This window comes from Microbacterium sp. UFMG61, from assembly GCF_015354505.1.
Lineage (GTDB): Bacteria > Actinomycetota > Actinomycetes > Actinomycetales > Microbacteriaceae > Microbacterium.
This window is the reverse complement of the sequence record NZ_JACAFP010000010.1, coordinates 1-57671: the sequence shown is the minus strand read 5'-3', so window position 1 is coordinate 57671 and position 57671 is coordinate 1. Positions and strand designations below refer to the sequence as shown.

The 57671-nt window shown below is 67.7% G+C and carries 49 protein-coding genes (1 of these 49 running past the window's edge); 28 read left to right on the top strand and 21 right to left on the bottom strand.

From position 1 onward, the window contains the following. From IXW21_RS13090 to IXW21_RS13080, 3 genes are all read left to right on the top strand, one after another. A protein-coding gene (locus IXW21_RS13090; protein ID WP_194764697.1) for a 5-(carboxyamino)imidazole ribonucleotide synthase crosses the window boundary here: on the top strand, positions 1 to 976 show its 3' portion. 149 nt of this gene lie to the left of the window's left edge; 976 of the gene's 1125 nt are visible here — the last part of the coding sequence; the start codon falls outside the window, past its left edge; it ends in the stop codon at positions 974 to 976. A 118-nt stretch (positions 977 to 1094) separates the two neighbouring features. Next, positions 1095 to 1562 (top strand): 5-(carboxyamino)imidazole ribonucleotide mutase, encoded by a 468-nt coding sequence (gene purE / locus IXW21_RS13085; RefSeq protein ID WP_194764841.1) that lies wholly within the window; start codon positions 1095 to 1097, stop codon positions 1560 to 1562. Beyond that, complete coding sequence (locus IXW21_RS13080; RefSeq protein WP_194764696.1) at positions 1559 to 3013, top strand: LCP family protein; 1455 nt, start codon at positions 1559 to 1561, stop codon at positions 3011 to 3013. Before purE ends, IXW21_RS13080 begins: the two co-directional genes overlap by 4 nt. Before the next feature lie 167 nt (positions 3014 to 3180). On the opposite strand, the gene IXW21_RS13075 is transcribed toward IXW21_RS13080, so the two are convergent. Together IXW21_RS13075 and IXW21_RS13070 are read right to left on the bottom strand one after the other, a co-directional pair. Then, the gene (locus IXW21_RS13075; RefSeq protein WP_194764695.1) at positions 3181 to 3744 is read right to left on the bottom strand and encodes a hypothetical protein; all 564 of its coding nucleotides are present in this window, start codon (positions 3742 to 3744) and stop codon (positions 3181 to 3183) included. A gap of 143 nt (positions 3745 to 3887) precedes the next feature. Further along, entirely contained in the window at positions 3888 to 5648 is a 1761-nt protein-coding gene (locus IXW21_RS13070; protein ID WP_194764694.1) for a DUF4012 domain-containing protein, read from the bottom strand. A 106-nt stretch (positions 5649 to 5754) separates the two neighbouring features. On the opposite strand from IXW21_RS13070, the gene IXW21_RS13065 reads away from it, so the two are divergent. Beyond that, on the top strand, positions 5755 to 6828 hold the full coding sequence (locus IXW21_RS13065) for a glycosyltransferase (protein ID WP_194764693.1): 1074 nt from the start codon (positions 5755 to 5757) through the stop codon (positions 6826 to 6828). A gap of 15 nt (positions 6829 to 6843) precedes the next feature. On the opposite strand, the gene IXW21_RS13060 is transcribed toward IXW21_RS13065, so the two are convergent. Next, on the bottom strand, positions 6844 to 7578 hold the full coding sequence (locus tag IXW21_RS13060; protein ID WP_194764692.1) for an ABC transporter ATP-binding protein: 735 nt from the start codon (positions 7576 to 7578) through the stop codon (positions 6844 to 6846). Further along, positions 7562 to 8431 (bottom strand): ABC transporter permease, encoded by an 870-nt coding sequence (locus IXW21_RS13055; RefSeq protein WP_194764691.1) that lies wholly within the window; start codon positions 8429 to 8431, stop codon positions 7562 to 7564. The genes IXW21_RS13060 and IXW21_RS13055 overlap by 17 nt, the downstream gene beginning before the upstream one ends. A 205-nt stretch (positions 8432 to 8636) precedes the next feature. Here IXW21_RS13055 and IXW21_RS13050 point away from each other — a divergent pair, with 205 nt between their 5' ends. Further along, positions 8637 to 9659: a glycosyltransferase gene (locus IXW21_RS13050; RefSeq protein WP_194764690.1), complete on the top strand. Its 1023-nt coding sequence runs from the start codon at positions 8637 to 8639 to the stop codon at positions 9657 to 9659. Positions 9660 to 9770: 111 nt separating this feature from the next. Then, the gene (locus tag IXW21_RS13045) at positions 9771 to 11711 is read left to right on the top strand and encodes a DUF6541 family protein (RefSeq protein WP_194764689.1); all 1941 of its coding nucleotides are present in this window, start codon (positions 9771 to 9773) and stop codon (positions 11709 to 11711) included. Positions 11712 to 11736: 25 nt separating this feature from the next. On the opposite strand, the gene IXW21_RS13040 is transcribed toward IXW21_RS13045, so the two are convergent. Genes IXW21_RS13040 through IXW21_RS13030 form a run of 3 tightly spaced genes read right to left on the bottom strand, consistent with a single transcriptional unit; the run spans position 11737 to position 15160 of the window. Then, the gene (locus tag IXW21_RS13040) at positions 11737 to 13005 is read right to left on the bottom strand and encodes a lipopolysaccharide biosynthesis protein (RefSeq protein ID WP_194764688.1); all 1269 of its coding nucleotides are present in this window, start codon (positions 13003 to 13005) and stop codon (positions 11737 to 11739) included. Next, a complete protein-coding gene (locus IXW21_RS13035) occupies positions 13005 to 13925 on the bottom strand; it encodes a glycosyltransferase (RefSeq protein ID WP_194764687.1) in 921 nt (306 codons plus the stop codon). Before IXW21_RS13035 ends, IXW21_RS13040 begins: the two co-directional genes overlap by 1 nt. Then, on the bottom strand, positions 13922 to 15160 hold the full coding sequence (locus IXW21_RS13030; RefSeq protein ID WP_194764686.1) for a glycosyltransferase: 1239 nt from the start codon (positions 15158 to 15160) through the stop codon (positions 13922 to 13924). The genes IXW21_RS13035 and IXW21_RS13030 overlap by 4 nt, the downstream gene beginning before the upstream one ends. Before the next feature lie 20 nt (positions 15161 to 15180). On the opposite strand from IXW21_RS13030, the gene IXW21_RS13025 reads away from it, so the two are divergent. Continuing rightward, a complete protein-coding gene (locus tag IXW21_RS13025; RefSeq protein ID WP_194764685.1) occupies positions 15181 to 16044 on the top strand; it encodes a glycosyltransferase in 864 nt (287 codons plus the stop codon). After that, positions 16041 to 16937 carry a glycosyltransferase family 2 protein gene (locus IXW21_RS13020; RefSeq protein WP_194764684.1) on the top strand — a complete coding sequence of 299 codons (897 nt, stop codon included), beginning with the start codon at positions 16041 to 16043 and terminating at the stop codon, positions 16935 to 16937. Before IXW21_RS13025 ends, IXW21_RS13020 begins: the two co-directional genes overlap by 4 nt. A 30-nt stretch (positions 16938 to 16967) precedes the next feature. On the opposite strand, the gene IXW21_RS13015 is transcribed toward IXW21_RS13020, so the two are convergent. The 3 genes from IXW21_RS13015 to IXW21_RS13005 form a co-directional block, all read right to left on the bottom strand. Continuing rightward, on the bottom strand, positions 16968 to 17366 hold the full coding sequence (locus tag IXW21_RS13015) for a DUF2304 domain-containing protein (protein ID WP_194764683.1): 399 nt from the start codon (positions 17364 to 17366) through the stop codon (positions 16968 to 16970). Continuing rightward, on the bottom strand, positions 17363 to 18106 hold the full coding sequence (locus IXW21_RS13010; protein ID WP_194764682.1) for a glycosyltransferase family 2 protein: 744 nt from the start codon (positions 18104 to 18106) through the stop codon (positions 17363 to 17365). The genes IXW21_RS13015 and IXW21_RS13010 overlap by 4 nt, the downstream gene beginning before the upstream one ends. 102 nt (positions 18107 to 18208) lie before the next feature. Then, complete coding sequence (locus IXW21_RS13005; RefSeq protein WP_194764681.1) at positions 18209 to 20476, bottom strand: hypothetical protein; 2268 nt, start codon at positions 20474 to 20476, stop codon at positions 18209 to 18211. A gap of 108 nt (positions 20477 to 20584) precedes the next feature. On the opposite strand from IXW21_RS13005, the gene rfbA reads away from it, so the two are divergent. From rfbA to IXW21_RS12960, 9 genes are all read left to right on the top strand, one after another. Then, a complete protein-coding gene (gene rfbA, locus IXW21_RS13000) occupies positions 20585 to 21457 on the top strand; it encodes a glucose-1-phosphate thymidylyltransferase RfbA (RefSeq protein WP_194764680.1) in 873 nt (290 codons plus the stop codon). Then, on the top strand, positions 21454 to 22452 hold the full coding sequence (gene rfbB, locus IXW21_RS12995; RefSeq protein ID WP_194764679.1) for a dTDP-glucose 4,6-dehydratase: 999 nt from the start codon (positions 21454 to 21456) through the stop codon (positions 22450 to 22452). The genes rfbA and rfbB overlap by 4 nt, the downstream gene beginning before the upstream one ends. A gap of 6 nt (positions 22453 to 22458) precedes the next feature. After that, positions 22459 to 23874: a bifunctional dTDP-4-dehydrorhamnose 3,5-epimerase family protein/NAD(P)-dependent oxidoreductase gene (locus tag IXW21_RS12990; RefSeq protein ID WP_323742249.1), complete on the top strand. Its 1416-nt coding sequence runs from the start codon at positions 22459 to 22461 to the stop codon at positions 23872 to 23874. Beyond that, positions 23871 to 25994, top strand: a complete 2124-nt coding sequence (locus IXW21_RS18580) for an acyltransferase family protein (RefSeq protein WP_194764678.1) — start codon at positions 23871 to 23873, stop codon at positions 25992 to 25994. Before IXW21_RS12990 ends, IXW21_RS18580 begins: the two co-directional genes overlap by 4 nt. A gap of 149 nt (positions 25995 to 26143) precedes the next feature. Continuing rightward, on the top strand, positions 26144 to 28147 hold the full coding sequence (locus IXW21_RS12980; RefSeq protein WP_194764677.1) for an acyltransferase family protein: 2004 nt from the start codon (positions 26144 to 26146) through the stop codon (positions 28145 to 28147). 90 nt (positions 28148 to 28237) lie between these two features. Beyond that, positions 28238 to 29374 carry a UDP-galactopyranose mutase gene (gene glf, locus IXW21_RS12975; RefSeq protein WP_194764676.1) on the top strand — a complete coding sequence of 379 codons (1137 nt, stop codon included), beginning with the start codon at positions 28238 to 28240 and terminating at the stop codon, positions 29372 to 29374. Between the two features lie 11 nt (positions 29375 to 29385). Continuing rightward, complete coding sequence (locus IXW21_RS12970; RefSeq protein ID WP_194764675.1) at positions 29386 to 31290, top strand: glycosyltransferase; 1905 nt, start codon at positions 29386 to 29388, stop codon at positions 31288 to 31290. A 47-nt stretch (positions 31291 to 31337) separates the two neighbouring features. Further along, the gene (locus tag IXW21_RS12965; RefSeq protein WP_194764674.1) at positions 31338 to 32129 is read left to right on the top strand and encodes an ABC transporter permease; all 792 of its coding nucleotides are present in this window, start codon (positions 31338 to 31340) and stop codon (positions 32127 to 32129) included. Then, a complete protein-coding gene (locus IXW21_RS12960) occupies positions 32129 to 32863 on the top strand; it encodes an ABC transporter ATP-binding protein (RefSeq protein ID WP_194764673.1) in 735 nt (244 codons plus the stop codon). Before IXW21_RS12965 ends, IXW21_RS12960 begins: the two co-directional genes overlap by 1 nt. Positions 32864 to 32890: 27 nt before the next feature. Here the strand turns inward: IXW21_RS12960 and IXW21_RS12955 are convergent, their stop codons facing one another. From IXW21_RS12955 to IXW21_RS12940, 4 genes are all read right to left on the bottom strand, one after another. Further along, positions 32891 to 33529 (bottom strand): hypothetical protein, encoded by a 639-nt coding sequence (locus IXW21_RS12955; protein WP_194764672.1) that lies wholly within the window; start codon positions 33527 to 33529, stop codon positions 32891 to 32893. Positions 33530 to 33534: 5 nt separating this feature from the next. After that, entirely contained in the window at positions 33535 to 34491 is a 957-nt protein-coding gene (locus tag IXW21_RS12950; RefSeq protein WP_194764671.1) for a glycosyltransferase family 2 protein, read from the bottom strand. Between the two features lie 101 nt (positions 34492 to 34592). Next, on the bottom strand, positions 34593 to 35891 hold the full coding sequence (locus tag IXW21_RS12945) for an O-antigen ligase family protein (protein ID WP_194764670.1): 1299 nt from the start codon (positions 35889 to 35891) through the stop codon (positions 34593 to 34595). Then, the gene (locus IXW21_RS12940; protein ID WP_194764669.1) at positions 35888 to 37303 is read right to left on the bottom strand and encodes an O-antigen ligase family protein; all 1416 of its coding nucleotides are present in this window, start codon (positions 37301 to 37303) and stop codon (positions 35888 to 35890) included. The genes IXW21_RS12945 and IXW21_RS12940 overlap by 4 nt, the downstream gene beginning before the upstream one ends. Positions 37304 to 37390: 87 nt before the next feature. On the opposite strand from IXW21_RS12940, the gene manA reads away from it, so the two are divergent. The 4 genes from manA to IXW21_RS12920 all read left to right on the top strand — a co-directional run bounded on the left by manA (position 37391) and on the right by IXW21_RS12920 (position 43466). After that, on the top strand, positions 37391 to 38530 hold the full coding sequence (gene manA, locus IXW21_RS12935) for a mannose-6-phosphate isomerase, class I (protein WP_194764668.1): 1140 nt from the start codon (positions 37391 to 37393) through the stop codon (positions 38528 to 38530). A gap of 148 nt (positions 38531 to 38678) precedes the next feature. Next, the gene (locus IXW21_RS18435) at positions 38679 to 38996 is read left to right on the top strand and encodes a WhiB family transcriptional regulator (protein ID WP_267238708.1); all 318 of its coding nucleotides are present in this window, start codon (positions 38679 to 38681) and stop codon (positions 38994 to 38996) included. Positions 38997 to 39075: 79 nt separating this feature from the next. Next, on the top strand, positions 39076 to 42087 hold the full coding sequence (locus tag IXW21_RS12925) for a glycosyltransferase (RefSeq protein ID WP_194764667.1): 3012 nt from the start codon (positions 39076 to 39078) through the stop codon (positions 42085 to 42087). Beyond that, on the top strand, positions 42084 to 43466 hold the full coding sequence (locus IXW21_RS12920) for a DUF5719 family protein (protein WP_194764666.1): 1383 nt from the start codon (positions 42084 to 42086) through the stop codon (positions 43464 to 43466). The genes IXW21_RS12925 and IXW21_RS12920 overlap by 4 nt, the downstream gene beginning before the upstream one ends. Positions 43467 to 43526: 60 nt before the next feature. Here the strand turns inward: IXW21_RS12920 and IXW21_RS12915 are convergent, their stop codons facing one another. After that, positions 43527 to 43952, bottom strand: coding sequence for a hypothetical protein (locus IXW21_RS12915; RefSeq protein WP_228528520.1), 426 nt, complete (start codon positions 43950 to 43952; stop codon positions 43527 to 43529). An 81-nt stretch (positions 43953 to 44033) separates the two neighbouring features. Here IXW21_RS12915 and IXW21_RS12910 point away from each other — a divergent pair, with 81 nt between their 5' ends. Then, positions 44034 to 44240 (top strand): DUF3499 family protein, encoded by a 207-nt coding sequence (locus IXW21_RS12910; protein ID WP_194764665.1) that lies wholly within the window; start codon positions 44034 to 44036, stop codon positions 44238 to 44240. 41 nt (positions 44241 to 44281) lie between these two features. Here IXW21_RS12910 and IXW21_RS12905 read toward each other — a convergent pair whose 3' ends face one another. Next, positions 44282 to 45091: an RDD family protein gene (locus IXW21_RS12905; RefSeq protein WP_194764664.1), complete on the bottom strand. Its 810-nt coding sequence runs from the start codon at positions 45089 to 45091 to the stop codon at positions 44282 to 44284. Between the two features lie 16 nt (positions 45092 to 45107). On the opposite strand from IXW21_RS12905, the gene IXW21_RS12900 reads away from it, so the two are divergent. Then, positions 45108 to 46100 carry a stage II sporulation protein M gene (locus IXW21_RS12900; RefSeq protein ID WP_194764663.1) on the top strand — a complete coding sequence of 331 codons (993 nt, stop codon included), beginning with the start codon at positions 45108 to 45110 and terminating at the stop codon, positions 46098 to 46100. A 15-nt stretch (positions 46101 to 46115) separates the two neighbouring features. On the opposite strand, the gene IXW21_RS12895 is transcribed toward IXW21_RS12900, so the two are convergent. From IXW21_RS12895 to IXW21_RS12875, 5 genes are all read right to left on the bottom strand, one after another. After that, the gene (locus tag IXW21_RS12895; protein WP_194764662.1) at positions 46116 to 47423 is read right to left on the bottom strand and encodes a DUF58 domain-containing protein; all 1308 of its coding nucleotides are present in this window, start codon (positions 47421 to 47423) and stop codon (positions 46116 to 46118) included. Next, a complete protein-coding gene (locus IXW21_RS12890; RefSeq protein WP_194764837.1) occupies positions 47424 to 48347 on the bottom strand; it encodes an AAA family ATPase in 924 nt (307 codons plus the stop codon). 151 nt (positions 48348 to 48498) lie between these two features. Then, positions 48499 to 49692, bottom strand: coding sequence for a DUF4350 domain-containing protein (locus tag IXW21_RS12885; RefSeq protein ID WP_194764661.1), 1194 nt, complete (start codon positions 49690 to 49692; stop codon positions 48499 to 48501). Continuing rightward, on the bottom strand, positions 49689 to 50330 hold the full coding sequence (locus IXW21_RS12880; protein WP_194764660.1) for a DUF4129 domain-containing protein: 642 nt from the start codon (positions 50328 to 50330) through the stop codon (positions 49689 to 49691). Before IXW21_RS12880 ends, IXW21_RS12885 begins: the two co-directional genes overlap by 4 nt. Then, positions 50327 to 51772 (bottom strand): glycerophosphoryl diester phosphodiesterase membrane domain-containing protein, encoded by a 1446-nt coding sequence (locus tag IXW21_RS12875; protein WP_194764659.1) that lies wholly within the window; start codon positions 51770 to 51772, stop codon positions 50327 to 50329. Before IXW21_RS12875 ends, IXW21_RS12880 begins: the two co-directional genes overlap by 4 nt. Before the next feature lie 96 nt (positions 51773 to 51868). Between IXW21_RS12875 and mtrA the strand changes: the two genes are divergently transcribed. The 5 genes from mtrA to hpf all read left to right on the top strand — a co-directional run bounded on the left by mtrA (position 51869) and on the right by hpf (position 57502). Continuing rightward, complete coding sequence (gene mtrA / locus IXW21_RS12870) at positions 51869 to 52549, top strand: MtrAB system response regulator MtrA (RefSeq protein WP_194764658.1); 681 nt, start codon at positions 51869 to 51871, stop codon at positions 52547 to 52549. 7 nt (positions 52550 to 52556) lie between these two features. Continuing rightward, positions 52557 to 54239, top strand: coding sequence for an MtrAB system histidine kinase MtrB (gene mtrB / locus IXW21_RS12865; RefSeq protein WP_194764657.1), 1683 nt, complete (start codon positions 52557 to 52559; stop codon positions 54237 to 54239). Beyond that, positions 54236 to 55954, top strand: coding sequence for an LpqB family beta-propeller domain-containing protein (locus IXW21_RS12860; RefSeq protein ID WP_194764656.1), 1719 nt, complete (start codon positions 54236 to 54238; stop codon positions 55952 to 55954). Before mtrB ends, IXW21_RS12860 begins: the two co-directional genes overlap by 4 nt. 273 nt (positions 55955 to 56227) lie before the next feature. Beyond that, on the top strand, positions 56228 to 56752 hold the full coding sequence (locus tag IXW21_RS18575; protein WP_323742248.1) for a ComF family protein: 525 nt from the start codon (positions 56228 to 56230) through the stop codon (positions 56750 to 56752). 93 nt (positions 56753 to 56845) lie between these two features. After that, the gene (gene hpf / locus IXW21_RS12850) at positions 56846 to 57502 is read left to right on the top strand and encodes a ribosome hibernation-promoting factor, HPF/YfiA family (protein WP_194764654.1); all 657 of its coding nucleotides are present in this window, start codon (positions 56846 to 56848) and stop codon (positions 57500 to 57502) included. The last annotated feature ends 169 nt before the right edge of the window (positions 57503 to 57671 follow it).

The following is a 57671-nucleotide window of genomic DNA, read 5'->3' as shown; positions in this document are numbered from 1 at the left end:
CGACCTCGATGTCGTCCGCGACTTCGTCAAGGATGTCGACGTCGTCACGTTCGACCATGAGCACGTCCCCCAGACCGTTCTGCGCGCCCTGGTGGCCGACGGCGTGGCAGTGCACCCGGGGCCTGATGCGCTGCAGTTCGCCCAGGACAAGCTCGTCATGCGCGCGAAACTCGCCGAGCTCGGAGTGCCTCAGCCCGACTGGGCGGCCGTGCACGATGCGTCCGAGCTGCGGGCGTTTCTTGATGAGCACGAGGGTGCCGGTGTGGTGAAGACGCCTCGCGGGGGATACGACGGCAAGGGCGTGCGTGTCGTGCGCTCGGCAGACGACGCGCAGGACTGGTTCACGGCTCTCGCCGAGGGAGAGGCCCTGCTCGTCGAGGAGCTCGTGCCGTTCGTGCGCGAACTCGCGCAGCAGGTGGCCCGCCGTCCGAGCGGCCAGATCGTCGCATACCCCGTCGTCGAGACCGTGCAGCGTGACGGAGTCTGCGCCGAGGTGATCGCGCCTGCGCCCGCAGCCGGAGACCGCCTCGTGCAGGTCGCCGAGGGCATCGGACGCTCCATCGCGGAAGGTCTGGGCGTCACCGGGATGCTCGCGGTCGAGCTGTTCGAGACCGATGACGAGCGCATCCTGGTGAATGAGCTTGCGATGCGGCCCCACAACAGCGGCCACTGGAGCCAGGACGGTGCCGTGACCGGGCAGTTCGAGCAGCATCTGCGCGCCGTCGCCGACCTGCCGCTCGGAGACACGGCGCCTCGCGCGCGTTGGTCCGTCATGGTGAACATCCTCGGCGGACCTCAGGACGGCTCGCTCGGACAGCGTTTCGCCGGCGCGATGGTCGAGCATCCGTCGGCGAAGATCCACACGTACGGCAAGGATCCGCGTCCGGGTCGGAAGGTCGGCCACGTCAACGTCGCGGGCGACGACCTCGATGAGGCCGTCTACATCGCACGGGCCGCAGCTGCCCATTTCGACTGAGACGAGATCGGGTCGTGTGAGAGGCGTGCCGTTCGGGGGTTCTCCCAGCACCAGACCGTAGCCTGAGTGGGTGACTGAGCCTTTGCACTCCTCCGCTGCGCCCCTCGTCGGGGTCGTCATGGGATCCGACTCCGACTGGCGAGTGATGAGCGACGCGTCCCAGGCGCTGACGGACTTCGCCATCCCTCATGAGGTGGAGGTCGTGTCGGCGCACCGCACGCCCGACAAGCTCATGCAGTATGCCAGGGAAGCGCGTGCGCGCGGCATCCGGGTGATCATCGCGGGAGCCGGGGGAGCGGCACATCTGCCGGGGATGCTCGCGTCGATGACGGCCTTGCCCGTGATCGGCGTGCCGGTCCCGCTCGCCTACCTCGACGGGATGGATTCGCTGCTCTCCATCGTCCAGATGCCGGCAGGCATCCCGGTGGCGACGGTGTCGATCGGCGGGGCGAAGAACGCCGGCCTCCTCGCCGCGCGAATCCTCGGCACCTCCGACGCCGACCTCGCGGATCGCGTCGAGACCTATGCTCTCGACCTCGAGGCCCAGGTCGAGGAGAAGAACGAACGGCTGAAGGGTTCGCTGTGACCCTCGCGCCGCCGCGTGGTGCGGCGCGACCCCTCATCGAGACGAGACCGCTGCGGCATCCCGATTCTGTGGATGGTGGGCTGATGGCCAAGCGCGGCTGGTGGCTGGTGCTGCTCAACGTGCTCGTGCCGGGGTCCGCGCAGGTGCTCGCGGGCAACAGGCGATTGGGAAGATTCGGTCTCGGAGCCACCCTGGTGGCCTGGCTGCTCGTCGTCGTGGCCGCGGGGCTCGGGCTGTTCGCGCGCCCGTTCTTCCTCTGGCTCACTGTCGGAGGAGGGTTCTTCTCCGCAGCGATCCTCACTCTCATCCAGGCACTGCTGATCGCGTATGTCGTGCTCTGGCTCGTTCTCACCTTCGACACGCTGCGGCTCGTCCGTCTGGTGAAAGTGCCCGGGCTGTCGCGGCTGGCGATCCCGCTGGTCGCGCTGTTGATCCTCGGTCTCGTCGGCTCGGGGACCGCCTACGCGGCATCGATCGTCGGCTCCGCGAGGAACACCATCAGCACCATCTTCGGGCAGAGCGGCCCGAGCCTTCCGCCGAGCGACGGCTACTACAACATCCTCCTTCTCGGTGCGGACAGCGGCGAAGGCCGTGATTCCATGCGCTACGACAGCATCTCGGTCGTCTCGGTCAATGCCTCGACCGGCGCGGTCACCATCACCGGAATCCCGCGTGAGCTGCCGAACGCTCCGTTCAGCGACGGCAGCCCGATGCAGGCGCTCTACCCGAACGGTTTCGAGGGGCATCAGTCGAGTGCATGCGGGTGGAACGGCTGGATGAACCACATCCGCAACGCCGCCGAGATCTGCCGCGACGACAAGGGGGCCGGACTCTACCCCGACGCGGTCGCGAACGGATCGGATCCGGGCATCGAGGCCACCAAGGATGCGGCTGAGGGCGTGCTCGGAATCGAGATCCCCTACTACGTGTTCGTCGACATGCACGGTTTCGCCGCTCTCGTCGATGCGCTCGGAGGCGTCACGATCACCGCCACCGAGCGGCTCCCCAAGGGAGGCCCACCGGACGGCACTGATCCGTACGACGTCGACGCGTGGGCGATCGGCTGGATCGAGCCCGGCGAGCAGGTCATGGACGGTGATACCGCGCAGTGGTACGCACGCTCTCGATACACCACCAGTGACTGGGACCGCATGAAGCGCCAGAGGGAGCTTCAGGAAGCGATCCTCGCGCAGTTCACGCCGCAGACCGTGCTCACCCGTTTCAACGAGGTCGCTGCAGCCGGCACTGCGCTCATCAGCACGGACCTGCCGCAGGACAAGCTTCCGGAGTTCTTCGAGCTCATGACGAAGGCGAAGGAGCAGCAGGTCACGACGATCGAGCTGACGCCCGAGAACGGCGTGGACGAGCTGAGTCCTGACTACGGGGTCATCCATTCGATGATCCAGCAGGCATTGCACCCGCCGACGCCGACCCCCGCCCCGACCCCCTGAGTCTGAGGTGGGCTTCCCCGGGCATGACTAAGCCCACGGCCGGCCCTCTGCGAGCGAGGGTTCGACCGTGGGCCTCCGGTGAAGCACCGGAATCGCCAGACGACGGTGATCGGAGGGGGAGGGATCACCGTCGTCCAGCCGACCCCCGCACGCGGCGGGAGCCTGACCTAGGCGCGCTTGCGGCGTGCGACTCCCACAGCGACGAGAGCTCCACCGGCCACGACAGCGGCTGCGCCGCCACCGAGGACCCACGGCGACACCTCTCCACCTGTCAGGGCCAGCTCGAGCCCGCCGCCCGTGAGCGGAAGCTCGCTGCCTGCTGCAGCGACCGCGGGATCGTGGTCACAGCTCACGGCTGCATCGTGCCCCTCGGATACGGTGACCGTGGCGGTGTACGACCGTGAGCCGTCGAAGGAGAGGGAGTACGATCCCTCGCCGTCGGCCGGCGGACGGAATGTGACCATCAGGCTGCCGTCGGCTGCTGCCGTGTTGCCCGAGACGGCGGAAGCGCCGGCATCCAGGCCGGATACCGATACGCCGACGTTCTCGGACGGCTGGAAGTACCCGGCGCCGAAGGCGACGGTCGAGACCTCGCAGGTGTCGATGATCGGATCACCGACTGCGACGCGAGGTGTGTCCGCATACGTGTCGGATTCGGCAGAGGCGACGGCGGGTGCCAGGAGCACGAGCGCGCCAGCGGTAAGGCTGATTGCAGCCAGTTTCTTCAGCATGATTCTCCCCAGAAATACACGCGGAATCACATCCGGACACACCCCTGCGTCCGACTGTGTGGGCTCATCATGTCCCCACGACATGATTACCGAGCCCAGATATTCCCCAGTGGGGATCACACTACATCATCGACAGCGTAAAGTCACGACGCGCAACGCAGCTCATCGCGCGTGATGTCGGGATCCGTGATCAGTGGCGTGTGCACCACCTCGGTGAGCCGTTCGCCGGCTCCCTGTCCGGTGTAGTCGACCGTGATCGTCGTCGACTCCCCGGGCGCCAGTTCGACGTCGTGCTGCACGGCGGTGCGCTCGCCGAGCAGAGCCGTCTGCACCGGCTCCTCGTCGCCGTCGCGGTCGATGCGCGAGGGGATGGCGCCCTCGGGGCCGTAGACCGTCACGAGAGTGCGCAGGGATCCCGGAGGGACGCCGTAGAAGCCCCCACCGGTGACGTACGGAGTGAGCGAGCCCGCCTCCTCGGCGGTGACGCTGTTCGTCCACGTCACGCGGACCCGGGTCGTCGGCTCTCCGTCGCAGACCCCGACCGACGTCGAGATGGCCGCGTCGGCGTAGTAGTCCATCTTGCCGCCGGTCGTGTCGTTGAGGAGCACGCCGACGCGTGTCGTCGTGTCGTCGACGGGAAGCGCCCCGCCGAGCGTGCTCACGGCGAGCAGCTTCTCCTCATCCTCATACGCGCTCCAGATGCGGATGCGTCCTTCCTCGGCGGAGGTGGCGAGCGCGCCGACCAGTTTCTTCGGGTCGCCACCGGAGAGGGCGGAGCCGAACAGGGAACTGGCGGCCTGGGCGAAGATCTGATCCTGTACGGCCGGGTCGGGAACCGTCGCGTAGATCTCGGAGAGAAGAATGCTCACGACGTTGTCCGCGTCGGCCGTGAAGGGCCCGAACGTGAGTGGACCTGTGACCGCCAGGAGGTGCTTCGTCATGACGGAGTCGACCGCGATCACGCCGTCGACCGGCGTTCCGAATCGCTGCTGCCACCGAGCGGCGATCAGCGGCGCCGCCTCCGTGAAGTCGGGGATGCTGGTGATGTTCTGCAGGTAGCGGCCGGGGCGATCCTCGAACAGCGCCGTCGTCGATTCGCTGAGGGGGAGAGCCTCATCCAGCGGGGGGAAGTCCATGGTCGATGCCTGTTGCACGAGGCTGATCCGACCGCCCTCGGCATGCAGCAGCGCGATCGCCCCGATGATGCCGCCCGAGGATCTCAACTCGGAATTGTTCTGCATGGCGATGACGTAGTTGCGCGGCCCCTCCGCGCCCAGCATGCTCGGCAGCAGCGCGGCGGCTCCATGCAACGAGCCGACGACCGTCGCGGCCTGGGTGACGGTCGTCCGCATCTCGCGGACGGCGTCGGCCAGAGGGGGGAGCGTCCCGTCCGCATCGATGCGCAGGGCCTGTGATTCCGCCGCGGTCAGGGTCGCGCTCGCGTCGGCCAATGACGGTTCGATCGCGGTGAACGGAGCGAGATCGATCGCGCCGCCCGAGAAGCCGAGGCTCGCGAGGTCGAGCTCCTCAGCAGCGTCGAGGACCGGGACGAGCGCATCGGTCGCGACATCGTCGACGATCTCGGCCACCTCGCTGACGGCGGTGAAGTTGGGGCCGAGCCAGGGGATGAATCCGAAGGCGTGCCAGACGGGGTCGGAGGTGAGATCGTGCGCGGATCCGGCGTGGTGGGCGATGCTCGCCGAGAGCGAGGCCGCCTCATCGAGATCACCGTCGGCGATCGCGGCTTTGAGTTCGGAGGACGAGGATGCGACCTGCTGCAGATCGGTGACGGCGCCGATGCCGCGTACGGTCACCCATCCGAGCGCCAGCACGAGCAGGGTCAGAATCACGCCGATGACCCATCGCATCCATCGTCGCCGTACGGGAAGTCGTCCGTCACTCACCTGAGCATTCAAGCATGAAGCGGGATATCGGCCTACGTCGAGAGCGAATCCGCCCCGCGCCGCGAGGGTGCGGTGTTCCGTGCCCGCCGACGACTACTGTTGTCGCATGAGTGCTCGGCTTCGTGTTGTCCTCGATCAGCTGACGCATGTCGTCGATGCGGATCAGGCGTCGGCGGCGCTCGATCTCGCCTCGGCGCTCGTGAAGACGGCGCCCTCCGGGTGCGTGGTCGAGGCTATCGTCGCCGCCGGATCCGAGCCCTCGATCGAGGGGTTGGCCGAGGTCCGTCGACTTCCGCTCGCGAGACGCGAGCTGGCGGCGTCGTGGCAGCTCGGGCTCACGCAGGGCCTCGGTGGCGGGCTCATCCACTCCGCCACCCTGATGGCCCCACTCGTGCGGCACGACCGCGTGCACGATCACGATCAGACGACGGCGACCGCATGGGATCTGCTCGCGTGGGATGCTCCGGATTCGCTGTCGAAGACAGCCGTCTCCTGGCAGCGGGCGATGCTCAAGCGTGCCGTCAAGCATGCGGATGCCGTGGTGGTGCCCTCGCACGCGATGGCAGAGCGCATGAGTGAGATCGCCAAGCTGGGTGATCGGATCCGGGTGATCGCCGGTGCCGCACCCGCGGGACTCGTCGTGCCCCTCGACGCGGCGGCGCGCCGCAAGGCTCTGTCGCTCCCGGCCGGGTACATCGTGATGACCGGCTCGGAGCGCACACTGGACTCGGGCTTCCGAGCTGCGGTCGCGGCCGGGATCGAAGCGGTGGTGCTCGACGCAGCTGAGGGATCGGAGCCTCGCTTCGCCGAGATCGCCGCGGCCGCCGGCCTGCCAGAATCGCGTGCTCACATCCGTGGCGTCCTGTCGCGCGATGATCGTGCAGCCGTCTTCGCCGGCGCCTCCGCTCTGGTCGCGACCAGCGGCCTGCCGGCGTGGCCGTGGCGCGTCGTCGAGGCCATGACACTCGGCGTGCCCGTGATCGCGGTCGAGAGCGGGGTTCACCGTGACGTCATCGCGGACGGCGGTGCGATCGTCGATGCCGCAGACGTTCCCGACGCGGTCGTCGACGCGCTCGGGAGCGGGGCCCGTCGGCTCAGCGTCCTTGCTGCGGATCGATCCAGAGCCTTCTCCTGGCTGGGAGCGGCGGAACGGGTGTGGGGTCTGCACGCGGACCTCTGAGGCCCAGAGGACCCGTCACACGCGCATGAGTTCGACAGCGTCCTTGCTGGGCCCGTCGTAGCGGATCTTCCCGTCCTGGAGCAGGATGCCACGCTCGCACAGGTCCGACACCATGTTCAGGTCATGACTCACGACCACGAGTGTCTTGCCCTGTGCATGCAGCTCGCGGATGCGGGCGAGACATTTGCGCTGGAACGGCTCATCGCCCACCGAGAGGATCTCGTCGATCAGCAGCACGTCGACGTGCGTGTGGATCGCGACGGAGAACGCCAATCGCAGGAACATGCCCGAGGAATAGTGCTTGACCTCGGTGTCGATGAACTTCTCGATCTCGCTGAACTCGACGATCGAGTCGAACTGGTCCTTCGTCTCCTGCTTGGACATACCCAGGATCGCGGCGTTGAGGAAGATGTTCTCCCGCCCGGACAGGTCCGGGTGGAAACCGGCGCCCACCTCGATGAGTCCCGCGACGCGACCACGGGTGCGCACCTGACCCTCATCGGGCCGCAGCACACCGGAGATCAGCTTGAGCATGGTCGACTTGCCCGAGCCGTTGAAACCGAGCAGGGCCACGGCCTCGCCCTCACCGATCTCGAAGGACACGCCGTCGAGGGCCTGGAAGTCGGTGGTCAGCGGCTTCCGCCGCACGGCCGCCACGAACGTCTCCTTGATGGAGTGGGTGTGGCGGAGCTTGAAGTGCTTGTGCACGTCCTCGACGAGGATGCGAGGCGCGTCAGAGATCCTGGGCAAAGCGACCCTCCAGACGGCGGAACACGATCTCGCCGATGATCAGGATGACGATGGACACTGCGAGAGCGATGAGGGAGTGCACCCACAGCGACGGCAGGGGTTCGGCGTTCGCCGGATCGAGCGCGTGCCAGATGCCGTAGTGGAAGAGTTCCACGGCTCCGGTGATCGGGTTCAGTGCGTACAGCTGGAACAGCCACTCCGGGACCTTGGAAGCGACCATCTGCCACTGGTACATGACGGGGGAGGCCCACACCGACACCATCACGATGATCTCGACGAAGCTCTGCGCATCGCGGAAGGTGACGTTGATCGCACCGAAGAGCAGCCCGAGGCCGGTGGCGAGCAGCGCGATGATCACGAGTCCGAGAAGAAGAGCGCCGATGCCGACGAACGTGGGCGTCCAGCCGAAGAAGAGCGCGATCACGACCACGACGATGATCTGCGGCACGGTGTTGATGGCCGCGACCATCGTGCTCGCGACGGGGAACATCTGTCGCGGGAAGTAGATCTTCTTGATGAGCGCAGCATTGTCGACGAGTGACCTCGTGGCGTTCGAGAACGACTCGTTGAAGAACGTCACCGCCGTGATGCCCGACAGCAGATAGATCGGGTAGTACTCGATGCTGTCGTTCAGTCGGAGGAAGACGCCGAGGGCGAAGAAGAAGACGAGGAACTGGATCAGCGGCTTGACGTACGACCACAGCCATCCGAGCACGGAACCCCGGTAGCGGATGCCCACTTCTTTGCGGACGATCAGGCTGAGAAGATACCGACGCCGGAACACGTCGAGCAGTCCGGTGCTCCCTCCGGGCTGGGTCAATCGCAGCTCATCGGGTACTGATGTGTGAGACACGGGCGTTCTCGTCACCTCCGTCAGACGTCCGGTTCGGGTGGAACGCCTCACCAATCATAGGTTCTCGTCGCTGTGCCGCCCCTCATTACCCGACGCGCGCGGAGTGTCGAATGTCGCTCAACAGCACCCCGCCCGTGCGTGCGCCGGTCGCGGAGGTAGGCTCTAGCTGACGGATCACAGGACGATGATGGGGAACACAGCGGCAATGACCTCGCAGAGCGGATGGATCGTACTCGCCGCCTATCAACCTGACGCCGAGCTTTTCGCTCGCCAGCTGCGCAGCATCCAGGAGCAGACCCTGCGCGACTGGACGTGCGTGATCTCGGTCGACGGAGATGCCGAGACCGTGCGACGCGTGCTCGCGGACACCGTCGGCGATGACGCACGCTTCCGTGTCATCGCGGACGGCACCAGACGCGGGTTCTATCTCAACTTCGAGCGCGGTCTGCTCGAGGTGCCGGCAGACGCCGCGTGGGTCGCGCTGAGCGACCAGGACGACTACTGGTACCCGGGAAAGCTCGCCCTTCTCGTCGAGCGGCTCGAGGACGCGCCGCTCGCTTCAGGACAGGCCCGTCTGGTCCGGCATCCGTCGGGCGACGTCACCGGCGTGACCGACCGCGCCTTCGCCGGTGGAGCGCAGCTGGTCCTGGCCAATCAGGTGACAGGTTCCCTGTGCGTCTTCCGGGGTGCGCTGCTCGCGACCGCCCTGCCCTTTCCTCGCGTGCCGACTCGAGTGGAGACGCATGACCATTGGCTGGCGGTCGTCGCCGCGACGTACGGCGACCTGGCCATCGTCGAGGACGTCGTGCAGGACTACGTCCAACATGGAGCGAATGTCTACGGCGACCCCTCCCAGCAGAAGGCGATGGGGCTGATCGAGACGATCCGCGAGACGCTCGCGAAAGCACGGAGATACGAAGGGAGCGCCTCACCGCTCGCTGTACTGCGGATGTTCTTCCTCGTGCAGGTGGGGTGGCGTCAGGTGATCGTGGAGGTCCTGCAGATGCGAGGGCGCAGCGTCGCCCCTGATGTACTCGCGGCCTTCGGCCGTCGTCGTCGGCTGCGCCCGCTGCGCCGGCTTCAGCGGGAAGCCGAGACGATGGGGATCATGGTGCGTCGCTCGTCGTGGGAGTACCTGATCGGCTGGTTCGCAGGCTCTCTGACGGGCGGAAGACGCCGCGCTCATGCCCTCGCCGTCCGAGCCGTCTCCGCGGCGGCGTCGCGCTGACTCTCACCAGGAGCTCGACGAGTCCGGGATAGGATCGATCGGGCGCAGCCGCTGCCGCGTGCAGGGTGGCGCAGACAAGTCACCGCCGCGGAGCAGGAGCACGACATACCCATGACGATCTGGATCGAACTCCTGCTCGCGCTCGGCACACTCGGCGTGCTGCTGTTCGTGCCGGGCTACCTGATCGCGCGAACTCTCGGTCTTCGGGGTCTGTGGGCGGTCGCGGTGTCGGGCCCGGCATCGGTGACGGTCGTGGTGATCGCGTCCGTCGTGGCTCCACTCGTGGGGTTGGCCTGGGGAGTTCTTCCGGTGGTGGTCGTCCTGGTGGCGCTACTCGTGGTCGTGGTGGCTCTCCGGATACTGATCTGGCGCAACCTGCCGGTGGGCCGCGTCGAGGAGGGCCTGCGTCCCTGGGCCTGCGTGGCGCTCGTCGCGGCGCCTCTGGTGATCCTGGTCCAGGTGCTCCTCATGATCGGATCTCCCGACCATATCTCCCAGACCTTCGACAACATCTTCCACCTCAACGCCGTCCGCTATGTCCTCGAGACAGGGAACGCCTCCCCGTTCTGGGTGTCGTCGCTGACCAGCGCCGAGTCCGGCGTACCACCGACCTTCTACCCGGCCGGGTGGCACGCGTTCGCGGCTCTGCTGGTGGGTGTCAGCGGGGTCTCGATCCCCGTGGCATCGAATGCTCTCGTCATCGGCTTCGCCACCTTCACATGGACGACCGGCATAATCGCACTCACCCGGGAGCTGTGGGGGAGCCGCACGGTGACGATCGTGGCGGCCGCGGCGGCCTCGACGTGCTTCCCCGCCTTCCCCCTCCTTCTCGCCGATTATGGAGTCCTGTTTCCGTACATGATGGGCTTGAGCTTCGTGCCCGTCACTCTGGCCCTGCTCATCCGCGCGGTGCTCGGCGGATTCTCGGACGGTCGGGAGCGCATCGCTTGGCTGGTGGCTCTCAGCGGCCTTCTTCCTGCCATCGCGATCAGTCATCCGGGCGCGCTCGTGGCCCTGCTCGCCTTCGGTGCGGTGGTGCTGATCGCGGCCCTCGCGCGGCGAGCCGGGCAGTCGAAGGAGCGTATCCGAGGGGGCGTCTGGCCGTGGGCCTGGATGGCGGTCTACCTCGTCGTCGCCGGATGCCTCTGGTACTTCCTGCGGCCGCCGGCAGACGCGCGCACGTGGCCGCCTGAGATGACCGTGGGGCAGGCCTTCGGAGAGATCATCACGGCATCCGTGAACCGTGCGCCGGTGAACCTCGGAATGGCGGCGCTCGTCGTCATCGGAGTCATCGCGGTCTTCCGATCCAGGACGACTCGCGCGTGGCTCGCGCTCGGGCTGCTTGCACTGGCAGCGGCCCTCTACATCACCGCCGCAGGCGTTCCGTACCTCATCTTCCGCGACGTCCTCGTCGGTGCCTGGTACAACAACATCCCCAGGCTCGCCGCTCTCATGCCCCTCGTGTGGGTGCCGCTGGCCGCCCTCGGCTTCACCGCGGCCTGGGATGCTCTCCTCGCTCGGCGTCGTGCCGATGCCAGGCCGCTGTTGGCCACCGTCGCGATCGTCATTCTCCTGCTCGCGGTGTTCCCCGTTCCCCAGGCGATGAGCATGCGCCAGGCCGTGCGCGATGCACGGGCGAACTATGCCGTCACAGACGAGGCACCGCTGCTGAGTTCTGACGAATGGGCTCTGCTCGACCGACTCGACGACGAGGTGCCCGCAGACGCCGTGATCATCGGAAGCCCCTGGACCGGGACCGCTCTCGCTTATGCGCTGGCGGACCGTGAGGTTCTGCTTCCGCACACGCTGATGTACGTCTCCCCGGAGATGCAGACGATCCTGGATCGGCTCGACACCGCAGACGCCGGATCAGAGGTGTGTGATCTTCTGCTCGACCGTCGGATCGAGTACGTGCTCGATTTCGGTCGACGCGAGGTGAACGACGGTCGTCACATCTATCGCGGTCTCGATCGTCTCGCGTCGTCGGACTCGGTCGAGCTCATCGACTCCGAGGGCGATGCGCGGCTGTACCGCGTCACCGCATGCGGTTGACCGACTGAGGGCAGAGCGGGCTCGGTCAGCTGCCCTGTGCGGCGAGCCCGCGCAGGGCAGTCCGAGAACGGTAGATCGCCAGGCCGATCGAGGTGAGCGCGAGTGCGACCAGCGCACCGGGCACGCCGAAGAGCAGAGTGCCCACGAGGACTCCGAGCAGCGCGGAACCGGTTGCGACGCCGGCTGAGAGGGCGAGCTCGCGGGAGCGACCGATCGTGACGAGCACCGCGAGGCCGGTCACCTGGCTGATCGCTTCGCCGGCGAAGCCGAAACCCATGACCACGGCGATCAGCAGCGGGATCGCGATTGCGCCCTGCGAAAGTAGAGGCGACACCCATGGAGCACAGGTGATCATGCCGATGGCGCCGACGGCGCCGATCCCGCATGCGACAAGCATCGCGATCCGTCCGCGCGAGGTGATGTGCTCGCGCCCCGCCTCAGGAACCCAGCTCTGGATCGCCTGCAGGATCGGGGCAAGCACGAGGCCCGCGTAGCGGGAGAGTCTGTCCGCCAGCACGAACAACGGCAGCGCGGAGGCCGGGACGATGACCTGGACGATCACCACGGGCAGCGTCGTCAGAAGGCTGGTCGTGAAGGTGGCGGTGAACCCGGGCAACTGATCGCGGAGCAGTCCGCGCAGACTCTGGGTTCTGTCGATCTTCCACGGCCCGTCCGCCGATCGCGTCGCCACGAAGAGACAGGATGCCAACAGACCCAGAACGGCGAACGCTGCTGTGCATGACGCATACATGAGAAGCGAGGGTGCGATGAGCACTCCGACGAGGGCCGCTGCCTGACCGAGGATTGCAGGCAGAGCGTCGAACAGGAAGAGTGCCACGGGGCGGTTGGTGCCGATGAAATACCATCCTGCGGCTGCCGCCGGAGCGACCGCGGTGAGGGAGACGAGAGCAGCGACCAGCGGATCGACGCCGACGAGGAGCGCGGCGATGAACGTTCCTGCCGCGAGCACCGGAACCAGGATGACGAGGCGCGCCAGCAGCGACGTCGCGAAGAATCCCTTCCGCTCCGCGACCGCGAGGCTCGCAACGGTGCTCGGTCCTGTCGCGCCCCACCCGAAACCCACGACGACAGCGAGGAACTGGGCGATCGACTGCAATACAGCCAGGCGTGCCCACGTGGTGTCGCCCAGCTGCCCGATCAGCACGGGGATCGACACCACTCCGACCAGCGTCGAGAGGATGATCGAGAGTGAGAACAGGAAGGAGCGGCGGACCAGTTCGTGCCCGATCGCCTTCCTCGCGCGGCCCTGTCGGGGTGCGGGGTCGCTGGTCATCAGGCGTTCCGGCCGAGGCGGGTGAGTCGTGCCATCAGATCGGCAGGGATGCGGCCGCCGATTCCGGCGCGTCCGTCCCGGATGCCGCGATACAGCGCCACCAGCTGTGCGCGGCGGTCGCCCGCCACCAGAAGACCGCCGAGGATCATCGACGAGAGAAGCCGGGTGCGCCGCCACGTCCAGGACGCGCGTTCACGACCGTAGCGTCGGGACAGCACGACCGAATTTCGCACCATGTAGTACGTGCGGAACGGAGCGTGGTAGAGCAGATGGCGCGGGCGTCCGCCCAGCACGAGCTGGCGACCGAGGACCGTGAGAGGGACGAGCGTTCCCAGTTCGTGACCGATGTCGGAGTTCGGCACCAGCACATAGCGGTACCCGGCTCTCCATGCACGCAGCGTGTACTCGCTGTCGACCGCATCGATGAAGAGCGCCTCGTCGAACGGGCCCACCCGGTCGAACACGTCGAGCCGTACCACCTGTCCGGCCTGGATCGGATCGAACGGATGTCCGTCGCGGTCCATCACGATGCCCGTCCCTCCGGCCGATGAGGGAGCCGCTCCGACGGGCTGTTCTCCGTGCAAGGTCGCGGACTCCAGAGCGCTGAGGGCCCGGTCGACATAGTCCTCGTGGATCCAGGAATCCTGGTCGAGCGTCAGGACGTGCGTGGCGCCCGAATCCCGCGCGGCCGCGAAGCCGACGTTCAGGGCTCTGGCGATCCCGCCGTTCTCCGGGAGCTCGATCACCGTGACTCGCGGATCGCTGATGCCCAGGGCATGCGTCGAGGCGGTTCCGTCATCGACCAGGATGACGGAGTGGACTTGCGCGAGAAGGCCCTGCACGTGATCGCGCAGTTCTGCGGGCGCGCGGAAGGTGGGGATCACCGCGACGACGATGGGGTCTGCGTCGGTCCGGCTCATCGGGGGCCCTCCTCGATCAGCTCGGTGTACAGGGTGCGGATACGGTCTCGGAACGCCATCAGCCCATACTCGTCAGCCGCCCAGTCGCGGATCCTCGCCTCGTGATCGCGATTCGGGTCCTGCAGAACCTCTACGACGGCGGATGCGAAGGAATCGGGGTCGTCGGTGATGCGACGGATCGCGTCCTCCCGCTCTATCCCCTCGGCTCCCACGGGGGTTGCCACCACCGGGATGCCTCGCAGAAGGGCATCGATGGTCTTGAACTTGACGCCCGCGCCATTGTGCAGGGGGACGACGATCACATCCGCAGGCTCGATGAAGGGATCCATCGACTCCACGAACCCCGTGATCGACACCGACTCATCATCGGCTGCGAGGCGGGTCAGTGCGACGCTGGGATTCGCGCCGACCACGGTGAAGCGAGCAGCAGGAACCGCGGCACGCACCTGCGGCCAGACCCTCTGCAGGAACCATCGCGCAGCCTCGTCGTTGTCTGGGCGCCCCATCGCACCGCTGAACACCACGAGGGGAGAGGAGTGAGCGGCCCGCGGTGCCGCGGGCCGCGGTACCGGGAACCCCGGGCGAACGACCTCGGGGCGCGCCGTCGGTGCCAGGGATCGAACGAGTCGTGCGTCCTTGTCGCTGAAGACCACGACTCGGTCGGCAGCTTCGAAAGTACGACGCTCCCTGCGTGCGCTCGCCTTGGCAGCGATGGCATACGCTGCGCGCAGCAGCGGACTTCGTGCCGTCTCCGCTGCTCGAGACCACCTCTGGGTGATCACGTCGTGCGCGATGACGACCACGCGCGCGCGGGGATTGCGAGCGAGGGCGATCGGAATCAGACTTCCCATCTCGGACCACTGGAACTCGATCACGTCGGCTTCCTCGAGGATCCTCGAGGCCGAGACGCTCCGGCGCAGCGCGCGGGCGAACCACCCGTGAGCCGTGCTGCCGCGGAGCAGGGAGGCGACGTCAGCGATCGGCTTGAGTCGATCCTGGGCGGAGGGCCCGGATCCCGAGAGCAGGAGCAGCGGGCCGGAGGCGCCCCTGGCCACGGCTTCGCGATTGAGAGCACTCGCCGGAGCGATCGCGGTCAGAGCGAACTCCGCCTCCAGTGCGCGGTGATGCTGGAGAGCGTACTCGCCTCCCGCATGCGCGATCCCGGCGTACGGGACGTACTTGGTCACGCTGGCGACGGCGGGGCGGGCTCCGCGCACAGGTGGGGATGAATGCATATCAGCTAGCCTAGGCGTCGATGTCCGACATGAATGACGCCGCGATGCCGGTTGCCCGATACGCAGCCGTGATCATCGCATATCACCGACCCGATCTACTGGCGGCCGTGCTCGAGCGCCTTCGCGCGCAGACTCGGCCGCCCGCGATGGTCGTCGTCGTCGACAACGGCGGAGACATCACGGAATCGAGCCTCGGGGGAGCGGACGCTCCGATACTCGTCAGCCGCGCGGACAACCCCGGGTATGCGGCCGCCGTCAACATCGCAGCCGACCGTGCGCGGGAGGCGGGGATCGAGCACCTTCTGGTCCTCACCCATGACGCTGTCTTCGATCACACGCTCGCGGGGTCTCTGCTGGATGCTCTCGCCGACGATCCGCGTGCGGGGTGCGCAGCGCCGACGCTGCGCTGGGTCTCGCGACCCGACCGGATCTTCTCGTCCGGGGGTGTCCTCACCCGAGGCGGCCGCGCGTATCATCGGACGGACGATGTCTCGAGTCCCCGAGCCGTCCACTGGGTCGACGGAGCGGTGACCCTTCTGCGTATCGGCGCTCTCGACGCGATCGGGGGCGTGGACGAACGGTACTTCCTCTACTTCGAAGACGTCGACACGGGATGGTCACTCGCGCGTGCAGGATGGCGCACGCTCGTCGTGCCGGAGACCGCGCGACAGGAGCCGGGTGCCCATCCGCTGCGGCTCGGCCTCCGGAACATGGTGTTGTTCATTCGCAAGGCGCGCCTGCCGGTGCTGCCCGCGATCTTCGCCGTCGGTCGACGGGCGGCCGAAGAGCTCGTCGTCGCCCTCCGCCGCGATCGACGGCTCCCTCTTGCCGCGGCGCTCCGGGGGATCGTCGACGGAGTGGCTGGACGCCAGGGCAAGCCATGAACGGCGAGGTTCCGATCGACATCGTCCTGCCGTACTACAGCCCTTCGAAGCGGGCGTGGCCGGCGATCGAATCCGTCCTCGCGCAGACGTACGCCCACTGGAGACTCGTGGTGGTCGACGACGCGTATCCGGAGGAGGGAATCAGAGAGCGGCTGGAGGCTCTCGCGGATCCTCGTGTCGAGTATGTGCGCAATGAGGAGAACATCGGTCTCGCGCGGAACTTCAGCCGCTGCCTCGACCTCGTCCGCGCCGAGCATTTCACCATGCTCGGCGATGACGACCTGATGCACCCCACCTATCTCGAGAGCATCGTCGCGCGGCTGGCTGAGAATCCGGGTGTCGACATCGTCCAACCCGGTGTGCGCGTGATCGACGGTGAAGGGCGACCGACCCTGCCGCTCGCGGATCGCATCAAGAGGGTGCTGCGACCCCGGGGCGGATCGGACGGCGTCGTGCTCGCCGGAGAGCGGATGGCGGAGAGCCTCATCCGGGCTGACTGGGCATATTTCCCCTCGCTCGTCTGGCGCACGGCCGCAGCGCGTCGGCACGGTTTCCGCGAGGAGTATGCGGTGGCTCTCGATCACGGGCTCCTGCTCGACATCGCGCTCGACGGGGGTTCGATCCTCGTGTACGACGACGTGGTCTTCGACTATCGACGTCATCGTTCATCGGTGTCGTCGGCAACGGCCTCATCGGGGATTCGATTCGCGCAGGAGCGAGATTTCGCTCTCGCCTTCGCGGCTCGGATGGCTTCCCGTGGCTGGCGCCGCGCCGCACGCACCGGACGACGACGAGTCATCTCGCGACTGCACGCAGCCACTGAGGCCGTCGCCGCACTGCTCGGCAGAGATGTGCGCCGCGCGCGCTCGCTGGCCGCCTTCGTCGTCCGCTGAGGCTGATCCGTCCCGGGTGTCGGGTCGGCGTCAGGAGGGCTCGGTCTCGCGCGCATCTCCACGGCGGTGCGAGTTCTCAAGCTGTTGCACGCGCAGATGAAGGTTCTCCAGTTCCGTGCGCGCCAGTGCGGCCTCCTCTGCCACACGCCGCATCTCATCCTCCGTGTGGGACAGCTCCCAGGACAGATGCAGTGAGACACCGAGCAGTAGCACGATCGCCAGCGAGAACAGCAGGTTCGCCGGGACTTGAACGCCCAGGAGGCCGGTCGCCCAGATGAGGAGATCGGGAAGGATGCCGAGGATCAGGACGCAGACCGCGATGATGATCCACATCACCGCGTACTTCTCGCGAAGTCGTCGAGCCAGCAGCATCCAGAAGACGACGACGAGGATGATGACCGCCATCGCGATCCCTGCAGCAACGATCATGACTGCTCCGATCGGGCAACGGCCTGCGCGCGTCGAGGGCCGCGCAACAGAGCCAGGGCGAGGGCGAACACCGAGCGCAGCAGATAGACGGAGGCTCCGACCGGGCCTTGGCTCGGATTCCCGTGGACGCGCGGGCGCATCGCCACGGGGACCTGAGTGACGACGAGACCCGCGTGGCACGCGGCCACGAGCGAATCGATCGTGTCTCCGAGGTATTCCGCGGGGTAGTAGGCGATATATTGCGCGAGTGCGCGCTCGTTGGCGGCTCGGAAACCGCTTGTCACGTCCGTCAGGCGCGCTTTCGCGACGCGCGACACCGTTCGGGCGAGGAACAGCATCGCCCACTTCCGCGGGCCGCGAACCGAGTAGTCGCCGACTTCGGCGAACCTGGCCCCGATGGAGATGTCGGCATGATCGAGGCCCTCGAGGACCCGGGCGATGTCCGAAGGGTTGTGCTGACCGTCGGCATCCACCTGAATCACTCGTCGGTAGCCGTGTCGGTGCGCGTAAGTGAATCCGGTGCGCATGGCGCCCCCTACGCCCAGGTTGAAGGGGAGAGAGATCACGGTCGCCCCGGCTTCGCGCGCCACGTCGGGAGTGTCGTCCCCAGAGCCGTCATCCACGACCACGACGTCGTAAGTGGGACTCGCCTGCCGGATCTCCGTCACGGTGTGCCCGACGTTTCGGGCCTCGTTCCACGCGGGCACGATGACCAGCACTCGATCAGCCAGTGTCGTCATAATCAGTTCAGTCTAGTCGGGATGGCAGTCAGCCCCGTGGGGAGGGGGCCCTGCCGCGCACGATGTCACGCGGCCCGGATCACCTCGGAAGTCGACCGCGGTTCAGGGAGCGACGGGGTCAGCAGGGTCGCCGATCGGATAGTCGGATGCCTCGTCCGAGGCGATCTCCACGATCTCCGGTTCGTCGCCGCCGAGGAGGCGAAGGTCGTCCTCGGACACGATGTGGTGCAGCGAGTTCGAGGAGAAGACGTAGACCTCGGGGCGATCGGCGAAGCGCACCATATCCCCGTCACGCAGGATCGGGGTGCTGAACGTGTACGAACCACGGAACTGCGATGCCAAGTTCTGAATCGGCGGCACGACGCCGCCGCCGAGGCGCACCAAGGTCGTGTAGTCCTGAACGTGCTTCAGCGTTTTCCCTGTCATGCGATAGATCTCTCCCCGTCCTGAGAAGCTGACGAACGCCCCCTCCGCCAGATACGGTGCGCCCTTCTTGAAGGCTGCGATCGTGGCATTCGACCACGTCGCCGTATACGGAGACCTGCCGCCGTTGAGCTCGAGCAGCCGCTGTCCCGACTGCACGTGACGGATCGTGCCCTTCTCGAGTGAGTAGATCGGATCCGCCGTCCTGGACTTGATGAACGCGGGGCCGGAGAAGGTCTTACCCGTGCGCGGCAGGACGGCGCAGACGGACCCCGGGAGAGTCGGACCCTTGCCCGCACGGCCGGTGTCGGTCACCCCTGTCAGCTTCCCGCCGTCCACGACGAATGTCTGCGAACCGCATGAGAAGAGCGGAGCGAGGGTCGTCGACGTGTCGTAACCCGCGAACGTTCCATTCGCCACGGGCTGATAGGAAGTGATGCCTGCGTCGGCGCTCATCTCCCAGCTGGGGATATGGGTGAGGGATGTGGCGTTTCCCACGATGTACACCTCATCGCGTGATGTCTCCTTCACCAGCGTGCCGGGGGCGAGGAGCGCGCGGCCGAGCGCCGGGAAAGCGGCATTTCCCGCGGGAAAGACTGCCACGTAGTCCTTGGCCTTGCCCTGCTCCATCTGCCAGGCGAGTCCGTTGGCGATGTGGCGCCGCTGGCCGTTCTCCCACTTGTAGTAATCGGGGGAATCCTCGGAGCGGAAGTAGTTCCCGACCGGCTGACCCGTGGGGTACCCGGCGAGAAGGGCGGGAGTGAAGGGGGTGTAGTCGTCGACACGCATCCCATAGCGGTTGATGAGCTCGGCGGTGGCGAAGTGGTGTTTCGTCCCGTCTGGCTGGAGCAGATATATCGCTCCGTCACGCGCATCGCGCACCAGCCGGATGAATCGGTTTCCGGTCGGCAATGACGCGGCATAGGACGGCGAGACCGTGCGCACCGACCCGACCCGCTTCGTCAGGACCGCGAGATCCGCAGGGTTGGTCACGTAGTGCTTGGTTCCACCGGACAGGAGGAACACCTGGCCGGTGTCGGAGGTTCGGATGAGATTGGACGAGGGGTTCTGCGTGCTGCCGAACCAGTCGGTGAAGTAGTTGTGGAAGTTGCGATTTCCGTACGCCGAGCAGCTGTCGCCCGAACCGTAGCCGGCGCGGAGCGCTGCGGCGTTGGGCTGATAAGGCGTGTAGTAGTAGAGCGCGGAGGTGGCAGCGTTCTCGACACGAACCGGGCCACGCCCGCACGCGCTGTTCGGGTTGTACATGATGTTCCAGGTCTTGCCCGGCGCGTAGTACGTGAAATAGCGCCCCTCGGTGTAGATCTTCATCTGCCGTCCGGCGCCGTAGATCTGGTAGAAGAAGCCCGAGAATGCGGGGTCACACGGTGCGGTGTCGGGGCATCCCTGGCCGAGAGCCATGCTGAAACGCCAGTCGCTGGGCCAGGTGTGGGTGACGAGGCTCTGCTCCTTCTGCAGCATCACGATGAACACCTGCGGGTTGATGCCGCATGACTGGGCGACCTTGTAGATGATCGTGGCCGCGGATTCGTTTCCGGCCCCCCGGTAACCGTTGCAGTACTGGTCCGCGGTGCGGTTCGGAGTGTCCTGGCGATAGTCCTTGAGGCAGACGTATCCCGTGCGGCACGAGGACACCTTCGAGCGGAAGAACGAATCGATGCTCGCGGCCGTCATGGTCGAACTGTCGAAGAACACCTCGTCGGAGATGATCTTGCCGGCTCGGAAGCCGTCGGTGATGAGTGTCTTGACAGGAGACGCGGCACGGGTGGCGGGGGCGGCCGTCGAGACTCCCGTCGTCACGGACGCGTCGGCTGCAGGAGCCGAGGCGCTCGCTGGGCTCGCGATGAGGAGCGAGACGGCGAAGGTGACGGCGGCGGAGCTCGCGATGAGCGCGCGCAGGCGTGAGCGTGAGGACGTGGGGCGGGTCACTCTGCCATTGTGACGGAAAGCAACAGATGATGCCACTGTGAAGCGTGTGAAGCAAGTCAAGAAGCGTTGCGGGCGGTTCTCGCAGGGGGGATGTGGCACGATGTTGGGGTGAAAGGCATCATTCTTGCGGGCGGCTCCGGAACTCGACTTCACCCCATCACCCTGGGCGTGTCGAAGCAGCTGATCCCCGTCTACGACAAGCCCATGGTCTACTACCCGCTGTCGACGCTCATGCTGGCGGGTATCCGGGACATCCTGGTGATCACCACGCCGCACGACGCGGCGCACTTCGAGCGACTCCTCGGCGACGGCGCGCAGTTCGGCATCAACCTCACCTTCGCTCAGCAGCCGTCCCCCGACGGGCTCGCCCAGGCCTTCACGATCGGCGCGGACTTCATCGGTGACGACAGCGTCGCGCTCGTTCTCGGAGACAACCTGCTCTACGGCCCCGGCCTCGGCAACAAGCTGCAGCGCTTCGGAGACATCGACGGTGGAGCCATCTTCGCCTACTGGGTCGCTGAGCCCGAGGCCTACGGCGTCGTCGAGTTCGATGCCGACGGCACCGCGGTATCGCTGGAAGAGAAGCCGGCCCAGCCGAAGAGCAACTACGCGGTCCCCGGCCTCTACTTCTACGACAACGACGTCGTCGAGATCGCGCGCAATCTGGAGCCGTCGGCCCGCGGCGAGTACGAGATCACTGATATCAACCGCGCATACCTCGAGCGCGGAAAGCTGCAGGTCGAGGTGCTGCCTCGCGGCACAGCCTGGCTCGACACCGGGACGTTCGACCAGATGACGGATGCTGCGGAGTACGTCCGCACGATGGAGCGTCGCACCTCGCTCAAGATCGGCGTGCCCGAAGAGGTCGCGTGGCGTCAGGGCTTCCTGTCCGACGACGAACTGCGCGAGCGCGCCGAGAAGCTCGTGAAGAGCGGCTACGGCGCGTACCTGCTCGATCTGCTCAAGAGAGGAAACGCATGACCCGCCTGCTCGTGACGGGAGGTGCCGGATTCATCGGATCCAACTTCGTGCACTATGTCGTCGAGAACACCGACTACGACGTGACCGTGCTCGACGCGCTCACCTACGCCGGCAACCGCGACTCGCTCGCAGGTCTGCCCGAGGACCGCGTGCAGTTCGTGCACGGCGACATCACCGATGCCGAGCTCGTCGATCGTCTGACCGCTGAGGCGGATGCCGTCGTGCATTACGCCGCGGAATCGCACAACGACAACTCGCTGCACAGCCCGCGGCCGTTCCTCGACACGAACATCATCGGCACGTACACGCTGCTCGAGGCCGCACGACGCCACGATCGTCGCTTCCACCACATCTCGACGGACGAGGTGTACGGCGACCTCGAGCTCGACGACCCCGAGCGGTTCACCGAGCAGACGCCCTACAACCCGTCCTCGCCCTACTCGTCGACCAAGGCGGGAAGCGATCTTCTCGTTCGCGCCTGGGTGCGGTCGTTCGGGGTGAAAGCGACGATCTCGAACTGCTCGAACAACTACGGTCCGTACCAGCACGTCGAGAAGTTCATCCCGCGTCAGATCACGAACGTCATCCGCGGCATCCGCCCGAAGCTGTACGGTGCGGGCGAGAACGTGCGCGACTGGATCCACGCCAACGACCATTCCTCGGCCGTCCTCACGATCCTCGAGAAGGGCCGCATCGGAGAGACGTACCTCATCGGCGCTGATGGCGAGCGCAACAACAAGGACGTCGTGGAGCTCATCCTCGAGGGCATGGGGCAGCCGCGCGATGCGTACGATCACGTGACGGATCGCGCCGGTCACGACCTCCGCTATGCGATCGACTCGACGAAGCTGCGCACGGAGCTCGGCTGGACGCCGCAGTTCGAGGACTTCGAGTCGGGTCTCGCCGCCACGATCCAGTGGTACAGGGACAACGAGTCGTGGTGGGCGCCGTCGAAGGACTCGACTGAGGCCTTCTACGCGTCGAAGGGCCAGTAAGCGACCGTGGGCGATATCGATTTCGGCAAGCAGCTCGGAGTGACCGAGACCGGCATCCCCGGCCTCGTGGTGTTCGATCTCCCGGTCCACGGAGACTCCCGCGGCTGGTTCAAGGAGAACTGGCAGCGCGAGAAGATGACCGCGTTGGGTCTGCCCGACTTCGGTCCGGTGCAGAACAACATCTCGTTCAACGACGCCGTCGGTACGACCCGGGGAATCCACGCAGAGCCGTGGGACAAGTGGGTCTCGGTCGCGACGGGGCGCATCTTCGGCGCGTGGGTCGACCTGCGGGAGGGGCCTTCGTTCGGTGCGGTCTTCACAACCGAGCTCGACGCCTCGAAGGCGATCTTCGTCCCTCGGGGTGTGGGGAACTCGTACCAGACCCTCGAAGCCGACACCGCGTACACGTATCTCGTGAACGACCACTGGTCGGCGGATGCATCGTATTCGTTCCTCAACCTCGCTGACGAGACCAGCGGGATCGCCTGGCCGATCCCGCTGTCCGACGTCGAGATCTCGGCGAAGGACCTCGCTCACCCCCGTCTGGCGGATGTGACCCCGATCGCGGCGAAGAAGGTCCTCGTCGTCGGCGCCGGCGGTCAACTCGGCCGGGCGCTGCGCGCCGAACTCGGCGATGCAGCGCACGTCGAGTGGACGACCCGCGCGGAGTTCGACCTCGGCGACGCCGAGATCCGTTCCGCCCGACGTTGGCGTGACTACGAGGCGATCGTCAACGCAGGGGCGTATACGTCCGTCGACCTCGCGGAGACCGACGAGGGACGTCGCGATGCCTGGGCGGCCAACGCCTCCGGTCCCGCCCGGCTGGCGGCGATCGCCGCGGAGTTCGGCGTGACCCTCGTGCACGTGTCGAGCGACTATGTCTTCGACGGAAACGCCGATCGACCGTATCTCGAGGGCGACGCCCTCTGCCCTCTCGGCGTCTACGGGCAGTCGAAAGCAGCCGGCGACCTCGCTGTGAGCACGGCGCCGCGTCATTACATCCTGCGTACTTCCTGGGTGATTGGAGACGGCAAGAACTTCGTTCGAACCATGGCATCGCTCGCCGAGCGGGGAATCGACCCCAAGGTGGTCGACGACCAGCGCGGCCGGCTCACGTTCGCCTCCGAGATCGCGCGGGCCGTCGTGCACCTTCTCGACACGAACGCTCCGTACGGGACATACAACGTGAGCGGATCCGGCGACGTACGGACGTGGAAGGACATCGCGAGCGACATCTTCGCGATCACGGGCGCGGATCGATCCCGCGTGTCGGGTGTGAGCACCGCAGAGTATTTCGCGAACGCGACCGGCCCCGTCGCGCCGCGCCCGCTCAACAGCGTGCTCGACCTGTCGAAGCTCGAGGCCACCGGCTTCGTGCCTCGCGACGCGGGTGAGCAGCTCGAGGAGTATCTGACGCCGTGACCGCGCCCGCTCCGGCGGCCGCGGTCACCCGCGCGTCGGCGCGTACCGGCAGGTTCCGCACCGACATCCAAGCGCTGAGGGCGGTTGCGATAGCTCTCGTCGTACTCAACCACCTGTGGCCGGAGCAGATCACCGGTGGCTACGTGGGAGTCGACGTCTTCTTCGTCATCTCAGGGTTCCTGATCACCGGGCATCTCCTGTCGGAGTTGGACCGCACCGGCCGCGTCCGCCTGTCGGCCTTCTACGCCAGGCGGATCCGGCGTCTGCTGCCTGCCGCGCTCCTCGTGATCTTCGCGACGATGATCGGGGTGTGGGCGCTCCTTCCGTTCACGCGGTGGACCGATAACGCGCTCCAGGCCCTGGCGAGTGTGTTCTATGTGGAGAACTGGTTTCTCGCCTCTCTCTCGGTGAACTACTCCGCTCACAACGCGGCGGCCAGCGCGGTGCAGCACTACTGGTCGCTGTCCGTCGAGGAGCAGTTCTATCTGGTCTGGCCGTTGCTCGTGCTCGCGGCCGCGGCCGGTGCCGCTCGGTGGGGGAAGGACGACGACAGGCGGCGCATCGTGCTCATCGTCGTCTCGGCGGTCGCGGTGGCCTCCTTCGTCGCTGCCGTGGTCTACACCGCGGATTCGCCCGCTCAGGCGTACTTCGTGACGTTCACCCGCGCCTGGCAGTTCGCGGTCGGTGCGGTGATCGCGTTGGTGCCGGTCGCGCTCTTCGGACGCCTGAATGCGCTCGCCGCGTCGATTCTCGCCGTCGCGGGTTTCGCAGGTATCGCCCTGACCGCCTTCCTCTTCGGCTCGCAGACGCCCTACCCGGGCGTCGCTGCGCTGCTGCCGGTGCTCGCGACCGCCGCTGTCATCGTCGCGGGCACGGGACGACGAGCGCCGCTCTGGGCGGTGTCGGCGGTCACGGACGCGCGACCGGTGCAGTGGCTCGGTGACGTGTCCTACTCGCTGTATCTCTGGCACTGGCCGCTCATCGTGCTCACTCCGTTCGCGATCGGCGCTCCGCTGTCGTGGTGGTCGAGCGTCGGCGTGCTCGCGCTTGCGCTCGTGCTCGCGTGGGGGAGTCGCCGGTGGGTGGAAGTCCCTGCACAGCGGGCGACGTGGTGGCGGCCGCTTCGCCGGGCGTACATCGGTGCGGGCGCGATGATGGCGGTCGTCGCCCTGACAGCGGTGCTGCTGCTCGGCGCCGCTGCTGCTCGCGGCGCAGCACCCGAGGGCGCGGCTCCCGGCGGTGGGGCCTGCCATGGAGCCGCTGCGCTCGCGGATGCTGCGGACTGCGACCCGTCCGTCGAGGTGGCTGATCCCGTCGTGACTGATCGTGACGCGTACTTCGGTCTGGCGGCCGAGTGCGGCGACCTCACCACCGTCCTCGCGATGGACGGGCGCCAGACGACACGGGAGTGCGACTTCTCTCAGGGCGCTCCGGGCCCGCGTGTCTGGCTGGTGGGCGACTCGCACGCCGAGCAGTGGCAGGCGGCGCTGTTCCCGATCGCGAGAGAAGAGGGCTGGCACCTCACCATCAGTTCTTTTCCCGGCTGCCCACCTGCGGATGTCGCGTTCATCGGCTTCGACGCCGCGTGGGGTCCCGTCGACTACCAGCGCTGCAGAGACTGGTCCTCGGCGCTCTCCGACCGGTTGATCGCAGAGCGGCCCGACCTCATCGTGACCTCGATGGCTGCTCGGCAGCAACTGGTCGATGACGGCAGCGGTCGCACGCACGACGAGCAATTCGTCGATGGTCTGCGGAGCACCTGGAGCCGCTGGGCCGACGCGGGCAGCTCGGTGGTCGCCATCGCCGATACCCCGCTGAACGGGGACGTCCGTGATCTGGACTGCCTGGTGCTGAATCCGGCGGAGCCCGCGGAATGCGCGGTGCCCCGAGAGACCGCTCTTCCTCCGGATCCTGTGGCGCTCGCGGGACGGGCCCCGATCCCAGGCGTGTGGCCGGCTGATCTGACCTCATCCCTGTGCGATGAAGACGACTGCTTCGCCGCGATCGGAGGCGTCCCGGTCTACTACGACGCCGATCATCTGAGCAGTGCCTACGCCGCGACCATCAGCGGGAGATTGCGCGAGGTCGTGGGTGCGGCGTTGAGCGGAGTCCTCGGCTAGACGCCGCGATCCGGCAGATCATCGAAATTCTGGGATATTGTCGAGGAAGCGTCTCCGCTGACCCGAATCGGTGGAGGCCTCACCCCCGACGACGTCCGAACGAGGTGCTCGGAGTGCCCACGACAGGGATCGCCGCACGATCTGCGTCGATGTCCGCACAGTATCGCGCGGACATCGACGGCCTGCGGACGCTCGCGATCGTGCTCGTCGTCGTCTATCACGTGTGGCTCGGCCGAGTATCCGGCGGTGTCGATGTCTTCCTGATGGTCTCGGCGTTCCTGCTGACCGGATCGCTCGCCCGGCGCGCGGTCGACGGCACACCTCTGGCACTGGGATCCTTCTGGAGCCGCCGGTTCCGACGCCTCGTCCCGGCGGCCGCCGTCACGCTGCTCGGAGTGCTCGGCGCGGCCTACGCGTTCATGCCGCCGACGCAGTGGCCACGGATCTGGACCGAGACCCTCGCGAGCCTCTTCTACGTCGAGAACTGGCAGCTCGCGTTCTCCGAAGTCGACTACTACGCCAGGGACAGCGCGGAGACGAGTCCGCTCCAGCACTTCTGGTCGCTCTCCATCCAGGGACAGGTGTTCCTCCTCTGGCCCGTCCTGATCGGGCTCGTCGCGCTCCTGTTCCACCGCCGGCGACACCTCATCCGGCCGGCGCTCATCGTCGTCTTCGTCGCGGTCTTCGCCTGGTCTCTGTGGTTCTCGATCGTCGAGACACGAGACGCGCAGGCGTTCGCCTACTTCGACACCCGTACGCGTCTGTGGGAGTTCGCGGCCGGCTCCCTCCTCGCGCTCCTGCTCCCGTTCATCCGTCTGCACACCCTCGCGCGCGTGGTGATCGGCTGGGCGGGCCTCGCGGGCATCGTCCTGTGCGGCATCGTGCTCGACGTCCGCGGAGGGTTCCCCGGGTACCTGGCGCTCTGGCCGGTGCTCTGCACGGCGGCCGTCATCATCTCGGGCGCTGAGCCGACGCGCGCCGGCCCCGCCGGGTTGCTCGCCTCGAAGCCGCTGTCCTCGCTGTCGAGCGATGCCTATGCTCTGTACTTGGTGCACTGGCCGATCCTCGTGATGTGGATGGTGATAACGGAGACCGATCGCGTCGGGGCGGTCGAGGGTCTCGCGATCATCGCTCTGTCGCTGATCGCCGCCAGGCTGCTGTCGCGGTGCGTGGAGCGGCCGCTGCGCGGCCCGTCACGGACCGACCGTGCCACAGCGCTCCGAGGCATCGCGGTCGTCGCCGCGTCCGTCGTCCTCGTCGCGGGCGCCACGGGCGGCTGGCGCTGGAGCGAGCAGAACCGCGCGGCCGAGTTCGCCGCGTCGGCCGCCGACTCCGACTATCCCGGCGCAACGCAGGTCGAGGTGTCGCTCGACATCGCGAGCAGCGACGCTCCCATGATCCCGGGGCCGACCGAACTCGCGTTCGAGTGGAGTGCTGTCGGTCCCGAGTGCGCGGGGCGATTCGCCCCGTCGGCTGCCGTCCTCGAAGGCTCGTGCAACCAGAGCCCTGACGTCGAGGAGGCGGGCACCAGGATCCTCGTGATCGGCGACTCCCACGCCCAGCAGCTCTCGGCTCCGCTGATCGCGCTCTCCGAAGACCGCGACCTCGCGGTCCTGACGCTTCTGCGTGGCGGATGCACGGTCGGCCTGCTCGAGGAATCTCGCAACGCTTCGCAGGAGTCGTGCGAGCCGTGGGTGCGTGCATCACTCGACTACGCCGCCGAGGTCCGGCCCGACGCGGTCTACATCGTGGTGACCCGCGCAGACGCCGACGAGCCGGAGCGCCTGCTCGACGGGATCGAGGAGGCCGTCGAGTCCCTGCGGGCGGCTGACATCCCGGTGATCGGCGTGCGCGACAACCCGAGGTTCTCGTTCGACATGTACGAGTGCGCCGTCGATGACTCGCAGACGTGCGCTGTTCCGAGGGAGGAGGTGCTGGCAGAGGAGAACCCCGCGTCCGCGTTCTCCGACGTCATCACCATGGTCGACTTCACACCGTGGCTCTGCCCCTGGGACATGTGCCAGGCGACGATCGGCAACATCGCGGTGTACATCGACGACAACCATCTCTCGCGCACCTACGCCCGCACGCTCGCTCCTTTCCTCGACAGAATTCTGGCCGAATCCACGCAGGTGGCCCTGCCCTCAGCGTGATCGCAACTCGCGCCAGCTAAAATGTGGAGGCGCGTGCCTCTGCAGGGTGCGCCGAACGTCTTGTCGGTCAGCCTCAGGAAAGTTGCATCAATGGATCTCCTCGTCGTCGGGTCGGGCTTCTTCGGCCTCACCATCGCTGAACGCGCAGCTGCCGCCGGACGGAAGGTGACGGTCATCGATCGTCGTCACCACATCGGAGGCAACGCCTACAGCGAGAACGAGCCGGAGACCGGGATCGAGGTGCACCGCTACGGGGCGCACCTCTTCCACACGTCGAACCCCACCGTCTGGGAGTACGTCAACCGCTTCACGACGTTCACGAACTACGTGCACCGGGTCTACACGAATCACAACGGCGTCGTGTTCCCGCTGCCGATCAACCTCGGCACGATCAACCAGTTCTTCAACGCGGCGCACTCGCCCGACGAGGCGCGCGCGCTGATCACGGAGCTGGCGGGTGAGTTCGACCCGAAGGACGCGCAGAACCTCGAGGAGCGCGGCATCGGACTCATCGGCCGCCCGCTGTACGAGGCGTTCATCCGCGATTACACCGCGAAGCAGTGGCAGACCGATCCCAAGGACCTGCCTGCGGAGATCATCAGCCGGCTCCCCGTGCGCTACACCTACGACAACCGGTACTTCAACGACCGGTGGGAGGGCCTCCCGACCGACGGCTACACCGCGTGGATCGAGCGCATGGCCGACCACGAGAACATCGAGGTCAAGCTCGACGTCGACTACTTCGACGAGTCGCAGCCGCTGAACAAGAAGGCCACGGTCGGCCAGGTGCCCGTGATCTACACCGGTCCGGTCGACCGCTACTTCGACTACGCCGAGGGCGAGCTGTCGTGGCGCACGCTCGATTTCGAAGAAGAGGTCCTGCATACGGGCGACTTTCAGGGCACGCCCGTCATGAACTACGCGGATGCCGACGTGCCGTACACGCGCATCCACGAGTTCCGTCATTTCCACCCGGAGCGCGAGGACCGCTATCCGAAGGACAAGACGGTCATCATGCGCGAGTTCTCGCGCTTCGCGACGCGTGAAGACGAGCCGTACTATCCCGTCAACACCCCGACCGACCGCTCCGGGCTGCTCGCGTACCGCGAGCTGACCAAGGGCGAGCAGGACGTGCACTTCGGCGGCCGCCTCGGCACCTACCAGTACCTCGACATGCACATGGCCATCGGCTCCGCACTGTCGATGTGGAACAACGACCTGGCCTGACGGGAAGCGCAATGACAGACAACACGAGCACGGACTTCGTCGCCGTCAACCACACCGTCTTCCCCACCGAGGGCGTCGCAGAGGTCTCGGCCCTGTACGTCGACACAGGCTCGGGTGACGGCTCCCAGCCGGGTGAGGCCTATGAGATCGTGGGCCGGCGCAGCATCAAGGTCTACGCGCACCGGCGCGTCTCGCTGAGCACGTACTTCAACGCGTTCCCGGCGAGCTACTGGCAGCACGGGACCAAGGTGCGCTCGGTGCGTCTCGTCGCCGAGGTCGAGGGCAAGGGCCTGATCTCGGTCTACAAGTCGAGCGCGCGCGGTCGCGCGTCGGCCCTGGCGTCGAAGTCGTTCTCCGACGAGACGGTCGCGTTCGACCTGCCGATCACGTCGTTCATCGACGGCGGTTCGTACTGGTTCGACATCGCCGCCGGAAACTCGGATGCCACGCTGGTCAGCGCCGAGTGGCAGGTCGCGATTCCCGAAGGCTGGACGCCTGGCAAGACCACGGTCGGCATCACGACCTTCAACCGCCCGTCCTACTGCCTGAACCAGATCATCGCGGTCGGGCAGAACGAGCACGTCCACGACGTTCTCGACCGCGTGATCGTGGTGGACCAGGGCACCGACCTCGTCTCGGACCAGCCCGGCTTCGCCGAGGCGGCGGCGAAGCTCGGCGACAAGCTCGAGATCCTCCGCCAGCCGAACCTCGGCGGGTCCGGCGGCTTCTCGCGTGCGATGTTGGAATCGCTGTCCTCGGAAGAGAGCCGTTACGTGCTTCTCCTCGACGACGATGCGATCTCCGAGCCTGAGGCGATCGTCCGAGCCGTGCGCTTCGGCGACTTCGCGGTGACGCCCACGATCGTCGGTGGCGGGATGCTCCACCTCGATGACCGCTCGGTCCTGTACACGCAGGGCGAGGTATGGGACCAGCGGAAGTCGTGGATGCGCCCTTCGGGCGCGAGCGAGTACGATCACGACTTCGCCGAGGAGCCGCTGCGCGAGACCCCGGAGCTGCACCGATACCTGGGGGCGGACTTCAACGGATGGTGGATGTGCCTCATTCCGACCGCCATCCTGCGCGAGATCGGCCTCTCGCTGCCGGTGTTCCTCAAGTTCGATGACATCGAGTACTCGCTCCGCGCGCGTGAGCACGGCTACCCGACCGTCTGCCTGCCCGGCGTCGCGGTGTGGCACATGGCCTGGCACGACAAGGACCCCACGCGCACGTGGGAGGAGTACTTCATCCACCGCAACCGGGTGATCACGGGCCTCCTGCACTCGCACGTCGCCAAGGGCGGGATCCTCCCGCTGCACTCGTTCCTCGGCGACATCAAGCTGCTGTTCATGCTGCAGTACTCCGCCGTCCGGCTGCGGCACGAGGCCCTGCGTGACGTGATGCGCGGCCCCGGTGTCCTGCCCGAGCTGTTGCCCGGAAAGCAGGCGGAGATCCGCCAGATGCGGACCGCGTACATCGACTCCGAGGTCGTCGAGGATCTGTCGGCGCTGCCGCCGGTCCGACGGTCGTCCGTCGCGATCCTCGGTGGTGTGCGGAAGCCCACGAACCCGATCGCGGCGCTCATCCTCGCCGCGCGCGTGGGGGTGCGACAGCTCGTCATCAAGCAGTCGCCCGGAAGCCGACGCAATCCCGAGCGGATCATCTCGGCGCAGGACATCAACTGGTGGCGTTTCGCTGACATCGATTCCGCGCTGGTGACCTCTCCCGACGGCCTCGGCGTCGCGTGGTATCAGCGCGACCGAGCGACGATGCACCGCTTCCTCTGGCGGAGCATCCGCCTGAACCTCGGGCTCGCGCGCAGCTGGAAGACCCTCGCGGCAGAGTACGCGGACGGCACCCCGAAGGTCACGTCACCCGAGCAGTGGCGCAAGACCTTCGAGAGCGTCCAGAATGGCTGAGTGTCGTCCGCAGCGTGCGACACATGCGGTCTGAGCACAGGAGCCCCATGAGCAGTTCGACCGTCGGGTCGCCTGGCACGCCCCGCCGCTATGCGCATTCGCTGTGGCTGCTCTCAGGACGTGATCTGCGCGTCCGCTACGCGACAAGCTTCCTCGGGTACATCTGGTCGGTTCTCGACCCGCTGGTCATGAGCGCGATCTACTGGTTCGTTTTCACGCAGGTGTTCCAGCGCAGCGTCGGCGAGGATCCGTACATCGTCTTCCTCATCGTCGCGCTCCTCCCGTGGGTGTGGTTCAACGCAGCGGTGGGTGACTTCACGCGCGCGTTCCGCAAAGATGCGCGTCTCGTGAAGTCCACCGCGATCCCGCGTTCGATCTGGATCAACCGCATCGTCCTGAGCAAGGGGATCGAATTCCTCTTCTCTCTGCCCGTGCTGGTGCTGTTCGCGGTGTTCAGCGGCGCCACGGTGAGCTGGGGTCTGCTCTGGTTCCCTGTCGCGATCATCATGCAGGTGGTGCTGCTCGTCGGGCTCGGACTCCTCGTCGCTCCGCTGTGCGTGATCTACTCAGATCTCGAACGCACCACAGCGCTCGTGCTGCGTGTCCTCTTCTACGCCTCCCCGATCATCTACAGTTTCCGCGACCTTCCGGAGCCGTTCCACACGATCGGCGCGTTCAACCCGTTGGCAGGCATCTTCACCCTGTACCGCGTCGGCTTCTTCCCGGATCTGTGGGATCCCGTGCCCGTGCTGGTCAGCGCCCTGATGTGCGTCGGAATCCTCGCGCTCGGTATGTGGACCTTTCGTGGTCTCGAGGCCACCGTCCTGAAGGAGCTGTGATGTCGGCTGCCATCGAAGTATCAGGGGTCGGAGTGCGATTCCGTCGGAATCGACGTGGCCGCCGCAACATCAAGGATCTGTTCGCCGGGCTGTCGCGGCGGTCTCGCCCCGGCGAGTTCTGGGCGCTGCGCGACGTCAGTTTCACGGTCGAGCCCGGAGAGTCGATCGGAGTGGTCGGACGCAACGGTCAGGGCAAGTCGACCCTGCTGCGTCTCGTCGCGGGGGTTCTGCTCGCGGATGAGGGCTCGGTCACCGTCAACGGCGGCGTCGCGCCGCTGATCGAGATCACGGGCGGCTTCGTCGGAGATCTCACGGTGCGCGAGAACGTGCGACTGATGGCCGGTCTGCACGGCATGGGCAGGAACGAGATCTCGCGTCGGTACCACAGCATCATCGCGTTTGCCGAGCTCGCCGGATTCGAGGACACCCCGTACAAGCATCTTTCGAACGGTATGAAGGTGCGACTCGCCTTCTCCGTCGTCTCCCAGCTCGACGAACCCGTCCTGCTTGTCGACGAGGTTCTGGCGGTCGGCGACAAGGCCTTCCGTGAGAAGTGCTACGGGCGCATCGACGAGCTGCTCGCCGAGGGGCGCACGCTGTTCTTCGTCAGTCACAGCGAGCGCGATCTCCGTCGCTTCTGCACGCGCGGCCTCTACCTCGACAGGGGAGCGCTCGTGCTGGACGCACCGATCGCTGAGGTGCTCGATCGGTACAACGAGGATCACAACTCCTGATCGTGGTCTGGCCGGGGTCGGCTGAGGTCAGAGACCGACGACGCTCCGCACCGCGTCGGCGGCGGACAGAGCCGACGACACCGCGCCCGAGGAGTCGCCCCCCGCGGACACCGCGGACCTCAGGTCACTGAGCGCCTGTGCGTAGGCGGCGACGCTGGCGTGCCAGTCCGACTCGATCGACGCGGGAGGAGGAGACTCCGACAGCCGCTGCGCGTCGTTCTGCAGCGTGTCGACGACGTCCACAGCATCCTGTCCACTGGTCTCTCCGACGATGTCGAGGCCGGTCAGAGCGTCGTCCAGCCATCCCTGCACCGTGTCGCGGAACACGCCGACACTGGGATCGGCAGGCGGCGGGGGAGTCGTGATCGGAGTCATGGTCGGCTCCGGTGCGGGCGTCGGCTCAGCGGTCGCGGTCTCCGTGGGGGCGGGAGTGGCCGAGGGACTCGAGGTGGCGGTCGGAGTGGCGGTGGGAGTGGCCGACGGCGACGGAGTGCCGCTCACGTCCGGTGCGGGTGCACCCCCTCGCGGCAGGAGGAACAGGAGCAGCACGGCAGCCACCAGGAGTGCGGCGATCGACAGACCGACGATCAACCAGACACGGCCGCGGTTGTTCGGCTTCGGCGGCAGAGGCGCCCAACGCAGCTCGGGCTGTGGCTCGTCGGTCATGTTCGTCAGTCCTCCAGAGGAGCCATCGGCTGCCAGGATCGGTCGCGGCCGAGCCGCCCGCCTTCCCTGAGGCCGCGGAACAGGTTGCTCGTTCCTCGCACCGTGCGCTCGACGAACACCAGGCGGATCAGCTCCTTGGCGAACGTCATCGCGGTTCCGAGGCCGAACAGCACCGGGTTGTACACGCCGTGCACTCGGTAGTAGTTCTTGATGTACGCGCGGTTTCGCATGATGTAGAAGCGGTACGCGTTGCTCGACGCGTTCATGTGGCGGATGCCCATGTCCCACTGCTTGATCTCACGCGTGCGACGGAGGACGAACTCGTCGACGATGACGGCGGTCGTCTTGCGTGAGGCGAGCCAGCCGTACATCTGGTCATCCCAATAGATGAAGAACCGGGGGTCTGGCAGCCCGATCTGCGTCACGATGGAGCGGTGGATGAACATGCCCTCGAAGCATCCGCTGTTCATCTCCTTGAACCCGGAGGCGTCGAAGCCCGAGGGGGCGAAGGGGATCGGGATGCCCATGCGTTCGGCGATCCGGTACTGCCAATAGAACTCGCTGCCGTCGTAGTCGTAACGCCGGCCCTGGATGCTCTTGAAACGCGGCGCCCACCTGCCCATCTTCGCGAGCCCGTCGGGAACGACCTCGACATCGTCGTCCATCATCCAGATCCACTCGGAGCCGAGCTCGTACGCGGTGCGCATGCCCTCGCTGAAGCCGCCCGAACCGCCGGTGTTCGTCTCGAGGCGACGATAGACGAGTTCGGTGCCGAGACGCGGACGGAAGGATTCGACGACATCGGTGGTGTCATCGGACGACGCGTTGTCGATGACCACGACGTGACCGGGCTTCGGCTCCATGGCCGTGATGCTCTCGAGGAGTCCGGTCAGGAGATGTGAACGGTTGAAGGTGACGATGACGATCGTCGCGGACGCCGGTTCGAAGGGGACGTGTGTCACGAGGTGGGATCTCCGGAAGCTGTGGGCCCCGCGGGTCGCCGCGAGCTGAGACCAGCCTACCTGGCCTCGTTCGGAATCCCCCGAGGGCGCGGGGGACGGATCTAGTACTCGGAGCGAAGCGTGGGGATCGCGCCGGTGTGGGCGGCGTCGATGTTCTCGCGCCAGGATCGGGACTGTCCCGCCCGGAGCGCGCACAGCACGAGCATGAACCACCCTGCACCCACGATCGTGAAGCTCTCGAACATCGACTCGACCGCGAGGGTGACCAGCATCAGCGGGGTCCACGCGTACACGACCGAGCGGCGCACGCTCGCGACCAGCCAGGACCGCACCAGGGCGACACCGCCCAGGAGCAGGAACAGCACGAGACCGGCGGCTCCGAGCTGCAGCAGGACGTCGAAATAGGCGTTGAGTGCGCTCTGGTGTCGATCGGCGAGTTGGAAGTTGATGAACGTGAACGGGTATTCGCCGCGTGCCCAGGAGCCGAACCAGCCCCACCCCTCGATCGGCTTCAGCGCGACGAAGTCGAGGATCTTGTTCCACAGCGTCGCGCGGATCGAGAAGTCGGACCCCGCGTTCATCAGCGCGATGATCGAGTGCCGCAGCAGGAAGGCCGCCGTGAGGGCCAGAGTCACCAGCACGCCGAGCACCCACTGCACCAGCGAGCGTCGTTCCGGCGGGGCATGCCGCACGATCGTCAGCGCGACGGCGACGGTGGTCACGGCGGCCGCGAGAACGAGCACGGTCGGAGACGCGGAGAGGAACGCGAGCAGGAGCGCCAGTCCCATGGAAGGCACAGCGATCCGAGCGTTCAGAGACTGAGATCGCCACTCGACGAAGAAGGTGATGAGAGCGATGACCGTGACGAACCCGAGCATGTTGCGGCTGCCGAAGATGCCCTGAACGGGACCGCCGAGCGCGAGATCACCCTGGATGCCGAGGAAGACGAACGGCAGATCGAGCAGGATCCCCGAGAGGATCTCCAGCCCGAGGGACAGAGCGAGAAGGGCGCGCAGCGTGTCGCCCAGGGCGCGGACCGTCTGCAGCGTGTCGCGGATGTGCCCGACCGTGATCGCGAGGAATGCGAAGCCGAGGAGCTCGAGCCAGCCGAACAGCGAATCGCTCTTGTCGGTCGTCCATGCGATGCTGACCAGCGCCCAGGCGAGGAAGGCGAGCAGCGATGAGGGGGCGATGCGCAGGAGCGACAGCTCCTCGCGACGGACCCACAGGGTCCCGAGACCGAGCACGCACAGACCGGCGATGATCGTGGCGAGCGTGACCCGCGAGGTCATCCTCTCGATGAGGTACGACCCGAAGACGGCGGCCAGGACGGTGATCGTGAAGGCGCGAGCGAACTCCGCCGAGCCGAGCAGCCGCCCGAGTCGGTGTCCCGCCGTCACGGAACCCGCCGCACTCGCTCGCCGCGCTCGATCACTCGCTGGCGCTCGCCGATGCCGACGAGCGGCACGGCTTTGATCTTGAACGAGAGCAGGATCAGGAGCATCCACCCCCAGAGCATGATCGGCGTCGACTCGGTGAGCCCCTGCACGAGCAGGACGACCGTGAACAGGCTGGGGAGAAGCGTGAGGGGGGAGTAGTCGCGGTCGGAGTCGAGATCCCACCGCGGCCGGTCGACGGCGAAGAACCACGACCGCCAGAGCAGGCTGAGGTAGGCGACCGCCATCAGCACGACACCCAGCACGCCGAGCTGCATCAGCACGTCCAACCACATGTTGTGCGCGTGGAAGACGGTGATGCCGTGGTCTTCGATCCACCCCGCGAAAGCCGGGTCGAACGGAACCCACGGGCTCGAGAAGCCGTTGCCGAACAGCGGATGCTCCGCCGCGCGCTCGAGCACCTTCTCCCAGATGACGTCGGAGCGACCGGTGAGGTCGCTGCTCCGGCCGAGGAGTCCGAGCAGCGGCTTCTGCAGGAGCCAGAGCGCGGCGCCCACCACGACCGAGCCCCCGATGAAGATCACGTAGAGCCGGGTGCGAGCGCCGGGTGTCGTCGTGCGCCGCATCAGCAGGGCGACGAGGAGCACCACGAGGGCGGCCGCCGCGCACGCGAACGCGGTGGCGGAGCTCGCGCGGACGAAGAAGAACGCGGCGAGCAGAGTCCACAGGGCCAGAGTGGTGCGCCACCGCGCTCGGGCGGCGAACAGGACTCCGAAGGTGATCATCGCGAACAGACTGATGATCGCGAGCAGGTTCGAGTTGCCGACGATGCCCTGGATGCGCTCCCCGTCGAACAGATTGCCCCGCACCCAGTACCAGTGCGGGTCGATCTCGCCCTCGGGCCTCTCGAAGAAGTTCGGGAGGATCGGACCGTGCACGACGAGCGCGACCCAGAGCTCGAGGGCGAGGGACAGCCCGAGGATCCACTTGAAGGCGGATGCGAGCGCGCGCACGATCTCATGCCAGGTGAGCACGTGCGCGATGAAGAGAGCGGTCAGCGTGACGGTCGCGAGCAGCGCCCAGGTGAGCAGGGTGGCGCCTCGCCATTGCGACCAGGCGAAGGAGACGAGCGCGAGGACCGTGTAGGCGGTCGCGGCCCAGGGGAGCCGTCGCCAGGCGAACGGCTGCGGCCGGCTCCGCGCGATCATCGGCACCCCGATGGCCAGCGTCGCGATCAGGAAAGCGGCGAGCGTGATCACCGCGCCGACCTCGCCGACCAGGTTGTAGACGGCGGAGTGCGCGAACGTCGTGATCAGCACGAGGATGATGTACCCGCGCAGCAGGAGATGCCCCGTCGACTCGCGCTCGGGCGCGCGAGGAGGGGCTGACACCGGGTGCTTCGTGTACTGCGCCATCGCGTTCAGGCTACAGCGCGCGGCCGATGCTGCACCTGATCGGCGGCACCGCATCGGCGATCCGCCGGGTGCACATACGCTGGGAGCATGCTTCTGAGCCTTTCCAACACGCCCCGTGACTACGCCTGGGGGTCGCAGACACTCCTCGCCGAGCTTGAGGGCCGCGCGCCGGCTGTCGTTCCCGAGGCGGAGGTGTGGTTCGGCGACCATCCCGGCGATCCCGCCGACGTGGCGGGCGGAGGCACTCTCGACGCGGTGACGGGCGGTTCGCTGCCGTATCTCCTCAAGCTCCTCGCAGCGGCCTCGCCGTTGTCGATCCAGGTCCACCCGACGGTGGACCAGGCTCGAGCGGGCTGGGCGCGAGAGGCTGGTCTCGCCTCCGACGACCCCGCACGCAACTATCGCGATGACAACCACAAGCCCGAACTGATCGTGGCTCTGAGTGAGCGCTTCGAATCGCTGAGCGGACTCCGACCCGTGGGCGACACGCTGGAGCTTCTGGGGGTGCTCGGCGAGCGCCCTGGTGTCTCTGCGCTCAGAGACCGCCTCGCGAGCGGAGACGACGCGCTGGGCGACACGCTCGGCTGGCTGCTGTCCGGCGAGGCTCAGGTCGAGGTGGATGACGTCATCCGAGCCGTGCAGGATGCTGCGGCGACGGAATCGGGCGAGTGGGGCTCCACCATCCGCGCCGTCTCCGCGATCGCGGACACCTATCCGGGGGATCCCGGAGTCGTCGTCGCGCTGCTGATGAACCATGTCGTGCTCCGCCGCGGCGAAGGGATCTTCCTGCGCGCCGGACTCCTCCACGCGTACGTCTCGGGGCTCGGCGTCGAGATCATGGCGGCGAGCGACAACGTGCTGCGGGGCGGTCTCACGCCGAAACGCATCGACGTGGCCGAGCTGCTGTCGGTCCTCGATGCGACACCCGGGGAAGTGCCTGTGCTGCGACCGGCAGACACCGGGGTCGTCACCGACTACGAGGTCCCCGTCGCCGATTTCGCCCTGCGTCGCGTGGAACTCGCCGGGTCCGACGTCGCCGTGCGCGTGTCGGGGCCCACCATGGTGCTCGTCACCGCCGGTTCGGTGACCGTGCGCGGGTCCGCGGGAGGTCCGCTCGACATCGCGATCGGAACCGCGGCGTTCGCGACCGAAGAGGAGCGCGAGCTCACGCTGTCGGGAACCGGCGAGGTCTTCGTCGCGTCTCCGGGTGACCCGGACGGTGCCTGAGGGTTTCGCGACACGCCGTACGAGGGTCAAGAACCTTCAAGAGGCTATTGAGGGTTTACGATCCGCGACTTGACCGGAGCGAATCACACGGGTGTAATTAGTCATGCACGGCCCGCCGAGGGGGCGGAACAAAGGGTTGGAGATCGAGATGACGGGTTACCGTTCAGACGTACCGGAGAACTGGTTCGTCGATCCCATCAACCTCGGTGTTCCCGGGGTTCGAAAGGTCGAAGCCGACGACGAGAACGCTCTCGCCTGGCAGAGTGACGCGCTGTGCTCGCAAACGGATCCTGAGGCCTTCTTCCCGGAGAAGGGCGGATCGACCAGAGACGCCAAGCGGATCTGCACCTCGTGCGATGTGCGTGGCGAGTGCCTCGAGTACGCACTCAACAACGACGAGCGCTTCGGTATCTGGGGCGGCCTCTCCGAGCGTGAGCGTCGCAAGCTCAAGCGCCGCGCGAGCTGACGGCCGATCTCCCCGCTTCGCGACCACGCCGCATCCACTGCTCCGGCGTCCTGCATACCGAGCATAGGCTGACGAGGTCATGCCAGCCCGAGTTCATGCCATCATCGTGGCGCGCCCCGGTTCTTCCGCTCGCGCGCAACTCCTCCGCACTCTGGATGCTCTCCGCTCCCAGACGGCGCCCCCCTCGCACGTCACCCTGGTGATGTGCGGCGATGCGACGACCGCACGCGAGAGCGAGACAGTCGCGGCGAGCGTCGAGGGCATCATCGAAGCGCGCAGCGGCACGTCCTTTGCGGATGCGGTGGGCCTTGCGATGCCTCGGGTGGCTCAGGGGAGTGCCGTGTGGCTTCTCGCTCACGACACCGCTCCGCATCAGCGCGCGCTCGAGAGACTCGTCGGCACCTTGGAGCGGTCGCCGTCCGCGGCGATCGTCGCACCCAAGCTCGTGCAGACGGATAACGACCGGGAGATCGTGTCGCTCGGGGTGAGTATGACCGCGCTCGGACGCTCCGTCGAGCTCGCGTCGGGCGAGCTCGACCAGGGGCAGCACGACGGCACCGACGATGCGCTGGCAGCTGATGTCCGGGGTCTTCTCATCCGTGGCGAGGTGCGTGACCGGCTGCGGCCCGATCCCGCGCTCGCCGGAGCGGATGAGGGCCTCGACTTGGGCGTTCGCGCGCGTCTCGGCGGAGGTCGTGTCGTGCTCGTGCCCTCCGCGAGGGTCTCCGTCTCACCGGATGGACCCGCCTCCCTTCCGTCCGGTCGGGGGCGCCGCGCGTACGTCTCGCGTGTCGCCCAGCTTCACCGACGGCTCGCCTACGCCCCGGCCGTCACGGTTCCCCTGCACTGGCTCAGCCTTCTGCCGCTCGCGCTGTGGCGATCGATCACGCACCTCATCGGTAAGCGTCCGGAGGCGGTGTTCCCCGAGTGGGCCGCCGCGCTCACCGCGATGCTCCGCGTGGGAGGCGTCGTCCGATCCCGGAGGCAGATCGCCGCCTTCCGCTCGTCGAGCTGGTCGAGCATCGCTCCGCTGCGCGTCAGCAATCGTGACCTGCACCGACGGCTCGACGACGGCCACGGGAGTGAGGGCGGCGCGGCCAGTGAGCTGCACTTCTTCTCGGGCGGAGGGGCATGGGTCGTCCTCGGGGCGCTCGTGGTGAGCGTCGCCGCCTTCACCAGCCTTCTGGCGTGGCCCGTGGTGGGGGGCGGGGCGCTGCTCCCGTTGCGAACCACGGTGGCTGCGCTGTGGAGCGATGCGGCGTGGGGGCTCCGTGGGCTGGGTGTCGACGTCGTCGGCCCGGCCGATCCTTTCGCAGCCGTGCTCGCCGTTCTCGGCTCGCTCTGGCCGGCAGGCCCGTCGTTCTCTCTGGTCCTGCTCTGGATCCTCGCCCTGCCGCTCGCCGTTCTGGGTGGATGGTTCGCGGCGACCCGCGTGACCGATCGAGCAGGTCTGCGGATCTTCGCCGGAATCGTGTGGGCGCTCGCGCCGACCTTCCTCACCGCGCTCGTCGACGGCCGCCCGACCGGCGTCCTCGTGCATGTGCTCCTTCCGTGGCTGTTCCACACCGCTGTCGTCGCCCACCGTTCCTGGGGCGCGGCGGGGGCCGCCTCTCTGCTGTTCGCCGCGGTGACGGCGTGCGCGCCCTCGCTCATCCCCGCGCTTCTGGTGCTGTGGATCGTCGCACTCGGCATCACTCTCGGAGGCGCGCGATTCCGAGGCGCAGCGCGGCTGCTGTGGGTACCCGTACCCGCAGCAGCACTCTTCGCACCTCTCATGGTCTGGCAGGTCTCCCACGGGAGCCTGATCGCGGCACTCGCCGATCCTGGGCTCATCTGGGCAGGCCCCCAGGCGACCGCAGACGCTGCAGGTCGGCTCGCCCTCGCCTCGGGATTCCCCTCCGGCGACATCGCCGGATGGCTGGCGATCGTGGGCCCCACGCTCGCGCCGTGGGCGGGCATCCTGCTCGCGCCTCTCGCCGTCCTCGCGTTGCTCTCGACCGTCGCCCCGCGCTGGCGGGCGGGCATCACGCTTCTTCTCGTCGCGCTCAGCGGCTTCGCCACCGCCTTCCTCGCTGTCGGCATCACCGTGTCCTTCGCCCAGGGGGCAGGGGTCGCGATCTGGCCGGGAGCGGGCCTGAGCCTCGCCTGGGTCGGTCTGACAGGCGCAGCACTGGTGACGCTCGACACGGCGTTGACACTGCCCCGCGCGAGACTTCTGAGCGCCGCGGTCGCCGGCGTGGCCGTCGCTGCCTGCGCCGTTCCTGCCCTCGCCGCCTTCCACCTCGGACGCTCGGCTCTCACAGAAGGCCCTGAATCGTCGCTGCCCGCGTACATCGCGGCTCAGGCCGTCGACGACCGCCCCGTCGGAACTCTCGTGCTCACGCCTCAGAACGACGGCGGGCTCTCCGCAGAGGTGGCGTGGGGGGCGAGCGAGACCCTGAGTGCCCAGACGACGATCCTCTCGACGGCCACCGAGATCCGCGGCACGGACATCACGACCCTCGCGGTCGACCTGCTCTCGGCACGCGATTTCGACGGCGCCGGCGACCTGGGCGCGCTCGGGGTGGGGTACGTGCTCCTGGCCGAGCTCCCCGAGGACGTGTCCGATCGCGCACGTACCCTGCATACGGCGGCGGTGACCTCGCTCGACCAGCGCGCGGGCTTCGTGCAGGCCGGCACGACCGACCGCGGCGTCCTGTATCGACTCGAGGCGGATCCTTCCGAACGCGCTCCGCTGACCGCGGGTCAGCAGGCCACGGCGCGGCTCGTCATCACGGTGCAGCTGGTGCTCGTCTTCGCCGCGCTGCTGCTCTCGATGCCCACGAGGGCATCCCGCCGTGCCGCGCGTGCCCGGTCGCGGATCGTCGGCCGGGCCGCCGATGAACCTCTCGTCCTGCCCCGTCACGTCGACGAGTTCGACGATGAGCACAGCGGAGCGACCTCGGCGCCGGTGAACTCGGACGTGTTGCCCCCCGAACCGACCGCGGAGGTACCCGAGGAGCGTTCGGCGGGCATCGAGCCCGAGGCGACCGAGGAAACCGTGAACGCTCCCGACGCAGGGGCCGATCGTACCGAGGAGGACCCCCGATGAGCCCCACCCGTGCATTCCGGGTCGCCGCGACCAGCGCGCGCGTGCTCACCGGGGTCGTGGTCGCGGCAGCGTGCGTCGCCGGCGTCGTCGTCGCCGTCCCGCTCCAATGGCCGACGGTCACCCATGAGGCCGCCCAGGCCGACGTCACTCCTCTTCCCGGTGACACCGTGCTGGTGTGCAACGGCGACTTCCGAGCGATCGGCAGGAACACGGCCGACTCCCTCCAGATGGTGCCGGCGGCCTCGCCTCGGCTCACGGTGGACGGCTCCTCCGAAGCGCCGCAGTCGTCGTTGCTGAGCGTGGAAGACCTTGAGGGGAGCGGCGGGGTGCAGAGACTCACCGGCGCGGTCGAGGGGCGCACAGCGCCGTTGATCGGCGCGACCGAGTCGGTGAGCCTCGCCGAGGCGGACCTGTCCGGTTTCGCTGCGGCGCCATGCCGCCCGGCGAGCACGGAATCGTGGCTCGTGGGCGGAACCGTCGAGACCGGGGCCGAAGACCTCATCGTCCTCACCAACCCGGGCGCGGTGCCGTCGACGGTGTCGCTGGTCGCCTACGGCTCCGTGCGCGGGTCGACCTCGGTGATCGTTCCCGCCGAATCGCAGGTCGCGCTCCCGCTGACTTCCCTCGCCTCCGGGTCGGATCTCCCGGTCGTGCACGTCACGGCGACGGGGTCACCCGTGCGAGCCGTTCTCCAGTCATCGCAGACCCGCACCCTCGATCCGGTCGGAGTCGACCTGCAGGACTCGGTCGCGGCTCCGCAGCAGCATCCTGTGTTCCCGGGCATCGAGGTGTTCGAGAGCGACGGTGACAACTCGCGCATGGCGGTCCTGCGACTGCTCTCCCCGGAGCGCGACGCCCAGGCGACGGTCACGGTGCGCGCTGTCGGCGAATCCGCGGTGGTGCGGGAGTTCACGGTCGACCTGACCGCGGAGCAGCCCCTGGAGATGTCGCTGTCCGATCTCACTCCCGGTCAGTACACCGTGGCGGTGGACGCGAATGAGCCGGTGCTCACCGGAGTCCGGATCCAGGACGGCGCCGGCCCGCAGTCCGACTTCGCGTGGGTCATGCCGGCGCCCGAGTTCGACGATTCTCTGCTCGTCGCCGTGCCGGAGGGGCCGGCCGCGACGCTGTTCCTCGTGAACGATGAGGAGTCCGATGCGATCGTGCAGCTTGAGACTCCTGGCGGGGGAGACCCGGTCGAGATCACGGTCCCCGCGGGCTCGTCAGCGTCGGTCGACATCGACGGCGACACCGTCTACTCGGTGAACACGTCGGGCCCGGTGCACGCGCAGGTCGCGATGATCGCTCCCGGCGCGCTTGCCGCATGGCCGGTGTGGCCGACCGCGGGTGCGCAGCAGAGCATCACGGTCTATCCCTGACCGGACGAGTTTTTGAGGCTGGCCGCACCTGTGAGCCGGAGGCCACGCGAGGTGATCGCCTCAGTGGTCGTGCCCGCCGAAATCCCAGGGTTCGCGACCGACGTACTCCGCGGCAGCCCGGAACACCGCGCTCTCGATCGCCATGCGTCGGTGCGCTCCGTCGTCGTGCCCTGGCGGAAGCAGACGTTCGATCGGAAGTCGGAAGAGCACGATCCGTCGCTGCTCACGGTCGAGGTACCATCGCGGCACGTCGTCCCCGGCGTCGAACGACGGCATGGCTCCGATCTCGAAGCGCACGTCCTGCAGTTCCGGCCAGGTTCCGCGGAGGAACTCGACCGCGGTTCCGACGGTGAGATCGAAGCGGTCGATGCGACCGTCGAGCGGCGCGAGGGGAGGGCGTACGACCTCGCTGCGTCCGAGTCGACCGTGTCGCCCATGGCGCGCTCCGCGGCGAGGCGCGGCAGAGGCGCGGGGGCGACGGGGCATAGCGAAAGTCTAGGCGTTGTCCCCGGGCGTCGGCGGCGCGGCGTGCAGGCATGACGACCGTGGGGTCGTAGCCTGACGGAGATGGACGGACGACTCTGCTCGAAAGTGGGCTGTGCCCGCGAGGCCGTGGCCACGCTCACGTACGACTACGGCGACCAGATGGCTGCGCTCGGTCCACTGGGGATCGCACATCATCCGCATGCCCACGACCTGTGCGCACCGCACGCGGAACGTCTCTCGGTCCCCTCGGGCTGGCTGGTCGTCAGGCACGAGGCGCTTCGCGCCTGATCGGGCGATGACGGCGCTCCGCTCGGGTCGTCGCGGCCGGATCAGACTCCGATCCGGCGTCCGGTCAGCTTCTCCGCGCGGCGATCAGCAAGCTGCAGACCCCGTCGTTCGCGCTCGCGGCGCAGCACGGTGATCCCCACGAGCACCTGCTCGGGCGGTGCGGACGGAAGCGGCGACACGAACGGGGTGGCTTCCGCGAGGAGGTCACGTGCCACTCGGTCTCGCGCACCCGGCACCATGCGGGGAGCGCTCTGAAGGAACTGGGAGATGCGTCGGGCGAGCCGATCCGGGAGTCGCGCCACGTCCGCGATCTGCGCCCAGCCCTCGAGAAGCGAAGGCATGACGGGCACACTGGCGACGAGGCGCGGGGTCCGCACGCGCTGACTGTACGTGCCGGCGACCATGTCGCCCAGGCGCTGGGATCGCGCGCTGAAGGCGCCGGAGAGCACAGCCACGCTGCCGAGTGTCATGTAGATCTCGAGCACGCCGAGCAGGGCGCGGATGAACGCGTGGCGGAAGCCCGTCGCGCCACCGTCGACACGCACGATGCGTCCGCCGACCGCCAGCTTCCCGAGGCTGCGCCCCTTGAGTGCGACCTCCATGGAGATCGGCAGGACGACGAAGCTGACCACGATCGACACCACGAGGGCGATCCTGTCCGTCGTCTCGTCGAGCGCTCCGATATCGGCCAGCCAGACGCGGAGGAACACCGTGAGGAGGAACACCCCGAGTCCGACGAGCAGATCGATGATCGCGCCTGCCGCTCGAAGCACGAAGCCGATCGGCTGCACGTCGATGGCGACGGCCTCGCCGGACAGCACCTCGTCGGACGTATCGAGCGGCGCAGACATGAGTACAGTAAATCAGGTGGATGCAGATGCGTTGACCGATGCGCGCCGCGCCGAGTGGGAGCGGCTCGACCAGCTCAGTCGCGCCCGGCTCGACGGCGCGGGCGTCGACGAGCTGATCGTGCGATATCGCGCCGCATCGGCAGATCTCGCCGAGATCAAGACCTCAGTGGGTGAGTCGCCGCAGGGCGCCTACCTCTCGACGATCCTGGTGCGAGCACGCCTGCGCCTCACCGGCGCGTCCGACAGCATCCTCACGCAGGCGGCGAGGTTCTTCTCACAGCAGCTGCCTGCGGCTCTGTATCGGCTGCGGTGGACGACGCTGATCATCGCCGTGGCGTTCATCGCCGTGGCGGTCGGCACTGCGGTCTGGATCTCGTCGGACCCCGCACTCGTCGCGACGCTCGGCCCGCCTGACGCGCTCGCACAGTACGCCGACGAGAGCTTCACCAGCTACTACACCGAGAACCCTGCAGCGGTGTTCATGGGGATGGTCTGGACGAACAACGCCTGGATCGCCCTCCAGTGCGTCCTGTTCGGCATCACGGGGATCTGGCCGATCAACGCCCTGGTGCAGAATGCGATCGGCCTGGGGACGTCCGGCGCCGTCATGGCCGCCCATGACAAGGCGGACGTCATGATCCTGTACATCCTTCCCCACGGCATGCTCGAGATGACCTGCATCTTCGTCGCGGCGGCAGGAGGACTCCACCTCTTCTGGTCATGGGTGGCCCCAGGCGACCGGTCGCGCGGCGAGTCGCTCGCCGCAGAAGGCCGTTCTCTCGCCACCGTCGCGATCGGACTCGTCTTCGCGCTCTTCCTCGCGGGGCTCGTAGAAGGGTTCGTGACCGGCTGGTCGCTCCCGTGGCCGATCAAGATCGGGATCGGCGCTGCGGCTCTGGCCGTGTTCCTGATCTACATGATCGTCGTCGGGGGTCGGGCCCATCGCCGGGGCGAGACGGGCGACCTCACCGAGTACGAGGCAGGCACACCGCGCCTCGTGGCAGGCTGACTCGCGGCGGGTGCGTCAGAGCCTTCCGGCGGCCTTGAGCTCCAGATAACGGTCGGCGATACGGGGCGGCAGCGCCTCGGGGTCTGCGGCGATCGCCTCGCCGCCTGCGCGTCGGATCGCTTCGGCCACGTTCTCCGCATCGCGCATCGTCCGCTCCGCTGCCGCCGCGAGGTACACCTCTTCGCGCGAACCGCGCTGTCGGGCGAGAGACACGATGCCGTCGTCGGTGACCGAGCCGACCAGTATCGACGTGGCCCGCGACGCATCGGGGAGCGCACCGAGGAATCCGCGCGCCGACTCCGCGGCATCCTGCGCGGTGAGCACCACGATCAGCGCGGGACGAGTCGTGAGGGTCCGCACCGCAGCGAATGCGCTCGGCCAGTCCGTGTCGACGAGCCGCGCGTGAACGGGAGCCATCGCGTCCGTCAGAGCAGGCAGTAACGCGGCCCCGTCGACCCCCGTCACTCGGGCGCGCACCACCCGGTCGAACATGAGCAGGTGCACGTGGTCGCCCGCCCTGGCGGCAAGCGCGGCGAGCAGCAGCGAGGCTTCCAGCGCGGCGTCCACCCTCGTTCCATCGCCCACGCGAGCTGCGGCCGTGCGCCCTGTGTCGATCATGATCACGACATGGCGGTCGCGTTCGGGGCGCCAGGTGCGGAGCATCGTCGTACCGGCCCTGGCGGTCGCACGCCAGTCGATGGAGCGCACGTCATCGCCGCGAACGTACTCGCGCAGGGAGTCGAACTCCGTCCCCTGGCCGCGCACCTGGAGGCTCGTGTTGCCGTCGAGTTCGCGCAGACGGGCGAGCCGTGAGGGCAGGTGCTTCCGTGAGGCGAAGGCGGGGAGCACACGAATCGTGTCGCGCACCCTGTGGCGTGCCTGACGCCCCGCCAGCCCGAGCGGTCCCCGTGAGCGGATCATCACGAACTCGCTCACGAGCTCGCCCCGACGGCGTGGCTGCAGGGGGAACGACGCGCGCCGACGCTCACCCGGTGGAACCGCGAGGCGGTGGCGTTCCCTGCTCGCTCCCGCAGTCGGCTGCCACGCATCGCGGATCAGCGCATGCAAGGTGCGGGACCCCCGGTTGTGCAGCGCGACGCTGACGGGTGTGACCTCCCCGCGGCGCACGCGCGCGGGGACACGGCGACTCACGGCGACAGTGCGCGGGCTCGGCGACAGCACCACATCGAGCGCGGTCAGCACGACGCACAAAGCGATCCACGCGCCGAGGATCAGGTACGGCGGATAGCCCACGAGTCCGGTGAGGACCAGCGGAACGACGCCCACGGCGATCGCGACGGCGAGGCGGCCGGTGACGAACACCTAGATCGGCACCCGGGTCTGCTGCACGACCGAGGTCAGCACGGCGTCGGCCGAGACGCCCTCCATCTGCGCGTCCGGCCGAAGCTGCAGGCGGTGCCGCCACACGGGCACCAGCATGGTCTGCACGTGGTCGGGAGTCACCGCTGATGAGGCGTTGAGCCAGGCCCAGGCCTTCGCCGCGGCGAGGAGTCCGGTCGAGGCGCGCGGGCTCGCCCCGAGTTCGACCGAGGGTGACTGGCGCGTCGCCCTCGCGAGATCGACGACGTAACCGAGCACGTCATCCGTGACCTCGACTCGGGCCGCCGAGGCCTGCGCGGCTCGGATCTCCTCAGCGGTGACAGCGGCCTCGACTCCGGTGAGTTCGCGAGGGGAGAACCCCGAGGCGTGCTTGCGGAGGACGGCGACCTCGGCATCGCGCTCGGGCATTCCGACGACGAGCTTCATCAGGAACCGGTCGAGCTGCGCTTCGGGCAGGGAATAGGTGCCTTCGTGCTCGATCGGGTTCTGCGTCGCTGCGACGAGAAAAGGGTCCGGCAGCGCGCGACTCATCCCGTCCGCCGAGACCTGACGTTCCTCCATGGCCTCGAGAAGGGCCGCCTGCGTCTTCGGTGGCGTGCGATTGATCTCGTCGGCGAGAAGGATGTTCGTGAACACCGGGCCGGCTCGGAAGTCGAACTCGCCGGTGCGTGCGTCGTAGACGAGCGAGCCCGTGACATCCCCCGGCATGAGATCGGGGGTGAACTGGACGCGCTTCGTGTCCAGCCCGAGGGCCCGCGCGAAGGAGCGTACGACGAGGGTCTTCGCCACGCCGGGGACGCCTTCGAGGAGCACGTGGCCCCGTGCGAGAAGCGACACGAGCAGGCCCGTCACGGTTCCGGCCTGGCCGACGACGGCCTTGTCGACCTCCGTGCGGACTCGGTGCATCGCCTGACGAAGCTCGGCGTCGGTGAAGTTCTCAGCGGTCACGTGATGTCCTCGGTTTCCGTTCTGACGTGGACGTCGGTGGTCACCATGTGCGTGCGCACGAAGGTGGTGTGGCTATCGGAGCTGGTGCGGGGCTGTCGGGTGGCTAGGGTCATTCGCGCCCCCGCAGCTCGTGGGTCGAGTCGTCGACGGCGGCTTCGAGGTCGCTCAGGCGCCGGGCGAAGACGATCAGGCCGGCGTCGTCCTCGGGCAGCAGCCCCGCCAGAAGCTCGTGAAGCGAACCCCGGGGGATGCGCAGGCGGTCGGCCGCGGCGTCAGCGACCTCCTCGGGTCTCGCCCGTTCGGCGAGACCGAGCCGACGGGCGAGCCGCCGCCGGCTGCCGTCTCTGAGTGCTTCCGCCGCGTGCGCGGCGTCTCCGGCCTTCGCTGTCAGGCGTGCGCGGCCGTGCATCGTCTCCGAGGCGCGAACCGTGACCGGGAGGGTCTCGGCCACGAGCGGGCCGAAACGCTGACCTCTCCACAGCGCGGCAGCGACCCCCGACAGCATCAGCAGGACGATCGCCGGCGTCACCCATCCCGGGGTGAGCGAGCCGAGAGAGTCGGGCATCTCACCCTCGATGTCCGAGTCGTCGAAGCTCGGCACGTACCAGACCACGCGTTCGGACTGACCGAGCAGAGCGAGGCCGAGAGCGGCGTTGCCGTCGTCGGCCAGGTAGGCGTTGCTGAAGAGGCGGGCACCCTCGACGACGGTGCGGGTCGTCCCGTCGCCCTCGTCGACGAGCACGGCGGCCGCGTCGTCGTCGCCGAAACAGGCGACCACTCCCTCGGAGGGGGTGAAGAGGCGGTCGGGACGGATGCTGCCGATGTTCGCGAACTCCGGCACGTCGCACTCCGCCGAGACGGGCGCGGAGTCCGGCGCGGCGTTGGTGCCGAGATCGAGCACCGCGAGCAGATGCGTGCTCGAGGAGAGGAAGACGACGCGTTCGGCCGGCTCGATGAGCTGCATGACCGCGTCGTCGCTGAGTGCGAAGGGATTCGCCATGACCAGAGTCGTGTCGTCGTCGAGTGCCGCTCGCGCATCGGCACGGGACCGGTGCACCTCGACCTCGATTCCCTGGTCCTCGAGTATCTGAGCGAGGGCCTTGGTTCCCGAGTCCCCGACGCTCTCGGGATCGAGGGCTCCGCGCCGATCCGGCATCTGCACGCCGACTTGGGTGGCGACGACGACACCGCCCAGAACCAGCGCGGCCACCACCGCCCATCCGCCCAGGGTCTTCAGCCGGCGACGATGAGTCGGGCCTTCCGCGGTGGCGGTCGGAATCGACGACTCCTCGATGATCGTCATGAGCTCACCAGCTCCGGCCGGAGCGCGACGAGTCGGTCGTCTGTCGTGGCGAGCTCGGAATAGCTCTGCTCGGTGGCGGGGTGTCGCAGATATCGGACGTCGTCGAAGGATGCTGCAGCAGACCGCACGGCTGCGGCCTCGATGGGGAATGTCGTCGAGATCTCACGGGCGATCGACTGCGCGGTGGCTCCGGGCGCGGGATCTATGAGGTCGCGCTCGAGCAGGCCCCGTGCCAGGGCCCGGAAGCGCAGGACCGTCGCCTCGTCCCAGTCGCCGCTGCGCGCGCAGCGCTCGGCATCCGCGCGCAGCTGTGCGGCGGAGCGGTCGTCATCCGCGCCGAGCAGAGCGTCGCCGTGACGGCGACTCGCGCGGGACCGTCGCGGACGACCCCAGACGATCAGCGCGACGATGAGCGCGGCGACGATGATGATGCAGACGACGATGAGTGCAGACGGGCCCACGCCTGCACTGTTGTCCTGGTTGAAGAGATCGGCGAGGAAGCGGCCGATGTCACGCGCGAGCAGATCGAACCAGGTCGGCCTCGCATCCGCGTAGCGCGGATCGGAGAGTTCCTCCTCCGCCCACCGACGTGCGTCGTCGCCGTCGGGAATCAGCCCTTCGCCCAGGTGACGGATCATGCGGAGCCGTCACGGTCCTGAGTGGATTGCCCCCATGATCGCTCGAGCGGCGCGGTGTTCGCCGGCGGGACGTACGGCGGTGGTGGGGATGCGGTCGCACCCGGCGCCGGGGGAGCCGGCGCCGGCTCCGGCTGGGGCACGTACGATGGCTGACCCGGGTACGTCGGGGCCGCGTACTGCGGCTGACCGGCATAGGGGGGCTGCGCCGGGTACGGCTGCCCCGGGTACTGCTGCGCTGGGTACGGCTGTGCCGGGTACTGCTGCGCTGGGTACTGCTGCGCAGGGTACGGCTGCGCCGGGTACTGCTGCGGGAGGTACTGGCCGCCCTGCGTCGCCAGTGCCCACTCGGGCAGCTGTGCCGGAGGGGGAGCGCTGCCGACGGCACGCTCGGGATCGACCGCGAACGGATCTCCCAGCTGCTCGTCGGCCCAGCCGAGATCGCGGCGCTCGACGTAGCCGATCAGCGCCTGGTCCAGGCCTTCGTATCTCATACGACTGTCGAGGTACACGAGGGTGCCCGCCGTGCTCTGCACGACCAGCGTGATCGCCTGCAGCACGAGGAGCAGGATCTGGGGCGCCAGCAGTGCGAAGACGAAGCCCAGGATCTCGGCCGTGTCCATCGATCCCGTCGGCGAGAGCACATTCCCGAGCATCGCACCGAGAATCGATGCGGGGAGATTGACGAGCTGCATGGCGACGCCCATGATCGCGCCGATCAGGAAGGTGACACCCCAGGCGACCCAGAACCGACCGCGGGTGAGGCGCCAGGACCGCACGATCGCGTCGCGGAACTTCGCGCGCTCGAGCACGAGGATCGACGGCACGAGCAGGAGCTTGGTCGTCAGCCAGACGACGAGTGGGATCGTGGCGACGATGATGAGGATCACGAGGATCACGACGCCGACGATGGCCTCTCCGGAGCCGCCGAGGCCACCCGCCACGAAACCGGCGATGACGAGGAAGACGATCACGATCACGCCGAACACGAAGATGATGGACAGTGACGCGAAGCCGGCGAGACGCCAGAAGGACGGGATCATCCTCCGCCACAGCGTTCCGAGCGACGCCTTCACCCCGATCGCCGCGAATCCGATCTCGGCCGCCACCACGCCCTGCATGAGAGCGGTGAACGCGATCGACGCGAGTCCGACTGCAATGCCGGCCACGATGTTCATCGCGATGGTGCCTGCGAAGACCGCTTCGAAGTCCGAGGACGCGGGGGAGAGGGACTCGAGCCTGGTGAAGGTCGTGACGAAGACGAATCCCATGACGACCGCACTGAGCACGACGACGGCCAGCTGGATGACGACCCCGAAGCCGAACAGCACCTTGGGGTTGTGGCGCAGTGCTGCGAACGACCTGCTCAGCAGCATCCCGAAGGTCAGCGGATGCAGGGGGATGATGCCCCTCTTCGGGGCAGGGGTCCACGTCTGGCCGGTCACCGGCACTCCCTCCGTCGTGCGCTCCCATCGTGTCACAACACTCGGGCGGAGCGCAGACATGGGGTACGTGGTACTGAGTGCCATAAGGTAACAGTTATGACCTCACGCATTCTTGTGGTCGACGACGACATCGCGCTCGCCGAGATGATCGGCATCGTGCTCCGTACGGAGGGCTTCGAGCCGGTGTTCTGCGCCGACGGTGCGCGGGCCGTCGAGGAATGGCGCACCCAGCGCCCCGACCTCGTGCTGCTCGACCTCATGCTCCCCGGAATGGACGGCATCGAGATCTGCACGCGGATCCGCGCGGAGTCGGGTGTCCCCGTCATCATGCTCACCGCCCGCAGCGACACCGCAGACGTGGTCAGAGGGCTGGAGGTGGGCGCCGACGACTACATCGTCAAGCCGTTCAACCCCAAGGAGCTCGTGGCACGCATCCGCACGCGGCTTCGACCGACGCCGCAGACGGTCGCAGAGCAGTTGCGCGTCGGTGACCTCACTGTCGACGTCGATGCGCATGAGGTGCGCCGTGATGGGGCCCCGATCGCACTCACGCCCCTGGAGTTCCAGCTGCTCGTCGCGCTCGCGTCCAAGCCGCAGCAGGTCTTCTCCCGCGAGATGCTGCTGGAACAGGTCTGGGGCTATCACTACAAGGCAGACACGCGACTCGTGAACGTCCACGTGCAGCGCCTGCGCGCGAAGGTCGAGCTCGATCCCGACAACCCGAAGATCGTCATGACGGTCCGTGGCGTCGGCTACCGCGCCGGGAGCGCGGGCTAGGAGCTCGATGGCTGCGACGACGGCGACGACCACGGCGGTCGCGGTCCTTCGCGACTGGCGTGGATGGCCGACGGTCCTCGGCGCCCTGTGGCGGCGATCGCTGCGCTTCCGCACTCTGACGATCACGCTCATCCTCACCTCCACCGCGATTCTGATCACGTGCGTGACGATGGCGCTCGTGATCCAGAACGACCTCTTCGAGTCCCGCAAGAACGAGGGTCTCGAAGATGCCGTGAGATCGGTCAACCTCGCTCAGATGACTCTCGACTCGGCCGCGCTCAGCGATGATCCCGTCGCGCTCCAGGAGCTCTGGGACAGCATCCAGGCCGACCTCCGCCGCTACTCGACAGCCGAGGGCTTCGCCGGCATCCGTATCGAGGACGCGGATGCCGATGCGGTCGCGTTGAACGGCTTCACCGCCGGTCTCAGCCTCAACAACATCAGTTCCGCTCTCCGCAACCGCGTCGTCCAGTTCGACGATCGTCAGTCCTGGCAGTCGGTGTCGCTCGACGTCGCCGGGCGCGCGGTGCCTGGGATCATCGTCGGGCAGCAGCTGCAGGTGCCCGAGGCGGGACCGTTCGAGGTGTACTTCGCGTACGACCTGGCGGATGCGGACAACACGCTCACGTTCGTACAGCGCACGCTCTGGATCGCCGGCATCGGCCTCGTCGCGATCGTCGCGGTGATCTCGTTCATCGTCGTGCGCTCGGTCTCGACGCCGATCGTCGAGGCCGCCGAGACGAGCGCACGACTCGCCTCCGGGGACCTCGGGGTGCGCATCGACGTGCATGGTGAGGACGAGATCGCCACACTCGGTCGATCCTTCAACGCGATGGCAGACAGCATCGAAGCCCAGATCAAGGAGCTCGGCGAGCTGTCTCTCGTACAGCAGCGGTTCGTCTCCGACGTCTCCCACGAGCTGCGTACTCCGCTCACCACCATCCGACTGGCCGCCGACATGCTCAACGATCAGCGCGGTGAGTTCGATCCGACGACGTCGCGGACCACGGAACTCCTGCACACACAGGTGCAGCGCTTCGAGACCCTGCTGTCCGACCTGCTCGAGATCAGTCGCTACGACGCCGGTTCCGTGCAATTGGAGTTGGAGGCGACGAGCCTGGCGCACCTCGCGGAGGACATCATCGAGCAGATGAAGCCCCTCGCCGACGAACGCGGCAGCGAGCTGCGTCTGGTCGCGCCGGGGGGATACTCTCCCGTCGACATGGATCCGCGCAGGGTCCGTCGGGTCCTTCGCAATCTCGTCGGCAACGCCATCGAGCACGGCGAAGGACGTCCGATCGTGGTGACGGTCGACAGCAATCAGCACGCGGTCGCCGCGGGGGTGCACGATTTCGGACTCGGGATGAATCCGACAGACGCGGAACGCGTGTTCGACCGATTCTGGCGTGCGGATCCCTCGCGACAGCGCACCATCGGCGGCACCGGGCTCGGCCTCTCGATCGCGCTCGGCGACGCGACGCTGCACGGCGGCACCCTCGCGGTCTGGTCGGAGCTCGGAGTGGGGACGAACTTCGTGCTCACCCTTCCACGCAGGGGAGGCACCATCGACGGGCCCTCCCCGGTCCCGCTGGAGCCGCAGGAGCCGATGGGGGAGCTCGGCGATGCCACGCAGCCGATCCGTCTCGCGGATCTCCCCGCCGAGCTCTTCGACGAGCGGAGTCTCGAATGACCGCGCGCGTTCGACGGGTGCTCGCCGCCATCGCCGCGACGACGGCGATGCTGATCATGACCGCGTGCACGGGTCTGCCGACGACGGGTGACGTGCAGTCCGGGCTGGCTCTCGGCGCCTCGCCGGAGGACCCGGACTTCCTGCCGCTCGCCTCGGGGCCGATCGAGGGGGCCGGCCCGGCGGCGATCGTGGAGGGCTTCATGGAGGCCGCGATCACACCGGCCGACAACTGGGACACGGCCCGCAAGTTCCTCACACCCGAGATGGCCGCGTCCTGGCGGCCGAACACAGGCGTGTCGATCGACGTCAGCGCCGACAGCAGATCCTTCACCTCCACCGTCGATGACGACACCGACTCTGCGGACGGCGACACCGCCGACGTGCGCGTGCAGTTCGAGCAGGTCGCGAGCGTCGACGGCACGGGAGCCTTCGCGCAGGCGGTCAGCGCCTCGAACTCCGCGTTCGTCGTGACCCGCATCGAGGGCCAGTGGCGGATCTCGGAGGCGCCGGACGGGATCGTGATCGACGAGTCGCGGTTCCCCCGCGTGTACGGCGACTATGCGCTGCAGTACTACGACCAGACCTGGGAGCGGCTGGTGCCCGACGTGCGGTGGTTCCCGCGACGAGTCACCATCGCCACGACGATCACGCAGTCGCTGATCGGCGGTGCGCCGAGCCCCTGGCTCGATCCTGCCGTGCAGAGCGCGTTCCCGCCCGATGTGCAGATGGCACGGGACGCGGTGCCCATCGACGTCGATCAGGTGGCCGATGTGGCACTGAACCGAGCGGCGCTCAGTCTCGATGCGACGACCCTCGCCCGCATGCGCACTCAGCTGCAGCAGACTCTCGCCGCGGCCGGAGTCCAGATCAATCAGGTGCGATTCACCGTCGACGGCCGAGCACTCGAAGCGGGAGTGGTCGAGATCGTCGACACTCCGTCCGACGGGGGAGGCATCGTGCTCAAGGAGGGCGCCTTCGGCACCGTGGTCGGGAACCAGATCACCCCGATTCCGGGAGTCACCGAGGAGATCCTCGGCATCACGCAGCCGATCCTCGCCATCGACGTCGCGGGCGACGACTCGCACGCCGCGATGCAACTGGGCAACGGTCACGTCTATATCGCGGGCGACGGCCGTGTGGACGAGCTGGACCCGCGCTCGAGGCTGGTGCGACCTTCTCTGGACCCCTACGACTACACCTGGTCGGTGCCGTCGGATGCCCCGTCAGCGCTCTTGGCGATCGGTGACGATGTGGTGTCGCACCCGATCGAAGACGCCTGGCCCGAGGCCTCCGAGGTCTCGGCCGTCCGGGTGTCCGCCGACGGTGCCCGCGTGGCGGCGGTCGTCGTGATCGGCGGCCAGCGGTGGGTCGTCGTCTCGGCGGTCGTGCGCGATGACTCGGGCGTGCCGACGCGGCTGGGCGAGACCGAGCGCGTGGCTCAGCTCGACGCGCCGGCGGCCGGACTCGTGTGGCTGGGGTCCGACAGAGTGGGGCTCCTGGTCGATCGTGAGGACCGGATGGTCCTGACGCAGATCGTCGGGGGCACGGGAACCACCGAATCCGCACCGAGCGGAGCCGTGTCGATCGCGGGCTCGCGTTCCGCTGCCGGCATCCGTGTGCTCGGTGCCGAAGGAGCGGTCTACGCGCGAAGCGGTTCGGCATGGAGCGAATTCACGGACGGAGTGATCGTCCTGGCCACCCGCGCGGGTCGCTGACACCGGGCCTTCTGCACAGGCGGTCTCGGTCTCGGAGTTCCCCCCGTCTGCCGGTCGGGCGTCAGAGGGGGCGCCGCGCGCGGGAGCGACACACGGCAGTCTCGGGAGATGCCCCCCTTCGCTCGACTGCATGCACTGCTTCCTGAGCTTCTCGCGTTCGTGCTCGCGGCCACCTGCGCGGGATGCGGCTCACCCGCGACCGTCCTCTGCGACCCGTGCCGTCGATGTGTTCGCCCGGTGCCGCTCGAGTTGCGAACACCCGAGGGGCTGCCGGTGCACGCCGCGCTCTCCTTCGAATCGGTGGCGGCGCGCTGCATCCGGCGTCTCAAGGACGACGGCGAGACCGTGCTCGCGAGGCCGCTCGGCCGCGCGCTCGCCGCGGCGGTCGACGCAGCGCTTCTGCAGAGTGCCTGCTCGATGCGCGACGTGGTGATCGTGCCGGTGCCGACCTCGCGGACCGCGTTCCGACGCAGAGGCTATCGTGTGCCGGAGCTGCTGATCAGGCGTGCGGGTGGGCTGCCCCACCGCGCTCTCGTGCAGCATGCCAGGGGAGATCAGCGTGGCCTGGATGCCACCCGCCGCGCCTCCAACGTGCGCGGCACGATGCGCGCGCGATGGAGCGGCGGCGGCCGGCGGGTCGTCCTGGTCGACGACGTCATGACCACCGGTGCCACGCTCGATGAGGCAGCGGCCGTGCTGGAGCGCGCGGACCATATCGTGATCGCCGCCGTCGTTCTCGCCGCCACACCACGTCACAGCGAACGCATCGTGAACGCGTCGGGGACACGGAGCAAATGACCCGTGACATCCGCAGCCAGGCGGACTACGGTGGGGGTTCTAAGGCGACCACGGTCCGCCCTTGGCCGGGAGGACCGGGACAAGGAGGCAGCAATGGAAACAAGCATCGTTGGCGTCGGAGTGGGTATCACCGATCGCTTCCGAACCGTTGTCGAGGAGAAGATCGCCAGGATCCAGACGCTCGCATCGCGAGCGCAGCGGCTTGACGTCAAGGTCACCCACAGGGTGTATCGGAACGGTCGGGTGCCCGACGAGACCGTCGAGCTCACGCTGATCGGCAAGGGCCCGGTCGTCCGGGCGGAAGCCACGGATGGCGACAAGTTCGTCGCACTCGACCTCGCGGTCGACAAGATGTCCGAGCAGCTGCGCCGTGCGAAGGAGAAGCGCGTCGACGGCCGGCAGCATCCTCGAGGAGCCCACTTCGAGAAGGGCAGCGGATCCCTCGAGGGGATCGATGTCGAGCCGGCCTCGGCCGACATCCTGCACGCGGTCGCGACCGGCAGCGTGCCGATCCAGAACGACGAGGAAGAGGTCTACTCGCCCGTCGTGATCCGCACCAAGAGCTTCGACGCGGAATGGATGACCGTCGAAGAGGCGGTCGACCGGATGGAGCTCGTCGGACACGACTTCTTCCTGTTCGTCGATGTGCGCTCTGATCACCCGAGCGTGGTCTACCGGCGCAAGGGGTGGGACTACGGTGTCATCGCCCTCAGCACGCAGGCACCTCCGTCGGAGGCGCTCGCCTCCTGACTCCGGAAAAGGAGTGTGGCCCGGCCCCTTTCGGGGCCGGGCCACACAGCTGTTCGGGGTCCGTCAGTCGAACATGCCGTCGAGAAGGCTGCCGATCACCAGGCCGCCGAGGATTCCGGAGGCGATGTCGCCGCCTCCTCCGCGGCGTCCGCCCCCGCCGCCCCAGCCG

Excerpts from the sequence above, each read along its gene's own strand:
- purE (WP_194764841.1), top strand. The coding sequence starts at position 1,095 with ATGGGATCCGACTCCGACTGGCGAGTGATGAGCGACGCGTCCCAGGCG.
- IXW21_RS13075 (WP_194764695.1), bottom strand. The coding sequence starts at position 3,744 with ATGCTGAAGAAACTGGCTGCAATCAGCCTTACCGCTGGCGCGCTCGTG.
- IXW21_RS13065 (WP_194764693.1), top strand. The coding sequence starts at position 5,755 with ATGAGTGCTCGGCTTCGTGTTGTCCTCGATCAGCTGACGCATGTCGTC.
- IXW21_RS13050 (WP_194764690.1), top strand. The coding sequence starts at position 8,637 with ATGACCTCGCAGAGCGGATGGATCGTACTCGCCGCCTATCAACCTGAC.
- IXW21_RS13045 (WP_194764689.1), top strand. The coding sequence starts at position 9,771 with ATGACGATCTGGATCGAACTCCTGCTCGCGCTCGGCACACTCGGCGTG.
- IXW21_RS13040 (WP_194764688.1), bottom strand. The coding sequence starts at position 13,005 with ATGACCAGCGACCCCGCACCCCGACAGGGCCGCGCGAGGAAGGCGATC.
- IXW21_RS13035 (WP_194764687.1), bottom strand. The coding sequence starts at position 13,925 with ATGAGCCGGACCGACGCAGACCCCATCGTCGTCGCGGTGATCCCCACC.
- IXW21_RS13030 (WP_194764686.1), bottom strand. The coding sequence starts at position 15,160 with ATGCATTCATCCCCACCTGTGCGCGGAGCCCGCCCCGCCGTCGCCAGC.
- IXW21_RS13025 (WP_194764685.1), top strand. The coding sequence starts at position 15,181 with ATGTCCGACATGAATGACGCCGCGATGCCGGTTGCCCGATACGCAGCC.
- IXW21_RS13020 (WP_194764684.1), top strand. The coding sequence starts at position 16,041 with ATGAACGGCGAGGTTCCGATCGACATCGTCCTGCCGTACTACAGCCCT.
- IXW21_RS13015 (WP_194764683.1), bottom strand. The coding sequence starts at position 17,366 with ATGATCGTTGCTGCAGGGATCGCGATGGCGGTCATCATCCTCGTCGTC.
- IXW21_RS13010 (WP_194764682.1), bottom strand. The coding sequence starts at position 18,106 with ATGACGACACTGGCTGATCGAGTGCTGGTCATCGTGCCCGCGTGGAAC.
- rfbB (WP_194764679.1), top strand. The coding sequence starts at position 21,454 with ATGACCCGCCTGCTCGTGACGGGAGGTGCCGGATTCATCGGATCCAAC.
- IXW21_RS12980 (WP_194764677.1), top strand. The coding sequence starts at position 26,144 with ATGTCCGCACAGTATCGCGCGGACATCGACGGCCTGCGGACGCTCGCG.
- glf (WP_194764676.1), top strand. The coding sequence starts at position 28,238 with ATGGATCTCCTCGTCGTCGGGTCGGGCTTCTTCGGCCTCACCATCGCT.
- IXW21_RS12970 (WP_194764675.1), top strand. The coding sequence starts at position 29,386 with ATGACAGACAACACGAGCACGGACTTCGTCGCCGTCAACCACACCGTC.
- IXW21_RS12965 (WP_194764674.1), top strand. The coding sequence starts at position 31,338 with ATGAGCAGTTCGACCGTCGGGTCGCCTGGCACGCCCCGCCGCTATGCG.
- IXW21_RS12960 (WP_194764673.1), top strand. The coding sequence starts at position 32,129 with ATGTCGGCTGCCATCGAAGTATCAGGGGTCGGAGTGCGATTCCGTCGG.
- IXW21_RS12955 (WP_194764672.1), bottom strand. The coding sequence starts at position 33,529 with ATGACCGACGAGCCACAGCCCGAGCTGCGTTGGGCGCCTCTGCCGCCG.
- IXW21_RS12940 (WP_194764669.1), bottom strand. The coding sequence starts at position 37,303 with ATGGCGCAGTACACGAAGCACCCGGTGTCAGCCCCTCCTCGCGCGCCC.
- manA (WP_194764668.1), top strand. The coding sequence starts at position 37,391 with ATGCTTCTGAGCCTTTCCAACACGCCCCGTGACTACGCCTGGGGGTCG.
- IXW21_RS18435 (WP_267238708.1), top strand. The coding sequence starts at position 38,679 with ATGACGGGTTACCGTTCAGACGTACCGGAGAACTGGTTCGTCGATCCC.
- IXW21_RS12925 (WP_194764667.1), top strand. The coding sequence starts at position 39,076 with ATGCCAGCCCGAGTTCATGCCATCATCGTGGCGCGCCCCGGTTCTTCC.
- IXW21_RS12920 (WP_194764666.1), top strand. The coding sequence starts at position 42,084 with ATGAGCCCCACCCGTGCATTCCGGGTCGCCGCGACCAGCGCGCGCGTG.
- IXW21_RS12915 (WP_228528520.1), bottom strand. The coding sequence starts at position 43,952 with ATGCCCCGTCGCCCCCGCGCCTCTGCCGCGCCTCGCCGCGGAGCGCGC.
- IXW21_RS12910 (WP_194764665.1), top strand. The coding sequence starts at position 44,034 with ATGGACGGACGACTCTGCTCGAAAGTGGGCTGTGCCCGCGAGGCCGTG.
- IXW21_RS12905 (WP_194764664.1), bottom strand. The coding sequence starts at position 45,091 with ATGTCTGCGCCGCTCGATACGTCCGACGAGGTGCTGTCCGGCGAGGCC.
- IXW21_RS12890 (WP_194764837.1), bottom strand. The coding sequence starts at position 48,347 with ATGCACCGAGTCCGCACGGAGGTCGACAAGGCCGTCGTCGGCCAGGCC.
- IXW21_RS12885 (WP_194764661.1), bottom strand. The coding sequence starts at position 49,692 with ATGACGATCATCGAGGAGTCGTCGATTCCGACCGCCACCGCGGAAGGC.
- IXW21_RS12880 (WP_194764660.1), bottom strand. The coding sequence starts at position 50,330 with ATGATCCGTCACCTGGGCGAAGGGCTGATTCCCGACGGCGACGACGCA.
- mtrA (WP_194764658.1), top strand. The coding sequence starts at position 51,869 with ATGACCTCACGCATTCTTGTGGTCGACGACGACATCGCGCTCGCCGAG.
- mtrB (WP_194764657.1), top strand. The coding sequence starts at position 52,557 with ATGGCTGCGACGACGGCGACGACCACGGCGGTCGCGGTCCTTCGCGAC.
- IXW21_RS12860 (WP_194764656.1), top strand. The coding sequence starts at position 54,236 with ATGACCGCGCGCGTTCGACGGGTGCTCGCCGCCATCGCCGCGACGACG.
- hpf (WP_194764654.1), top strand. The coding sequence starts at position 56,846 with ATGGAAACAAGCATCGTTGGCGTCGGAGTGGGTATCACCGATCGCTTC.